Source organism: Cupriavidus sp. OV096 (assembly GCF_900115455.1).
In the GTDB taxonomy this organism is placed as follows: Bacteria; Pseudomonadota; Gammaproteobacteria; order Burkholderiales; family Burkholderiaceae; genus Cupriavidus.
The window spans coordinates 114,315-170,098 of sequence record NZ_FOWM01000008.1; the positions used below are offsets into that span (position 1 = coordinate 114,315).

Consider the following 55,784-nt stretch of genomic DNA (forward strand, 5'->3'; position numbering starts at 1 on the left):
CTGGGCCGGCCGCGTGTGAACGTGCTACTGACGATTTCCGGCATCTACCGCGATGGGTTTGGCGACAAGGTGGCGCTGCTTGACAAGGCCGCGCGGCTGGCCGCTGCCGCCGGCGACAACGCCATCAGCCGTCACGACCGCACGGTGGCCGCCGCGCTGGTCGCCCGGGGCACGGACCCGGACACCGCCGGCAAACTGGCCCGCGCCCGCGTGTTCGCCGCCAAGCCCGGCAACTACGCCATCGGCGTGCAGCAGATGGTGGAGCAGAGCCGCGATGCGCAGGACGGCCCGGACGCCCTCGCGCGGCAGTACCTGCGCTACATGAACTTCGCCTATTCGGCCGAAGGCTGGGGCGCCAGCGCGCCGGATGCGCTGGCGAGCCATCTGGCCTCGAACGAGGCCGTGCTGTTCTCGCGCACCAGCACGCTGTACGGCGCGCTGGACAACGACGATACCTACCAGTACGCCGGCGGCCTGACCGCCGCCACGCGCGCGGTGCGCGGGCAGGCGCCGCGCTTCTGGCTGCACAACCTGCGCCGCGCCGGCGAGACGGATACCGTGGATGCCCGCACATGGCTGGCCACGGAGTTGAATGCGCGGCAATGGAACCCGAAGTGGATCGGCGCGATGCAGCGCTCGGGCTATGCCGGCGCGCGTGAGATGTATAAGGAGATCGAGCATCTTTACGGCTTCCAGGCCACCGTGCCGGAGCAGATGCCGGGCGAGTTCTGGCAGCGCACCTATGACGTCTACGTGGCCGACAAGCTCGGCCTCGGCATGGACGCCTTCTTCCGGCAGGCCAATCCGCACGCGCAGCAGGGCATCCTGGCGCGGCTGCTCGAGGTGGACCGGCAGGGCAGCTATCGCTTCACGGACGAAGAACGCGCCGAGCTGCTGCGGCGCTACGCGGATGCCGTGCGGCGGGACGGCCTCTCGTGCACGGCCAATACTTGCGGCAACCCGGTGCTGATGGCGCACATCGCGCAGGCGGGCCGGGCGGCGCGGGTGGACCCGGCGCTGCTGCACGCGCTGGGCCGGGAGTTGGCCGATGCGGTGGTGGCGCCGGGGCCGGTGGCGCGGCCGTCGATGACGGCGAAGGCTGCGCCGACGCCGACGCCGACGCCGACGCCGACGCCGACGCCCGCGCCAGCACCCGCCCCATCGCCACAGGCCGACCGCGCCCAGTCGGTGACGGGTCGACACCTCGTTCCGCGCGTGGCGCCGGTAGCGGCGGCATCGCCCGCCCGCTCGCACCATGGCCCGATAGCGCTGGCGCTGGCTTTGCTCGCCATCGCGCTGGGCGCCTTCCGGGAATGGCGTCGGGCGCGGCGCGCGGCGCCATCACCGTCGTCCGCCGCCGATGGACAGCCACCCCACATCTCTTTATCCTGATCGCCTTCACGCGACCCGCCCCGCCACTGGATTCCGCATGCACACCGCCATGATCCCCGCCACCCTCGTCGCCGGCTTCCTCGGCAGCGCCGCGCTGTCGGCGCGCTGACCCATGCACCTGCTGTCCACCCGGCCCGGCGGCTTTGTCGAGGACAGCGCTGTCGTGCTGCGCATCGCGCAGACGCCCGGCGAGATCGTCGTCCTGAGCGCGGCAGATACCACGCTGTCGCTGCTGGCCGGCGCGGTGCCGCGCCTCGGCCCCGGTTACCCGTCCGTGCGGCTGGCCAACCAGATGTACCTGCGCCAGCCGGCCTCGCTCGATCTCTATATCGACGAAGTGCTCCAGCACGCGCGCGTGGTGGTGGTGGACCATCTGGGCGGCGTCAACGACTGGGCTTACGGGCTGGAGCGGCTGCCGGAACTGGCCCGCGCGCGTGGCCAGTTGCTGGTGATGGGGTCCGGCGATCTGGCCGAGGACGACAACCTCGCCCGGCACGGCAACGCGCCCGCCGCGCTGTCCCATCAGCTCTGGCACTACCTGCGCGAAGGCGGCGCCGGCAACGCCGAGCAGTTTTTCCGCTGTCTGGCTCACCATGCCTTCGGCTGGGGCACACCCGCGCTGCCGCCGCAGGTGCTGCCCGAAGCCGCCATCCATCACCCGGAACGGACGGTCGCCACCGTCGAGGACTGGGCCGCGCGCTGGGCCGCCCACGGGCTGGCCGACGACGCCCCCGTGGTGGCGCTGCTGTTCTACCGCTCGCACCTGCAGGCCGGCAACACGGCCGTCTTCGACGCCATCGCCGATGCCTTGCTCGATGCCGGCCTGCGCCCGCTGCCGCTGGCGGTGACCTCGCTGAAGGCACCGCTCTGCCGTGAAGTGCTCCAGCGCCTGTGCGATGCGCACGAGGTGGCGCTCGTCCTCAACACCACGGCGTTCGCCGTCGCCTCGCTCGACAGCGTCGATGGCGAGGCGGACGCCCCGCTCGCCAACGATGCCCCGGTACTCCAGGTGATCCTGAGCGGCGGCAATCGCGAGGACTGGCTGGCCGACAGCCAGGGGCTGGGCACGCGCGACGTGGCGATGCACATCGCGCTGCCCGAGGTCGACGGGCGGATCATCACGCGCGCGGTCAGCTTCAAGGGGCTGGCCTACCGCTGCCCGCACACCGAGGCGGACATCGTGCAATACCAGCCGGACGCGGAGCGCGTGCGCTTTGTGGCGGAACTGGCGCACCGCTGGTGCCGGCTCCGCACGCTGCCCAACGCCGGGAAGCGCGTGGCGCTGGTGCTGGCCAACTATCCGGCCAGCGAAGGGCGCATCGGCAACGGCGTGGGGCTCGATACGCCGGCGTCGGTCGTGCACATCCTGGCCGCCCTCCATGCCGAGGGCTACGCCATCGACGCGCTGCCGGAGAACGGCGATGCGCTGATGCAGGGCCTGACGCGCGGCATCACCAACGACCTCGACCAGCACGCCGTGCGGCCCGCGTTCCAGAGCGTGACGGTGGACGACTACCGGCGCTGGCTGGCGGCGCTGCCGGCGGCGCTTCAGGACGCGATGACCGCGCGTTGGGGCGCGCCCGAAGCCGACCCGATGGTGCGTCAGGGCCGCTTCATGATCGCCGGCGTGCGCACCGGGCAGGTGTTCGTCGGCATTCAACCCGCGCGCGCCTATGGGGTGGACGGCGATGGCCTGGATGGCTACGCCAGCTATCACGATGCCGAACTCGTGCCGCCGCACGGCTACCTCGCGTTCTACTTCTGGCTGCGCCACGTGTTCGGCATCGACGCCATCGTGCACGTGGGCAAGCACGGCAACCTCGAATGGCTGCCGGGCAAGAGCGTGGCGCTCTCCGACGCCTGCTGGCCGGACGCCATCCTCGGTCCGCTGCCGCACCTGTACCCGTTTATCGTCAATGATCCGGGCGAGGGCGCGCAGGCCAAGCGCCGCACGCAGGCCGTGATCATCGATCACCTGATGCCGCCGCTCACGCGCGCCGAGAACTACGGGCCGCTGCAGGATCTGGAGCGGCAGGTGGACGAGTACTACGAGGCGCTGACCGTGGACGCGCGCCGCGCCCGGCTGCTGCGCAAGGAGATCCTGGCGACGATTGTCGGCCAGCAGTTGCACACGGAACTGGGGCTGGCGGCGCCGGCCGGCGGCGAGGAGGAAGACGCGCTGCTGAATCGCACCGATGCGTGGCTGTGCGAACTCAAGGAGTCGCAGATCCGCGATGGCCTGCACGTGTTCGGCCAGTCTCCGGCCGGCGTGCAGCGCCGGGACACGCTGGCGGCGCTGGCGCGTTTTCCGGTGGGCGATGGCCGGGACGCCCGGGCGGGGCTGCTGTCGGCGATGGGCGCCGACCTCTCGCTGGGCGACGACTTCGACCCGCTCGACGCCGATTGGGCCGCGCCGTGGCTGGGGCCACGCCCGGCGCTCCTGGCGGACATCGACGCCGGCCCGTGGCGCCACCATGGCGACACGCGCGAGCGGCTGGAAATGCTGGCACTGCGCCTGCTTGACGGGGGGCTGGACGACGAGGCACCCCTGCCGCACACCGCACAGGTTCTCGCCCGGCTGCGCCAGGAAGTGGCGCCACGGCTGGACGCCTGCGGCGCACAGGAACTGACGCAGCTAATGCGCGGCCTCGCCGGGCGCTTCGTGCCACCCGGCCCGAGCGGGGCGCCCTCGCGCGGCCGGCCGGATGTGCTGCCCACCGGCCGCAACTTCTATTCGGTGGATACCCGCGCGGTGCCCACGCGCACGGCGTGGACGCTCGGCCTGCGCGCGGCCAACCTGCTGATCGAACGGCACCTGCAGGAACACGGCGAATATCCGCGCGCGGTGGGCCTGTCGGTCTGGGGCACGGCGACCATGCGCACCGGCGGCGACGACATCGCCCAGGCCATGGCCCTGCTCGGCGTGCGGCCCAAGTGGGCGCAGGGCAGCCATCGCGTGGTGGACTTCGAGATCCTGCCGATGGCCAACTTCGGCCGCCCGCGCGTGGACGTGACGCTGCGCGTGTCCGGCTTCTTCCGCGATGCCTTCTCCAACCTCGTGGCGCTGTTCGACGCCGCCGTGCGCGCCGTGGCGGATCTCGACGAGCCGGCGGACGTCAACCCGATCCGCGCCCGCGTGCTGGCGGAGCAGGCGCGGCTGCAAGCCGAGGGCGCCGCGCCGGACGAGGCGCGCGAGCGCGCCGGGTGGCGCGTCTTCGGCGCAAGACCCGGCGACTACGGCACCGGCCTCCAGGCCCTGATCGACGGCCGCCAGTGGCAGGACGACACGGACCTCGCCCACGCCTACCTGCACGCGGGTGGTTACGCCTACGGGCAGCGTGCCGATGGCATCGACGCGCGCGACGCCTTCGCCACCCGGCTGGCCGAGATCGACGCCGTGGTGCAGAACCAGGACAACCACGAGCACGACCTGCTCGACGCCAACGACTACTACCAGTTCCAGGGCGGCATGGTGGCCGCCGTGCGGCATCTGGGCGGCGAACAGCCGGCGATCTATCACGGCGATCACGCCAACCCGGCCGCGCCGCGCGTGCGCACGCTGGGCGAGGAAATCGCCCGCGTGATCCGGGCGCGGGTGGTCAATCCCAAGTGGATGGATGGCGCGCGCCGGCACGGCTACAAGGGCGCGTTCGAGATGGCCGCCACCGTGGACTACCTGTTCGGCTACGATGCCACGACGCGCGTGGTGGGCGACCACCAGTACGCGCTGGTGGCGGACGCCTACGTCCACGATCCCGTCAATCGCGAATTCCTCGCCCGGCACAATCCGCGCGCGCTGCAAGGCATCTGCGAGCGGCTGCTGGAGGCCATGGAACGCGGGCTCTGGCAGGAACCGGGCGCCCAGCGCGGCCGGATCGAACAACATCTGCTCGATAACGAGCAGCGCATCGAAGGTCAATCCTTATGAGTCCCGTCACCGTCGTGCGACATCCGTTTCCGTTCAGCGCCCTGGTCGGCCAGGCGCGGCTGCAACAGGCGTTGCTGCTGGCTGCCGTCGATCCCGGCATCGGCGGCGTACTGGTCACCGGGCCGCGCGGCACGGCCAAGTCCACGGCGGCGCGCGCGCTGGCGGAGCTGCTGCCGCATGGCCACTTCGTCACGCTGCCGCTGGGCGCCAGCGAGGAACAGCTAACCGGCACGCTGGACCTGAGCCACGTGCTGCAGCAGGGCGAGGTGCGCTTCGCGCCGGGCCTGCTGGCGCGCGCGCACGAGGGCGTGTTGTATGTGGATGAGGTCAACCTGCTGCCGGACCCGCTGGTGGACCAGCTGCTCGACGTGGCGGCCAGCGGCGTGAACGTGGTGGAGCGCGATGGCGTGTCCCATCAGCACGCGGCGCGCTTCGTGCTCGTCGGCACGATGAATCCGGAGGAGGGCGAGTTGCGCCCGCAGCTGCTCGACCGCTTCGGCCTCGCGCTGGCGCTCGACAACTACGCCGACCCGGCCACGCGGCAGGCCATCGTGCGCGCCCGGCTGGCGTTCGATACCGACCCGGAGGCGTTCCGCGCCGCCGTGGCGACGGCCCAGCAGGCGCTGGCGGCGCAGGTCGCCCGGGCGCGCGGCGCGCTCGGCGGGCTGGATTTCTCCGATGCCGTGCACGCCCATGTCAGCGCGCTGTGCCTGGCGGCGGCGGTGGATGGCGTGCGGGCGGACCTCGTCATGCTGCGCGCCGCACGCGCGCTGGCCGCGTGGGACGGCGCCCCGGCGGTGACCGTGGCGCATGTGGATGCCGTGGCGGAGCTGGTGCTCCATCATCGTCGCCATGCGGGGTCGCCGGCATCCCCCGAAGCTGGCCAAGTGGAATCGGCCGGGGAGCGTGCCACGGCGCCCGCGCCGCAGGACAACCCGTGGGGCGCCATGCCGCCCCCGGCTGACACCGCCGCCGGCATCGCCAGCATCAAGCCGCTGCGCGCCTTCGGGAATCGCCCGCCAAAAAAAGCCTGAGCCACCGGCAGGCCGCCGGGCAGGTCCGGCAAGGCGGCAACCGGTGGCAGACTCCGCGTCCGATGCCACGTCCCGCCACACCGGGCGCGGGCGTGCCCGGGGCGCGCATCCACTGGCCGCGCACGCTGGCGGCCAAGCGGCAGGCGCGGCTGGCCGCCGAGCACCTGCGCCACCGGCGGGCCGATGCACGCGCTGGCGTGCTCCACTGCGTGGCGCTCGACTGTTCCGGCTCGATGACGCAGGGCGAGCAGCTCGCGCTGGCCAAGGGCGTGCTCGTGCGGCTGCTGGAGCGCGCCTACCAGTCCCGCGCGGACGTGGCGCTGGTCTGCTTTGCCGGACAGCAGGCCGAAGTGCGGCTCGCGCCGTCGCGCGCACGGTACTGGAACGCCGACTGGATCCGCCCGATTGCCGGCGGCGGCGGCACCCCGCTGGCGCTGGGCGTGGCGCGCGCCGGCCAGTTGCTCGAGGCGCAGGCCCGCCACCGGCCGATGCAGCGGCGCTGGCTCTGGCTGCTGACCGATGGGCGCAGCGGTGAACTGCCGCCCCGGCCCGCCTGGGCCGATCACGTGGTGGTCGTCGACGTGGAGCGACGCGCCGTGGCGCTCGGCCGCTGCCGCGCGCTGGCCACGGCGTGGGACGCCGACTACCGCGACGCCGCCGCATTGATCGACTAAGTTCGACTAAAAGCCACCCTTGCGCCACATCCCCCTTCCGTGGGGCATGCCCGGCCTAAAGTCCCGGACCCGACTGGCCGTTAGCCCATCGATAGCCCCGACACGCAACGACGAACAGCGGGGCACTACGAGGAGCGGACGGCATCATGGCTTGGGACAACTTGAGTATGCGCACGCGGCTGGGCGCCGCGTTTGGCGTGGTCGTGCTGTTGGTGGCGGTCATGATGACACTGGCGCTCGGGCGCATTGGCGAGCTGGAGCAGCGCGCGGCGGCCGCGCCGGACAAGCCCGCCGCCACGGCTCAGGCTGTGCCCCCGAACGAGGACAACACCCGCACCTGGATTTGGGGCCTGGGCGGCGCCGTGCTGCTGGCTAGCGTGGTGTGCTGGTTCCGCCTGACGCGCGCCATCGAGATCCCGCTCAAGGAGGCCGAGTTCATCGCCGAAACCGTGGCGGCGGGCGACCTCAGCAAGGAATTCGAGACCGAGCGGGGCGGCGATTTCGGCCGCCTGCTGGGCGGGCTGGGCGAGATGGAGGACATGCTGACGGACCTGGTCACGCGCATCAAGGCGTCCAGCGATTCGATCTCGTCGGCGTCGCACCAGATTGCCGCTGGCAATACCGATCTGTCCCAGCGCACCGAGGAACAGGCCGCCACGCTCGAGGAAACGGCATCCAGCATGAGCGAGCTGACCGCCATGGTGAAGCAGAACACCGAGCGCGCACGCACGGCCAACGGGCTGGCGGCGTCCGCGTCTGGCGTGGCCGAGCGCGGCGGCGCCATCGTCGGCAATGTCGTGGAGACCATGCAGGCCATCAGCGCCAGCTCCCGCAAGGTGACGGACATCATCGCCGTGATCGAGGGCATCGCCTTCCAGACCAATATCCTGGCGCTGAACGCCGCCGTGGAAGCGGCACGCGCGGGTGAGCAGGGGCGCGGCTTCGCCGTGGTGGCGGGCGAGGTGCGCACCCTGGCCCAGCGCAGCGCGGCGGCGGCCAAGGAAATCAACGTGCTGATCAACGATTCGGCGCGGCAGGTGGAGTCGGGCTCGTCGCTGGTGGGGCAGGCCGGTCAGACCATGGCGGAAATCGTCCAGTCGGTGCGGCATGTGACCCAGATCCTGGGCGAGATCGCCGAGGCCTCCGAGCACCAGAGCGGCGGCATCGAGCAGGTCAACGAGGCGGTGGCGCAGATGGACGAGGTGACGCAGCAGAACGCCGCGCTGGTGGAAGAGGCCGCCGCGGCGTCTGCGGCGCTGGCCGAGCAGGCCCAGCAACTCCAGCATGTGGTGGGCGAGTTCAAGCTCGACGACGAGCCGGTCCGGCCGGCGGCACGCCAGTCGCTAGGCGTCCAGGCCAGGCTGGCGCGCGCCTGACTTTACTCATATCTGATACCTAATATCTAAGGGGCGACGTCCGGCGCGGCGGCGACGCCCAGGTCGCCGCTCTGGAGATAGGCGATCACCGGCGCCCAGAACGCCTGCGCGTGCGCAGGTTCGATGGCGGCGTTGTGGGGCAGGTCCTCGAAGATCTCGAGCCGGCTCGGCGCGCGCGCCATCCGCGCCAGATATTCGCCATGGCTGAACGGGATGGTCTGGTCCTGCCGGCTGTGGATCAGCAGCAGCGGCATGCGCAGCTTGCGGATGCGCGCGGCGTTGTTCCACGGCTCCGGCAGCATCCACGCCAGCCACGCGGGCACCCGCCCCGTGACCACCGCCGCCGCACGCGCGGAGCGGAAACCGGCGCCAATCACGGCGCCGTCCGGGCTGGGCCGCAGCCGGCCAATCACATCGAGCAGAATCCCACTTCCCAGCGAATAGCCCATCACGTGGCGCCGCGCCGCAGCCGGCGTGGCGGCGATGAACTGGAGGTAGCCGGCCAGCGCGTCCTGACGCAGGTTGCGCACCGAGGGCCGCCCGGTACTCGCGCCATAGCCGCTGTAATCGAACACGAAGGAGCCGATGCCGGCCGCGTGGAGCATGGCCTGGACCGGCGCCCAGTCGGTCAGGGATTCGGAATCGCCGTGAAACACGCACAGCGCCGGGCCGCTCGGATCGGGCGCGGCGACGAACGAGGCGTGCAGCGAGCGATCCCCGCTGGCGAAGGTGTACTGGCGGGACGGCACGCCGAGGTGGTCGGGGGTGACATCCCCGATCGGGATGGTGACGAAAGCGTCACGTTCCATCGCCCGGAAGACCAGCCAGCGGCCTAGACTTGCGGCCACTGCGACGCCAGCCACGCCGGCAACCCAGCGTTTCAGGGGACGGGAGCCAGCAGCGGGCGGGGTGGGCAGCGGGGCAGACATGGCGGGCCGGGGGCGCGGGGGATGTGATAAGCCTAGCACCCGATGGGCCGGGGCGCCGGCCGCAAGAGAGACAGGCTATCGGCCTCATAAATAAGTTTTCGGCGCGATCCCCAGATTCGCCTTGCTTGTCTATCTACCAGTAGATATTATCCAACCCATGGACTCGCCGCACAAACCAAGCGGTGGTCTGAGCAAGACCTCGAACGGGGCCTTCCAGAGCCAAAACATCTATCTAGTGGTAGATAGCATCGGAAGGTAGCCCCGGCAAACGCAGCCAATACAAGGAGCTTCACCATGAACGCCAAGACCATCCTCAGTGCCGCCGCTCTCGCCGCCGCCTTCGTCACGGGCGCTGCCCAGGCCGCTCCCGCCAGCAACCAGACCGGTGAAGCCTACGGTTACGGCTACCGCGTGAACGACGCACGCAGCCCGTACAGCGACGGTGCCCGCGACGTACATCGCCCCCGCAACCCGTTCGTGGACGGCGCCCGCGTGAATGATCAGCGCAGCCCGTTCTCCGATGGCGCCCGCGCCGGCAAGTTCGACCCGTACACCGACGGCACCCACACCGTGGCCGGCCGCGACCGCACCGGCGTCTCCGCCGAACCGGGCCGCGCGGATGATTCGGCTGTCGAAACCGCTTAAAGCATTTCTACCATCGCCCCGCCGCGGATCGCGGCAAGCGGTACCGGCCGGCGCCCCAAAAGGGTGCCGGCCTTCCTGACGTTGACATCGGGGTAATCCCGGTTGAGTATCTATCTGCGTGTAGATAAACTTTGCCCCATGAAAACCCAACCCGTCCGTGAGCAGCTGCTCGAACACACGCTGGTACTGATTCGCCGCCGTGGTTTCAATGGCTTCAGTTACCGCGATCTGGCCGAGCTGGTGGGGGTCAAGACCTCCAGCATCCACTACTACTTTCCGTCCAAGGACGACCTCGTCCTGGAAGCGGTGAAGGAATACAGCGCGCGCATCGTCGAGCGCCTGCGCAATATCGACCCCGAACTGCCGGTGCTGGAACAGGCCCGCCAGTACCTGGAGCCGCTGCGCGCCACCTGCGGATCTGACCAGATCTGCCTGGCCGGCATGCTCTCCACCGAGGTGCTGTCCCTGCCCGAGCCCGTGCACAAGGTGCTCAAGGATTTCTATCACATCAACGAGGCCTGGCTCGCCAAGCTGCTCGAACGTGGCCAGGAGCAGCGCGAGACCTTGTACCCCGTGCCGCCCGAAATGCTCGCGCAAGTACTGTATGGCGCGCTCCAAAGCGGCCTGATCGCCGCGCGCCTGTTCGGCACGCAGGAGCGCCTCGAAGCCGCCGCCGAAACCCTGCTCGGCGCCCTGTGCAACAAACGCGCCGCCGCACTGCTCGGCAAGACCTGCGCCTGACGTAGTCGCTGCATAAAAAACCGCCGGATGGCCGCAAGGCCTCCGGCGGTTTTTGTTTCTCGAACTGGGAATTGCACCCGAACAGGCAACGCGCCTCGACGCCGTGTCCCGGCAGCAGATCAAAGAGGACCGTTCTTCTCGACCATCGCGCACAACCACCCCCCATCGTCATGCGGCAGGTCATGTCCCGCCCACGGGTGGCGGAGGTGCTGCGCCTGCCAGGCCGCCGCGATGCGGGTCGAGCAGATCGGGTTGACCAGACGGTCGGCGTCCGAGGAGAGGATCAGCGTGGGGCAGGGCGGGGCGGAGGGGGTTGCCCGGTAGCGGGCGGCTGCCAGCAGTTGGCGGAGGGCCGCCGAGCGGATGACCGGGGCGGATTGGCCGATGGTGACCCACTCCGCCAGGTCGGCGTCGCGGGTGTCCATCCGTTCGCAGGTCAGCCGGTGGACCGTGCGCTCGCAGCGGGCGCGGTCGTGCCAGTGGTTGGCCATGCCGATGAGCGCGGCCCAGTTCTGGGGGCGCAGGCGCTGCGGCATGGTGCTGAAGGGGCGCATGCTGGTGTTGATCAGCACCAGTCCGGCCACTTCCCCGGGGTAGCGTTGCGCCCATTCGGTGGCGACCATGGCGCCGAGCGACATCGCCAGGATGCGGCATGGCGCGGCCACCCCGCCGGCGCGGGCCGTGGCGCGTACGGCTTCCATGATGCCGCGCACGTCGACGGGCACCATCGCGTGGCGGGCGGTGCCGTTGCCGGGCAGGTCGATCAGGGACGGGTGGCCCAGGCCGCGAGCGGTCCATAGCGCCGGCAGGTCGCCCCAGTGCCGCGATTCGCGGGTGAGGCCGCGCAGGAAGATCCACGGGTTCATGGTGCCGGTTTCCGGTCTTGCCAGTGCGCGCTTGCCTGCGCCAGCAACTGCTGTCGATGGTCGCCCCGGGGCAGCCATCGCTCCGGGGCGAAGGCGGTGCGCCCGAGGAAATCGAACAGGCTCACATGCCGGCGCAGCACGCGCGCCGTGCGGTGGGCCTTGATCGGATTGAAAATGCCCGCGCGCGAGAAAAGCTGGCGGGGATTCTTCTTGATCCACAGCCACGAGCCCAGCTCCAGCGTCATCGGCAGGAACAACGTGCCCGCCGGCGCGCGGTCGTAGGCGTAGTCCCACAGGTCGCCGTGCAGCAGGTACTGATGGCTCTGGGGTTCGAAGGCGTAGCCGTGGTGCGGGTGGGCCTGCTCGAACATGGTCTTGAGCAGGTACATCTCGGGCAGGTGCGCCATCGGCGCGTGGGTGCGCGCGTAGGGGAACCAGATGCTGTCGCGCCAGCCATAGCCGGAATGGCAATCCACCGCGAAACTGAGCGGCCGGCCCAGCAGTTCGTCCTCCACCACGCGCAGCAGCGCGGCAGCCTCGGGCTCCATCGGCGCGCCGGCGCGGCCGCGATACCACGGCAGCCAGGCGCCGAGGCGCTGCCCGCCGGCCAGGAAGGGCACGCGCGCATCGGCGTTCTGCGGCGCGTTGCGCATCAAGTCCACACCCCGGGGATTGGCGCGCGTGGCCGCGTACATGCCGCCGGGGTTGACGATCGGCATGAAGACCAGCTTCACGGCCTGTAGCTCGCGGTGGAGCAGTTCGTCCCATTGCAGGCGGCACAGCAGCGAGCGCATGTAGTCCAGCACCAACTGAGTGCCGATGCGCTCGAGCCCGTGAATGCCGCCGAAGATGCCGATGGCCGGCGCGTCGGGCGCGTCCGTGCCCAGCGCCGCCACATGGACCCCAAATGAGCGGCCGTCCACGGTTACCTCGCACGCCACGCGCGACCGGAACCACGGGGCGCCCAATTCCAGCAGCGTCAGCAGCTGGTCGTACTCGGGAAAGCTGGGGCGGCCCGGGTCGGTCATCGGCGGAGGGGGTCCTTGGGGGCGGTGCGGTGGGGGCGTGAGGCTCAGGTCAACTCAGGTCAACTCAGTCAACTCAGGTCAACTCAGTTCAATATAGGTGCAGGTTGCAGAACCTCGCAATGCCGTTGCGCCGCGCTGCCCGGCAGGACCAGGCAATCCAGCAGCGCGCGCACCAGCCGTGTCCCGCTGCGAATCTTGAGGCTGTAGAGATATTCGTGGATGACCGGCGCCTGGCTGGCGAAGGGCACCACGCAGAGCGCGGGGTCGCGCGGGACCTCGCCCACGGGCATCACGCTGGCACCGAGGTTGTGCCGGATCGCCTCGCAGATGGCTTCGCGGCTGCCGATCACGGTATGGGGCGGGAGGTCGATGCCCACCGCGCCCAGCGCCGCCTCGGTGGCCTCGCGGGTCATCGACCCTTGTTCGCGCACGATCAGGTGGCAGGTGGCCAGTTCGGCCACCTCCACGCGCGGACGGCGCGCCAGCGGGTGGAGCGGATGGGCGACCAGCACCATCGGGTCGGCGGCGAGCATGACGCGGGAGAGCCGGTCGTCGTCCACCGCGTGCGACGACACCGCGGCATCGATCCGGTATTCGAACAGCGCGTCGAGCATCTGCCGGGAATTGCCGATCTCGATGCTGATCGCCACGGCCGGGTAGCGCTCCCGGAACGCGGCCACGCTGCGCAGGATGTAATAGGGGCCAGTGGCGCCAATCCGCAGGCTGCCCAGCCGCAGGTTGCCGGCGTTGCGGAGCAGGAAATCGGCCTCGCCCTCCTGCTGCATCATCTGCTCGGCCAGCGGCATGAGGGCCACGCCGACGTCGCTGAGGTCGAGCCGGCTGGCGCGGCGGTGGAACAGTTCCACGCCGTAGAGCACTTCCAGCTGGCGGATGCGGCCGGTGACGGTGGGCTGGCTGAGGCGCAGTTGCCGGGCCGCGCTCGTGATGCTGCCTTGTCGCGCCACTTCATAGAACGTCATCAGCAGATCGCCAAGCATGGGGCTCCCATCGAGTTCAGGACGAACCCGCGAGCCTAGCCCGGCAATGTGACAGTGGTGAGTATGACGGCGTTCCCCCCTCCCCAAAGGGAGAGGGGAGAACGCCGGACGCTGGTTTAGCTCCCCATCGCCGGATCGGACACCGTGTGGGTGCCGTTCTCCAGGCGGCCGGCAAAGCGGCGCGAGAAGCCGCCCTGCTGGGTGGTCACCGTGAAGTCATACCAGTTGCCCTGCGACTTCACCGGGAAGGGCTGGTCGAGTTCCTTGCCGGCGGGCAGCTCGAAGGTCCACGGGCCGTCCGTGCGGTAGGCGTTGGGCACCACCGTGAACGTACAGGCCGTCGTGCCGCGGTTGATCAGCGTCAGCCAGACCTTGGGCTCGTCGGATTCCTCGTAGCACACGCGGATCTCCGGCGCGGCGCCGCCGCCGGCTTCCTTCTGGGCGCTCACGTCGCCGATAAAGGCGCGATGGTAGCCATTCGGGCCCAGTACCCAGAGGTCATAGCGGCCGCTGTCGGTGGCGTAGACATCCCAGGTGGCGTCGATGCCCTTGCCCGCCTCCACCGCATAGCGGCGCGGCACGCTGCCCAGGTGCAGGCGATCGTACACATGGAACACTGCGGCCTGCGTGCCGTCATTGCGGAACTTGAGGACCATGGCGCGGTTGACCGGATCTTCCAGCCCGCTGGTGTGCAGCGTGTACGGCAGCGCGCGCGAGGGCCGCGTGCCGCTGGCCTGCGTCGGCATGGTCTGCGCCGCCACGGTCGGGGTGGGAATCTGCGCCAGCGCTTCCTGCTGGGTGCGCTGGGCGTCCGCGCCGGTCTTGTCGAGGCCCGTGAAGGAGATCGACGTGGTGCCGTTCGGGTTGATGAAGTCGAACGCAGTCATCATGTCGCCCATCACCGCGCGGCGATAGGGGCTGATGTTGGTCTCCTGCACGCCGAATCGCTGTTCGAGGAAGCGCAGCACCGAGGTGTGGTCGAACGCCTGCGAGTTGACCCAGCCGCCACGGCTCCACGGCGACACCACGTACATCGGCACGCGCGGACCGGGGCCGAACGGGGTCTTGTCCACGCTGTAGTACTCGGTGGCGGCGTCCATCGTGGTAGCGCCGACGGGCTTGCCCGCCGCATCCAGCGCCGGCGCGCAGGGCGGCGGCACGTGGTCGAAGAAACCGTCGTTTTCGTCGAAATTGATCAGCAGGACGGTCTTGCTCCAGATGTCCGGGTTGGCCGTCAGCGCGTTGAGCACCTCCTGGGTGTACCAGGCGCCCTGGACCGGGCTCGACGGCCCCGGGTGCTCCGAGTACGTGGCCGGTGCCACGATCCACGATACCTGCGGCAGCGTGCCGGCGGCGATGTCGTCGCGCAGCGCCTGCAGGAAGCCGCCGTCCGGCATGGTGTTGGCGATGCCTTTGAACAGCGGGTTCACGGTGTCGTCGGCCGCCGTGTAGGCCGGGTAGGGCGCACCGTTGGCCGCGTTGCCGAGCGCGGCGTTGGCGGCGCGGTACTGGGCGAAGCCGGCCAGCGGGTTGTCGGTGAAGTTGTCCGGCATGTTCTGGTAGACCTTCCAGGTCACGCCGGCGGTCTGCAGGCGTTCCGGGTAGGTCGTCCAGGTGTAGTTGATGCCGGTGGCGTCGAGCGAGTCGCCGCTGTTGTCGATCACCGGGCCGCCCTTCTGGCCGAACGGGTCGTTGGTGCCGGTCCAGTGGAACAGGCGGTTGGTGTTGGTGCCGCCGTGGAAGCTGCAGTGGTAGGCATCGCACAGCGTGAAGGCGTCGGCCAGCGCGAACTGGAATTCCACCTCCTTCTGCTTGTAGTAACCCATCGACTGGCGCTGCTTGGAGGTCGGCCAGGCGCTCATGCGGCCCAGGTCCCAGGCGGCCTGGCCGTCCGGCTGGCTGTGCGGGGTGCCGCTCACGCGCTGGGCGTTGCCGGCGGTGCTGTCCAGGTGGTACGGCAGCACCACGCGGTTGGTGTTGCCGTTGGCGTAGGTCTGCTGGAAGACGTTGCGGCCGCCCGGCAGCGGGATCGGGAAGCGGTCACCGAAGCCCCGCACGCCCTTGAAGGTGCCGAAGTAGTTGTCGAACGAGCGGTTTTCCTGCATCAGGATCACCACGTACTGCACGTCCTGGATCGACTTGTTGACGTTGTTGGCCGGAATGGCCAGTGCGCGGCGAATAGCCGGCGGAAACGCGGCGAGCGCGGCGGTTGCGGCGGCACTGCCGCCTGCCATCTTGAGAAAATTGCGTCGGCTGCTGGAGTTCATGTCGAGTTCTGCCCTGAGCGGTTCTGGATTCGAGGAGGTGGGATCGCGGCGCTTCAGGGCGCGCACTTCATCTGGGGCTTGACCGTGGGCTCGCCCGGCTGGGTCGGGGTGCCGCCGCCCGGTTGTCCGGGGGTGGGCGGGGTGTCGTCGCCGCCACAGGCGGTCAGCGCCGCGCAGAGCAGCAGGGCGGCGGCCAGCCCGGCCAGGGGGCGCGGGGCTTTGGGTGGCCGCACGTGGGCAAGGCGTGCAAGGGTGCGGATGTCGTGCATGGTCTGGATTCTCTTGCGGTGGGGAGGGACGGGGGCCGTCAAGCGCCCTATGCGTTGCTCGCGTCGTTCGCGTGGCTCGCGATGCGCTTCGCAGCGTACGGTCCCGCCTTGTCCCGGCGGTGACATATGCCCCAAGAATCCTGATACGGACATTCGCGGATTTGGCCCCAAAGGGCGCCTGACGCACATTTGACGGCGTCAGTTGCTGCGTCGCACCAAGTCCTGTGCTATGGTGTTTGGAAGGTTTCCTCCAATTTGCCCCCGAATCCCGTTTACCTGTCAGACTGCCGGACTCGGGAAGATCCTTGCCCAGACCGGGCTGCAGGACCGGCACATTGGATAGCCCCCCACAAACGCATTTTTGTTGCACTTGCAACGTGGCATGACCTTGCTTGTTAGCAAGGCTTTCCGCCCCCATTCTGCAATGCGGAAGGGCTTGCAGGAGCGGTACATGAACACCGAATCACGTTACGTCTGGCATTACACCGTGGGTACGCCACTGGCCGCAATTGCGCGGTCGGGACGGCTGCGGCCCGCGATGGCCCACGGCCGTCCCGCGCGTCCGGGCGAGCACGACATCCTCTGGTTTTCGCGCAATCAGCAATGGGATCCATCCGCCACCCAGGACGATGGCCTGAGCGAGGCGCGTCACGCGCTCTCGCGGGCTGCCCTGCATGCGCGCTTTGGGCTCTACCGGTTTGGCATCGCCGCCAATGACTCGCGCCTGCTGCCGTGGCCGACGGTCACGCGCGTGGCCGATATCGAAGTGCCCGATGCCATGGCGATGGTCGCCGCCGGCCTGCGCTGCGGCGCCGCGCCCACCGACTGGATCGGCACGCTGACCGAGATTCCACTGTCCGAACTGCGCTTCGAGGCGTGGACCGGCCGCGAATGGACCACGGCCGATCTCAACGAGCTGGCCGCCCAGCTCGCCTAGCTCACCCCGTCAGCGGCTGAAGCCGCGCGCGGCCACCGGCCACACCGCTTCCACCACGCCGCCGCGCACCGTCACCAGTGCATCGTAGAGATTGAGGGTCGGGTCGCAATGACCCGGCACCAGCAGCACGCGGCTGCCCAGCGCCGGCAGGGCGGCGACGTTGCCCGCCTGGCGGGGTTTGACGATGCCATGCTCGTCGTTCGCCGCCACGTACTCCAGCGCCTCGGACGCCGCGCCATCGGCCCAGATCCACGGCAACCCCGAATCCACCGCCATCGACTTCAGCCCTGCATCGAGGATGACGCGGTCGCCGGCGGCCACGCTCATCACCGTCGTGGCGATAAACAGGCTGTGTTCGAAGCGCAGCGCACCGGGATAGGCGTTGCTGCCGTAGTCGGCATCCATGAACACGTACGAGCCCGGCTGGATCTCGGTGTAGACGCCGCTGCCGAGGTCGAACTCCACGCTGCCGCTGCCGCCCCCCGTTACCACCTCGCACTGCACGCCCGCTGCCGCCAGCTTCGCCAGCACGGCGCCGGTGCGTTCGGCAGCTTGCGCGGCGGCGTTGCGGCGGGCCGCCCAGTCGCGCAGATGCTGGATACCGCCGTGGTACGCCTGCAAACCGCGCAGGGACAGGCGGGGCTGGGCGGCGATTCTTTCCGCCAGCGCGATGGCCGCCGGGGCATCGGCCACGCCGCAGCGGCCCTGGCCGACATCGATCTCGATGAAGACATCGAGCTGTGTGCCGGCGGCTACGGTGGCTACCGCCAGGACGTCAATTTGTGATGCATCGTCCACACACACGCTGAGGCGCGCATGGCGGGCCAACTCGGCCAGCAGCGCCGCCTTGGCCGGCGACGCAATCTCGTTACTGATATGGATGTCCGTCACGCCGGCCGCCACGAAGGGCACGGCCTCGCTGACCTTCTGGCAGCAGATGCCCACCGCGCCGCGCGCGATCTGCGCCAGCGCAATCTCGGGGCACTTGTGCGCCTTGGCGTGCGGGCGCAGCTTCACGCCGGCGCGGTCGGCGGCGTCCTGCATCCGCGCCACGTTGCGCGTGAAAGGGTCGAGGTCGACGATCAGGGACGGTGTGTCGATGGCATCGACGGACTGGCCAGGGGTGGCGGCGGGCGGCAAATCGAAAGGCAGGGGCATGAGCAGCGAAGATGTGATGAATGGGGCCGGAGCGGAAGCGTAGCACGCGCGATTCCACTACGATGAGGAAGTCCGCGCCGATGCGGACCCAAACCGGGAGGGCGCCATGGCACATGATGCAAGAGGCCTGGAGGTCACATCTGATCATCCCGAAGCGCTCGCGCACTACGAGACCGGGCTGGCGCTTCTGCATGGCTACTACGGCGATCCACTCGCGGCGGTCGATGCCGCCCTGGCCGAACACCCCGACTTCGCCATGGGCCACGCGCTGCGCGCCGCGCTGATGGTGACCTCGGGCGACGGCACCGCCGTGCCGCTGCTGCGCGAGAGCGTGGAGGCAGGCGAGGCATTGGGCGACCGCGCCAACCCGCGCGAGCGCCGCCATCTGGCCGCCGCGCGCGCCTGGCTGGATGGGCGGTTCGCCGAGTCGGTGCAGGCCTACGGCGACATCGCCATCGACTATCCGCGCGACATCCTCGCCGTGCAGGTGGCTCATCTGGGCGATTTCCTGCTCGGCCAGTCGTCGATGCTGCGCGACCGCATCGCGCAGGTACTGCCCCACTGGGATAAGCATGTGCCCGGCTACGGCTACCTGCTCGGCATGCATGCCTTCGGGCTCGAGGAATCCAATCGCTATGAAGACGCCGAGGCGCGTGGCCGCGAGGCGGTGGCGCTGAACCCGCGCGATCCGTGGGCGATCCACGCCGTGGCGCATGTGATGGAGATGCAGGGCCGGCTGGACGATGGCGCGGCCTGGCTGCACACGCGCGTATCGGACTGGTCCGAAGACAACATGCTGGCGGTACATAACTGGTGGCATCTGGCCCTGTTCCTGCTCGAGCAGGAGCGCTACGACGAGGTACTGGCGCTCTACGACGCGCACCTCAACCGGCCCGCGCCGGCCATTGCGCTCGATCTGGTCGATGGTGCCGCGCTGCTGTGGCGCCTGCACCTGCGCGGTGTGGACGCGGGCGCGCGCTGGGCCGCGCTGGCCGACGACTGGTACACGCGCGGCGCCGCCGGCTACTACGCCTTCAACGATGTGCACGCCATCATGGCGTGCCTGGGCGCGGGCCGCGAAGACGCCGTGGCCGAGATCCGCGCGGCCATGGCGGGCGCGGCGATCGGGCAGGGCACCAATGCGATGATGTCGCGCGACGTGGGCCTGCCCGTGGCCGACGCGATGATCGCCTTCGCGCGCGGCGACTATGCCGCCACGGTGACGCTGCTGATGCCGGTGCGCATTCTCACCCATCGCTTCGGCGGCAGCCATGCCCAGCGCGACGTCTTCGCGCTGACCCTGATCGAAGCGGCCCTGCGCGGCCGCCACGCCAACCTCGCCGCCGCGCTGGTGGCCGAGCGTGCCGCGCTGAAGCCGATGAACCCGAGCCTCGCCGCGCTGGCCGGCCGCGCACGGCGGACGTCGCAGGCGCAGGCAGCCAGTTCGACGCTGCACTGATCCATCCACCCTGTATCTACCCGTAGTCACCCTGGAGGTCACCATGCATCTACCGACGTTCCGCTCGAAGCCCCTGCGCCTCGCCGCCGTCCTGCTCGCGATGGCCAGCCTGCCGGCCATCGCCCATCATGGCTGGTCCACCTATGACCAGACCAAGCCGCTGACCGTGACCGGCAAGGTGGTGGAGAGCCACTACGAGAACCCGCACGCCACGATCCGCGTGGATGCGGAGGGCAAGCGCTGGTTCGCCGTGCTGGCGCCGGTGTCGCGCATGGAGTCGCGGGGCGCCACGCAGGAGAAGGTGGCCGCGGGCAAGCAGGTGACCATGGTTGGCTACCAGAGCAAGGAAAAGGCCGACGAGATGCGCGTGGAGCGCATCACGCTCGACGGCGGCCAGACCGTGGAACTGCGCTGAGTGCCGATGGAGGCACTTGGCGAGTGGGGCGCCACGCTCGCCGCGTGGCCGATCTCGGTGGCGCTGCGCGCGTCGTCCTGGGCGTATCCGATCATCGAGATCGTGCATCTGGCCGGCATGGCGCTGCTGTTCGGGTCCATCGTCGTGGTGGACCTGCGGCTGGCCGGGCTGGGGCGCCAGTTGCCGGTCACCACGCTGCTGCGCCATGCGCTGCCGGCCTCGGTGGCGGGCTTTCTCGCCGTGGTGGCCAGCGGGGCGCTGCTGTTCCTGGCGCATGCCGATGAACTGATCGTCAATCGCGCCTTCCTGATCAAGATCGTGCTGATCGGGCTCGGGCTGGCCAACGCGCTCTGGTTCCATCAGGGGCCTTACCGGCAGTTGCATGCCGCGCCCGCCGGCGCGAGTTGGGACATCGGCCGGCCGCCGCCCACGGGGGCGCGCGCCTGTGCCATGGTGTCGCTGCTGACCTGGGGGCTGGTGATCTGCGCGGGCCGGCTGATCGCCTACGTCTGAGCGGTTTGCAACCTCGCAATTTGATGTAACGCAAATGGCGTGCAGGCGTCGCTCAAGGTTTAAGGGGGTGGGTCGTTAAGCCTGATCGGTACTCCATCGATCCAACGAACAACCTGCCCCATGAATAACCTCAGTATTCGCCATGGCCTGCTGGCCACCCTGGTGGTCTTCGGACTGATGATCCTGTTTGGCGCCGCGCTGGGCGTGACCGAGCTACGTGCAGCAAGCGGCGCTTCCGAGCGCATTCACGTGGTGGCCACGCGCGCGCTGCTGATCAACGACGCCTATAAGGACATGACGCGCGCGCGCTCGGCCCTGACCCGCGCGTACAGCTCCGCCAAGGAGTCCGGCGCGGTGAACGCCGACGCCATCGCCAGCGCCGAGAAGTCGATGCGCAAATCCGCCGATGAGCTGAACGCCTTCGAGAAGGCCGCGCCCATCGAGGGCCTGGAAGCCGGCGCGCGCGACGAGATCATCGGCGCCGGCCGTGCCCATATGGATGCCGTCCAGCGCGCGCTCGAGGCGCTGCGCAACAATGATCCGGCGGCCTACGCGGCGATCAACGACAAGGACATCACCGCTTCCGGCGGGAAGTACTCGGCCGGCGTGGAGCGCTTCCAGAAATTCGCCGAACAGCATAACGACGAGGCCGTGGCTACGGGCCGCAACCGCTTCCAGCGCGTGCTGGTGCTGGTGGGGATTGGCCTGGTGGCGTCGGTGTTGCTGATCGTGGCGGTGCACGTAGCGCTGCGCCGGCTGGTGGTGGCGCCGCTCAACGCCGCCTGCCAACTGATCATGCGCGTGGCCGATGGCGACCTGACCATGACCGTGCCGCCGGCTGGCCGCAACGAGATTGGGCAACTGCTGGACGCGCTCGCCCGCATGCGTGCCGGCCTGACCGAGACCGTGCGCAAGGTGCGCGCGGGTTCCGATGCCGTGACCACCGGCGCGCGCGAGATCGCGGCGGGAAATACCGACCTGTCCTCGCGCACCGAGGAACAGTCGTCGGCGCTGGAGCAGACCGCCGCCAGCATGGAGGAACTGACCTCCACCGTGGGCAATAACGCGGAGAGCGCCACCCGGGCCAGCGCGCTGGCGCGCGACGCGGCGGACCTCGCCCAGCGCGGCGGCGACGTGGTGCGCGGCGTGGTGCAGACCATGAGCGACATCAACACGAGTTCGCAGAAGATCGTCGACATCATCGGCGTGATCGACGGCATTGCCTTCCAGACCAACATCCTCGCGCTGAATGCCGCCGTGGAAGCGGCGCGCGCGGGCGAGCAGGGCCGGGGCTTTGCCGTGGTGGCGGGCGAGGTGCGCGCGCTGGCGCAGCGCAGCGCCGGCGCCGCCAAGGAAATCAAGGCGCTGATCGATTCGTCGGTGGAACGCGTGGACGCCGGCAGCACCCAGGTGGAGCAGGCCGGCAACACCATCGGCGAGATCGTCGGCGCGGTGCAGCGGCTGGCGGCCACCGTCAACGAGATCTCGGCGGCGTCGCAGGAGCAGTCCAGCGGCATCACGCAGGTCAGCGAGGCGGTGTCCCAGATGGAGCAGGTCAACCAGCAGAACGCCGCACTCGTGGAGCAGGCCGCCGCGGCGGCCGACTCGCTCGAAGCGCAGGCCAACCAGCTGGCGGCGGCCGTGACGGTGTTCCGTCTGGCGGCTTGAAACTGTATTAATTAGCAGGCATTACGCCGCCAGCCGTTCTTCGACGAACAGCAGGCGGTCGTTGCCCCAGAACAGCTCCCCATCGACGATAAAGCTGGGCGCGCCGAAAATGCCGCGCGCCACGGCTTCCTCCGTCACCCGCTTGAGTTCGGCCTTGACTTCGGGGTCATCGAGCATGGCCAGCGCCTGCCGGGGATCCATCCCTGCATCGACCAGCACTTTTCCGATCTCCTGCGGATCGTTGAGGTTGCGGCCGTCCTCCCACATCGCACGGAAGATCGCGTCCACGTAGCGCGCGAAGGCGTCCGGGCCCTGCCGCTGGTAGCCGATGGCGCCGCGCATCAGCGCCAGCGTGTTGATCGGGAAATGGGGGTTGTGGCGGAACGGCACGTCGTAGCGGCGCGCCCAGTGCTCGGTATCCGTCTTCGACCATTGCGACTTGAGCGGGATGTCGGCCGGGCTGTGGTTGCCGGTCGCCTTGAACACGCCGCCCAGCAGCATCGGGCGCCAGACGATGGTGGCACCGGTGCGGGCCGCCACGCGCGGCAGTTCCTTGTACGCCAGGTAGGAATAGGGGCTACCGAAGTCGAAGAAGAACTCCACCTGCTTGGTCATCGCATGTCTCCGTTGTAGTTTGTGACGGTTGTCCGGGGCGGCGGGGTGGGGCTACCAGTGCTCGATCCACGGGCGGATGTCCAGCTCGTGGGTCCAGGCATCGCGCGGCTGCTGGTGCAGCATCCAGTAGGTATCGGCGATGTGGTCGGGATTGACGATGCCGTCGCGCGCCTTGGCCGCGTAGCGGTCTGGAAAGGTCTCGCGGATAAAGGCGGTGTCGATGGCGGCATCGACGATCAGGTGCGCCACGTGAATGCCCTGCGGCCCCAGTTCGCGCGCCATGCTCTGCGCCAGCGCCCGCAACGCGTGCTTGGCGCCGGCGAACGCGGACATCCCATCGCGCCCGCGCACGCTGGCCGTGGCGCCGGTGAAGAAGATCGAGCCCCGCTGGCGCGGCAGCATCGCCCGCGCGGCCTCGCGGCCCATCAGGAAGCCGCCGAAGCAGGCCATCTCCCACACCTTGAAGTAGACGCGCGAGGTGGTCTCCAGGATAGGGAAGTTGACGTTGGCGCCGATGTTGAACACGGCCACTTCCAGCGGGGCGATGTCGTGCTCGATGCGCTCGATCAACGCCACGGTGTCTTCTTCCTTGCGGGCGTCGCAGCCGAATGCGTGGGCCTCGCCGCCTTCGGCGCGGATCTGGTCCACCAGTGGCGCGAGCTTGTCCGCGCTGCGCCGGGTCACGCAGGCGATATAGCCCTCGCGCGCAAAGCGGCGGGCAATGGCCCCCCCTGTGGCGTCTCCGGCACCGACTACCAGGATGGCTTTCTTGTCAGGCATCGCGTCTCCTCCGTGGTTTGCGTCGCATTGTGACAGCAAAGGCAGAATCGCTTTTGGCTTGACTTTATATCGTACGATATATATCTTACGATACGTCGTACGATATATTCGTACCCAAGCAACGGAGTGCAGCATGCGACATCTCTTTGGATTTCCCTTCGGTTCTCCCTTCGGTGACCACCATCATCACCGCGCCCACGACGGCTGCGGCCACCGCTTCGGCAAGCACGCCATGTCCCGCCGGGGCGGCGGTTTCTGGTCCCAGGGCGGTGGCCCGGATTTTGAGGGCGGCGATGGTTTCGATGGCGATAGCTGGCGCCGGGGCCGCAAGTTCAGCGCGGAAGACCTGCAATTGCTGCTGCTGTCGCTGCTCGAGGAAAAGCCGTCGCACGGCTACGAGCTGATCAAGGCGCTGGAGGCGCGCACCGGGGGCTTCTACAAGCCGAGCCCGGGCGTGGTCTATCCCGCGCTGACCTTCCTCGAAGACCTCGGCTACGCCACGGTCATCACCGAAGGCAACAAGAAGCGCTATGAACTGGCCGATGCGGGCCGCGCCTATCTGGCCGAGAACCGCGAGCGGCTCGAGCACATGGTCGCCCGGCTGCGCCACGTGGCGCGCAAGATGGACTTCATGCGCCGCGCCATGAGCGGCGAGCCCCAGCGCGAGCCGGAGCAGGGCGGCTGGCTGCCCGAGTTCGTCGAGGCGCGCCTGCGCATCAAGCGCGCGCTGACCCAGCGCAGCGAGGCCTCCGCCGACGAACAGCGCCGCATCGCCGCCATCCTGGCCCGCGCCGCCGACGAGATCGAAGCCGGCCAGCCCTGAACCCTAATACAAGGTATTCCATGACGATTTCCCGTGACCTGACGGTCCAGCGCGTGCGCCATCCGCTCAAGATGCGCCTGCTCCAGGTGCTGCGCACCCAACTGCTGTCCCCGCAACTGCTGCGCGTGACGCTCGGTGGGGACGATCTGGCCGATTTCACCTCCAGCTCCTTCGACGACCATATCAAGGTGTTCTTCCCCGCGCCCGGCGCCGAGCGCCCGGTGCTGCCGGTGGTGGGCCCGGACGGCATCGTGTTCCCCGAAGGCCAGCCGCGCCCGCAGGCGCGCGACTATACGCCGCGCCGCTACGACCCCGTGGCGCGCGAGCTGGACATCGAATTCGTGCTCCATGGCGATGGCCCCGCTTCCACATGGGCGGCGCAGGCCCGGCCGGGGCAGTATCTGGGCGTGGGCGGCCCGCGCGGCTCGTTCGTGATTCCGACTGAATTCGACTGGCACCTGCTGATCGGCGATGACACGGCGCTGCCGGCCATCGCCCGCCGCGTGGAGGAACTGGGGCCCGATGCCCAGGTGATCGTGGTGGCCGAGGTGCCCAGCGCCAAGGCGCAGATCCCGCTCGCCGTGGGGCCGCGCGCGCAGGTGCTTTGGCTCCATCGGGAAGACCAGCCCGAAGGTAGTCTGCTGGCGCCGGCGCTGCAATCGGTGGACCTGCCGGATGGCGAGGGCTATGTCTGGGCGGCCGGCGAGGGCGCCGCGATGCGCGCCGTGCGCCAACATCTGGTGGGCGAGCGCGGCGTGGACAAGGCCCGCATCCGCGCATCGGCCTACTGGAAGCGTGGCAACGCGGCGGTGCACGAGACGCTCGACGATTAAGCGGGTCGGGTTTGGCCGGGCGGCGGGCCTCGCCTACACTGGCGGCATGCCAACCGCCCGGGATGTGCCATGCCGCTGAAGCGCCCAACCTTGCTGTCGATTGCTGCTGTGGTGTCGATGACCGTGGCCGCCTGCGCCCCAGACGCCGTGCGCAATGTCGAAGCCAAGGGCTTCAACACCTATCTCGATACGGTGCAGAAGGCATGCGCCAATACGCGCCTCGGCTCGCACCCGCTGGGCGAGTGGCTGCGCAGCGGCGGCGACGACAGCGACAGCGACTACGTGTTCTGGCTCGACCAGACCTCGCGGCTCTACTACCAGCGCATCAGCGTGCCGCAGTACCGGAGTTCCATCGCCGGCGCCATGGGTGGCGACAAGGCCAACGCCGCCGCGCTCGACTGCATCGTCCGGCACCTGCCGGCGGATCGTCCCACCAAGGTGCCCGGCGGGCTGCTGTAGTAAAAAAGCCCGTTGTGCAAACGGGCAAGGCTGGATAAGATCGATTCCCGGTGGCCGAGACAACGGCCGCCGACGTCGCTCGGACGGTTCCGGGCGCTTACGTAAAGGACTCCCGCCATGACTGCCGATTCCGGCAAGCGCCGCTTTGCGCGCATCGATCGCCTTCCCCCGTACGTCTTCAACATCACCGCCGAGCTCAAGATGGCCGCCCGCCGCCGTGGCGAGGACATCGTCGACATGAGCATGGGCAACCCCGATGGCGCCACGCCGCCTCATATCGTGGCCAAGCTCGTGGATGCCGCGCAGCGGCCGGACACGCATGGCTATTCGGCCTCGAAGGGCATCCCCCGGCTGCGCCGCGCCATCTCGCACTGGTACCGCGAGCGCTATGACGTGGAGATCGATCCGGACAAGGAGGCGATCGTCACCATCGGCTCGAAGGAGGGCCTCGCCCACCTGATGCTGGCCACGCTGGACCGGGGCGACACCGTGCTGGTGCCGGACCCGAGCTACCCAATCCACATCTACGGCGCGGTGATCGCCGGCGCCGACATCCGCTCGGTGCCGCTGTCGCCCGGCATCGACTTCTTCGCCGAACTGGAACGCGCCATCCGGGGCAGTTATCCCAAGCCCAAGATGATCGTGCTGGGCTTCCCGTCGAACCCGACGGCGGCCTGCGTGGAGCTGGACTTCTTCGAGCGGGTGATCGCGCTGGCGCGCAAGCACGACATCTTCGTGGTCCACGACCTGGCCTACGCCGACATCGTGTTCGACGGCTGGAAGGCCCCGTCGATCATGCAGGTGCCGGGGGCGAAGGACATCGCGGTGGAGTTCTTCACGCTGTCCAAGAGCTACAACATGGCGGGGTGGCGCATCGGCTTCATGGTGGGCAACCCGGACCTCGTGGCCGCCTTGACGCGCATCAAGAGCTACCACGACTACGGCACCTTCACGCCGCTCCAGGTCGCGGCAATTGCCGCGCTGGAGGGCGACCAGCAATGCGTGAAGGACATCGCCGCCCAATACCAGTCCCGCCGCGACGTGCTGGCCAAGGGCCTGATCGAAGCCGGCTGGCCGGTGGAGATCCCCAAGGCGTCGATGTACATCTGGGCCCGCATCCCCGAACCCTACCGCGCGCTGGGCTCCCTCGAGTTCGCCAAGCAACTGCTGGCAAAGGCCAAGGTATCGGTATCGCCGGGCATCGGCTTCGGCGACTACGGCGACGAATACGTCCGCTTCGCCCTGATCGAGAATGAATCCCGCATCCGCCAGGCGGTGAGGGGCATCAAGTCGATGTTCCGGGCGGATGGGTTGGTTGGGGTGGGGGGGTAGCCCCGCCAATCAATCGATCCGCGCCCCCGACTGGATCACCACGGGCTTCCACTGTTCGTATTCCGCCAGCACGAATTTGCCGAAGGCTTCCGGGGCCAGTTGCATGGCCTCGGCGCCTTGCTGGGACATCTTCGTGCGCACTTCCGGCTTGTTCAGTGCATCGTTGACCGCCTTGTTGAGCGTGGCGACGATGGCCTTCGGGGTGCCCTTGGGGGCGAACAGCCCGAACCACGCACCGGTGACCAGGTTCGGCACGCCGGCTTCGGCCATGGTCGGGATCTCCGGCAGGGCGGCGGAGCGCTTGCGCGAGGTCACCGCCAGCGGACGCAGCGCGCCGCCGCGGATGTGCGAGATCACCGACGGAATCGTCGCGAACATGAACTGCACGCGGCCGGCCAGCAGGTCGTTCAGGGCATCGGCGCCTTTGTAAGGCACGTGAGTGGTCTTCACGCCGGTGCGTTCGTTGAACAGCACGCCAGAGAGGTGCGCCGCCGTACCCACCCCCGTCGAACTGAAATTCAGGGTGTTGGGGTGGGCCTTGGCGTAGGCCACCAGCTCCTGCATGGTCTTCACCGGCAGCGTGGGGCTGACCACGAGCACATTCGGCACGTCCGCGATGGGTGCCACGGCCGCGAGATCGGTCTGCGGATTGACCTTGAGCTTGCGGTAGAGCGTGGGATTGATCGCCACCGGGCCGACCGAGGTGGCCAGCAGCGTGTAGCCGTCCGGGTCGCTGCGGCCGACGTAGTCCGTGCCGATATTGCCGCCGGCGCCGGGCCGGTTCTCCACCACCACGCTCTGGCCGAGCGTCTGGCCAAGCTGCTGGGCGACTTCGCGCGCCAGGATGTCAGTGGTGCCGCCGGCGGTGAAGGCCACCACCATGCGCACCGGCTTGGACGGGTAGGGTTGCTGGGCGCCCGCCGTGGCGGCGCAGCACAGCAGCAGGCCGGCGGCCGTGCGCCGCAGGATCTTGTTCATGGCTGTCTCCGAATCGTGTCGTTATGTCAGCCATGTTAGGAAGCCGCCAGCCGCCAGCTTTGAAAAAAGAGCAACGCAGCGTTCTTTGCGCGCATGGCGGAAAACCCTGATCGGGCCGCCCGGGGGAATGCCCCCTACCTCGGTTTCTGGAAGTGCTGCTCCATCGCCGCGCACCGGCTCAGGTACTCCAGCAGCCGTCCCACGCCCGCCGGCAGGCAGTCCTTGTCGCGCACGCACACGTAGAAATCCCGCACCGCCCAGGCATCGTTCAGCGTCAGCAGGGACAGGCCCATCATCGCCAGATAGTTTCGGGCGATGCCCTCGGGCACCACGGCGATCCCGAGCCCCTCGCGCACCATGCGGCAGCGCGCCTCGAAGTTCGACACCTGCGTCTTCACGGTCAGCGGCCGGGAGATGGTGCCGGACACCAGCGTCAGGAAGGCATCGAAGGTATGCCGGGGGAAGTAGCCGAGAAAGTCGTAGTCGAGCGCCTCTTCCAGCAGCAGCGCGCCCTTGGCCTCCAGCGGATGCCCGCGCGGCACCACCAGCCCCACACGGTCCTTGCGGTACGGCAGCGAGTACACGCCGGGGCTGGGGCTGCGCGCGTGATAGATGCCGATGTCCACGTCGCCGTTGGAGACCATGCGCGGAATATCCATGCTGAAGGACTCCACCAGGTCGATGCGCGCCTCCGGGTCGTGCTTGAGATAGCCGCTGATGTCGGTCGGCAGGAACTGGAGCACTGTGGAACGGTTGGAGGCCAGGCGGATCTTGGCGATGCCGTCGGTGGAGTAGGCCGCCAGCGCATCCTGCGCGAGCTGCACGCTCCGCACGATGGCCTTGGCGCGCTGGTAGAGCATGGCGCCGGCCGGCGTGGGCTCCACGCCCCGGCCATGGCGGCGCAGCAGGGCGGTGCCGGCGCGGCGCTCCAGTTCGGCAATGCGCTTGCTGGCGGCGGAAGTGACGAGGTTCTCGCGCTCCGCGGCGCGCGAGAGGCTTTTTTCCTCGACGGCGGCGATCAGGATGGCGAGCGAGGGGATATCCATGTCCATGGGCGCGGGCGTTCTCCAGACGGAAAGGGTTCCGGGGCGCGCGGCCGGGCGGCGGATCTGGCGATGCGGGTTTTCCCGGAATCGCACGGCATCGGCGCACGGCGCGCCTGCGGAGTATGCACCGGCCCCGCACGCCCCGGAATACACGGCGCGGCGCGGGAGCGTTCTCCAAATGTCAAAGCTCGCGCCGGCGGCGTCCCTACCATGTGAGGCATTGAGGCGCCCCGCTTTTCTCCCCTCTCCCGCTTGCGGGAGAGGGGCCGGGGGAGAGGGCAGGAGCGGAATGCGCGGTATCGCATCGACGATACGCCGTCCCTCTCCCCCGACCCCTCTCCCAGAGGGAGAGGGGAGAAAGGCGCCCCGGAACAAGGAGACAACACATGCTGATAGACGAATTCGCCGCCTACGTGAGCCGTGCCGCCACGGCGGAGCTGCCCGCTCCGGTGCTGCATCATGCACGCCGCGCGGTCATCGACTGGTTCGCCGCGCTGCTGGCTGGCGTACCGATGGCGCCGGGGCAGCCGCTGGTGCGGGCCCACAGCGCGGAACTGGGCGTGGGCGCGTCCACGGTGGTCGGCCACGCCACCACGGCGTTTCCGGCGCTGGCGGCGTGGATCAATGGCAGCGCGTCCCACGCGGCCGAATTCGACGACATTTTCCGCGATGCCGTCTATCACCCGGGCTGCCCGACCATCGCGGCGGCGCTGGCCCTGGCCGAGCAGGCCGACGCCAGCGGCACCGATTTCCTGCGCGCCGTGATCGCCGGCTACGAGGTCTCCACGCGCATCGGCGCCGCGATCCAGCCGGCGCACTATCGCTACTTCCACACCACCGGCACGGTGGGTTGCCTGGGCGCGGCGGCGGCCGGCGCGCTGCTGGCGGCGCCGGGCGATGCACGCGTGGCCGCCGACGCCATGGCCACCGCCACGACGTTCGCCTCCGGCCTCCAGCAGGCGTTCCGCTCCGATGCCATGACCAAGGCGCTCCACGCCGGCCACGCCGCGCAGGTGGGCGTGCAGGCAGCCCAGGCCGCCGCGCATGGTGTGAACGGCGTGCACGACATCCTTGAGGGCGACGCCGGTTTTGGCGCCGCGCTGTGCGGCAAGCCCGACTGGCGCGACGTTACCGCCGGCCTCGGCACCGACTTCAATATCACGCGGATCACCCAGAAGAACCACGGCTGCTGCGGCCACACCTTCGCCGCCATCGATGCCGCGATGCAGATCGTGCGCGACCACGGGCTCGATCCGGCTCGCATCGCCGCCGTACGCGTGGCGACCTACCAGGTGGCGCTCGACGTCACCGGCAATTTCCAGCCGACCACCGCCTTCGAGGCCCGCTTCAGCCTGCCCTACGTGGTGGCGCACGGGCTCTTGCACGGCGCCGTGCGGCTCGATGCCTTCCAGCCCCAGCGCATGGCCGACCCCGCCATCCGCGCGCTGATGGCCCGCATCACGCTGACCGCCGACGCCGACCTGACCGCCGCCTTCCCGCGCCAGCGCGCCGCGCGCGTGGAGATCGAGATGGCCGATGGGAGCCGGTACACCCACTTCGCCCCGTACCGCCGGGGCGACCCCGAGGCGCCGCTCGACGACGCCATGCTGACCGACAAATTCATGGAACTCGGCGCGCCCGTGATCGGCGCCGGCCCCGCCGCACGCCTGCTCGACGCGCTCTGGCAACTCGGCGACCGCCCGGTGCGGGCGCTCGGCCTCGGCCAGCTGCGCGCCGGCTGACCCGCAACCCTACAGACAGATACCGATATGACGAGAGTGGACGAACACGTGGCGCCGGACGCGACGGTGACCGGCAGCGCGCTGGCCCGGGCGCTGTTCACGCCAGCCGCCGTGGCGCTGGTGGGCGCCTCGGCCGACGAGAGCAAGAACACCGCCCGGCCGCTGCGCTTCATGCGCAAGCACGGCTATTCGGGCCGCATCTTCCCGATCAACGCGGGCCGCACCGAGGTGATGGGCCTGCCCGCCTACCCGAGCGTGGCCGCGCTGCCGGAGACCATCGACCATGCCTTTGTGATGGTGCCGGGCCGCCACGTGCCCGAGGTGCTGGAGCAATGCGCCGCGCGCGGCGCCAGCGTGGTGACGGTGTTTTCCGATGGCTTTGCCGAACTGGGCGAGGCCGGCATGGCCGCCCAGCAGGCGCTGGCACTGCGCGCCCGGGAGCTGGGCGTGCGGCTGCTCGGCCCGAACAGCATCGGCGTGGTGGACGTGCACAGCGGCGCCATCCTGTCCGTGAACGCCGTGCTGGAGACCGACACCCTGCACGCGGGCGGCATCAGCGTGATTTCGCAGAGCGGGTCGATGCTGGGCGCGCTGCTGTCGCGCGGCGCGGCGCGCGGGCTGGGCTTCGCCAAGCTGGTGTCGGTGGGCAACGAGGCGGACATCGGCGTGGGCGAACTGGTCGACCTGATGGTCGATGACAGCGCCACCGAGGTGATCCTGCTGTTCCTGGAGACTATCCGCGACGCCGCCGTGCTCGGCCCGGCCCTGCGCCGCGCCCGCGCCGCCGGCAAGCCGGTGCTGGTCTACAAGCTGGGCCGCTCCGCGCAGGGCGAGGCGCTGGCGCAGTCCCACACCGGCGCGCTGGCTGGCAACGACGCCGCCGTGGATGCCTTCCTGCGCAAGCACGGCGCGATGCGCGTGGAGATGCTGGAGACGCTGTTCGAGGCCGCACCGCTGGCGCGCCGCTACGCCAGCGCCATCCCGCCGCTGGACCGCAATCCGCGTATCGCGGTGGTCACCACCACGGGCGGCGGCGCGGCCACGGTGGTGGACCGGCTCGGCCTGGCCGATGTGGAGGCCGTGGCGCCGCCCACGGCGTTCATCGAACACATGGCCGCGCGCGGCCTGAAGATCCGCCAGACGCCGATTCTCGACCTGACGCTGGCCGCCTCGCCGGCGCAGTACCGCGACCTCGTGGAGCAGATGCTCCAGAGTGACTGGTGCGATGCGGTGCTGTGCGTGGCGGGTTCGTCGGCGCAGTTCCACCCGGCGTACGCGGTGCGGCCGATCGTCGAGGCCTCCGCGGTGCAGGGCAAGCCGCTGCTGGCCTTCCTGGCCCCGGAGGCCGGACAGTCGCTGACGCTGTTGCAGGAAGCCGGCGTGCCGGCGTTCCGCACGCCCGAATCCTGCGCGGACGCCCTGGCCTGCCTGTTCCGCGCCGCACGCACGCCGCTGGACGCTGGCACGCCGCCCGAGCCCGTGGCGTGGCCCGCTAGCTTGCCGACGCATGGCGACCTGTCCGAGTTCGAAGCCGCCGCCGCGTTTGGCGAACTGGGCGTGCCGATCGCCCCGATGGCGCTGGTGCAGCCCAACGCGCTGCAACACGCGGTGCCGTACCCGGTGGTTGCCAAGATCTGCTCGCGCGACATCCTGCACAAGACCGAAATCGGCGGCGTGGAAGTGGGCGTGCGGGACAACGAGGAACTGGCCCGCGCGGCGGCGCGGCTGGTCGACAACGCCGGGCGGGGCGCCCCCGCCGCGCGGCTGGACGGCATTCTGGTCCAGCGCATGGAACACCGGCTGCTGGAACTGATGCTCGGCTATCGGCACGACCCGCTGGTCGGCCCGATGGTCATGCTGAGCGCGGGCGGCATCACGGCGGAATTGCACCGGGACGTGAGCCTGCGGCCGGCGCCGGTCAGCCTTGAAGAAGCCCGCGACATGATCGGCGAGGTGCGTTCCACACGCCTGATCCGTGGCTTCCGGGGCCTGCCCCGCGGCGATGTGGATGCGCTGGCGCGCGCCATCGTCGATTTCTCGCGGCTGGCAGTGGTGCAGGGCGTGCGCATCGACGAAGCCGAGATCAACCCCTTGTTCGTGCGCGCCGAGGGCGTGGTCGGTGTCGACTGCGTGCTGCGGCTCAGCGCCACGCCAGATGCGTCGTAATCATCACAAATTTCTAAAATTCGGAGACTGAACATGAATTTCACACTCACCCCGGAACAGCAGGAGTTTCAGGACGCCGTCAGCCGCTTCGCCGAGAAGGAACTGCGCCCCGGCGCCCACCAGCGCGCCCATACCGATGCCTACCCCTGGGACGTGGCGAAGAAGATGGCCGCGCAGGGCCTGCTCGGCATCACCATTGCCGAGGCCGACGGCGGGCAGGGTGGCACGCTGATGGACGCCATCATCGCCATCCAGGCCGTGGCGGCGCACTGCCCGCGCAGTGCCGACGTGATCCAGGCCGGCAACTTCGGCGCGATCCGCGTGCTGGCCGAGTACGGCTCGGCGGTGCAGAAGGCCAAGTGGCTGGCCCCGCTGCTGGAAGGTAGCGCGCTGATTTCGGTGGGCATGACCGAGCCGGAGGCCGGCTCCGCCGTGACCGAGCTGAAGACGAGCGCCACGCCGGACGGCGCGGGCTTCCGCATCAACGGCAGCAAGGTCTTCACCACACACGGCCCCCATGCGGACGTGATCCTGGCCTACGTGCGCTTCGGCCCGGGCGTGGGCGGCATCGGCTCGGTGCTGATCGACACCAAGGCGCAGGGCGTACGCATCGGCCAGCGCTCGAAGTTCATGTCGGGCGAGGAGTGGGCACAGATCTATTTCGACGATGTGTACGTGGCGCCCGAGGACGTGCTGCTGGGCGAGGGCGGCTTCAAGAAGCAGATTGCCGGCTTCAACGTGGAGCGGATGGGGAACACGGCGCGCTCGCTGGCGCTGGGCCGCTATGCCTACGAGGAAGCGCGCCAGTGGGCCATGCAGCGCAAGCAGTTCGGACGCCTGCTGTGCGAGTTCCAGGGCCTGCAATGGAAGTTCGCCGAGATGAAGATGAAGCTCGACGCCGGCCAGCTGCTGCTCTACCGTGCCGCCGCCAATGCCGACAGCGGCATCCCGTCCGCCGAGGAAACCGCGATTGCCAAGGCGTTCTGCAACCAGGCTGGCTTCGACATCGCCAATGAGGCCATCCAGGTGATGGGCGGCATGGGCTACAGCCAGGAAGCGCTGGTGGAGTACTGCCAGCGCCGCTGCCGCGGCTGGATGATCGCCGGCGGGTCGATCGAGATCCTCAAGAACCGCATCGCCGAATCGGTGTTCGAGCGGACGTTCTCGCAGCGGCCCGAGAAGGCACGGGCCTGATCGCTTCGTCCGTTCGATCAGAAATAGCCGATAAACCGCGCCATGATTGGCGACAGGGCGCCGGCGCGGTGGGCCATCAGGACCCGGCTGCCGGCGTCCGGGCCGGCCAGCGGCAGGTAGGCCACGCCGGGAATGCCGGTGCGCGCGTAGATCTCGGGCAGCACCGACACCCCGGCGCCGCTGGCCACCAGCCCGATGATGGTCGTGGCCTCGCGCGCCTCCTGCGCGACGTTGGGCGCGTAGCCGGCCCGGTTGCACAGCGTGGTCACATGGTCGAACAGCCCGCAGCCCAGCCCGCGCGGGAATAGCAGGAAGCGCTCGGCGGATAGCTCGGCGATGTCGATACCTGCCGCGCCATCCCGGTCATCGCTCCCTTCGCGCGCCAGCGCATGGCTGACCGGCAGTACGGCCACGAGGCGGTCTGCCAGCACCTCCCGCACCGTGATGCTGGCCGGTGGCCGAAACTGTGGCGACGGCCGCAGGAAGCCGATATCGATCTCGCCCTGCTCAAGCTGCTGCAGTTGCTGCCCGGTCGACATATGCACCAACTGGAGGGTGGCGTTGCAGTGTGCCTCGCGGAACTGATGCACGGCGCGCGGAAAGACGTCATGCATCGGCACGGATGCCGTGAATCCCACCCGAATCTCCCCGGCATCGCCCGATGCCACCTGCTTCACCACCTCGCGCGCCTGATCCAGCGTGGCCAGCGCATCGCGGGCCTTGTCCAGGAACAGCGCCCCGGCGGGCGTCAGCGCCACGTGATGGCGGGAGCGTTCGAGCAGCGCACTGCCCAATTCCTCCTCCAAAGCCTTGATCTGGATGCTGAGTGGCGGCTGGCTCACATGCAGCTTGCGGGCGGCTTCACTGAAGCTCAACGCCTCGGCGACGGCCACGAAATATCGGAGTTGGCGAAAGTCCATGATTCGAAATCGAAATAACAAGCCATCTGAAAACATATTGGACAGTATCACGACGGCTGCACAGAATGGGCGCACTTAAAAGAAACCTGGAGAAGACAATGCGCGGGTCCGCTCGTCGTCGTGTTTCGCAGGGCGCGCGCCGCCCGTTCTTGATCAACTCGCTCGCCACGCTGCTGGCCGCCACCCTTGGCCTGGCCGTCTCGGCCCCGCAGGCCGCCGAGGCGTATCCGGACAAGCCCATCCGTCTGGTCGTGCCGTACGCCGCTGGCGGCGCGGTGGACATCGTGGCGCGCGCCGTCGGCCAGAAGATGAGCCAGGCGCTCAAGCAGCCGATCATCGTCGACAACCGCCCGGGCGCCAGCACCAATATCGGCCTGGACATCGTCGCCAAGTCGCCGGCTGACGGCTACACGATCATGATGGCGTCCAACAGCCTCGCCACCAATTCGGCGCTGTTCGCCAAGCTGTCCTTCAACCCCGCCACCGACTTCGCGCCCGTGGCGCGCGTGGGCGAGGCCTCGCTGGTCGTGGTGGTGCCCGCCAAGTCGAAGATCGACTCGCTGAAGACCCTCGTCGCCCAGGCCAAGGCCCAGCCCGGCAAGCTGGCGTACGCGTCCGCCGGCAACGGCAGTTCCGGCCATCTGGCCGGCGAAATGCTCAAGGACACCGCCGGCATCGACGTGCTGCACGTGCCGTACAAGGGTGGCGCCCCCGCCATCACCGACCTGCTCGGCGAACGGATCACCTTTATGCCGATCAACCCGCTCGAGGTCATCACCCATATCCACGCCGGCACGCTGCGCCCGCTGGCCGTGGCCAGCGCCAAGCGTTCGGCCCTGCTGCCGGACGTGCCGACCTCGCGCGAGGAAGGGTTGCCCAACTTCACCGCTTCGGTCTGGTGGGGCCTCGTGGCGCCCGCCAAGACGCCGCCCGCGATCATCAAGCAGCTCAATGCCGCCGCCAACACCGCGCTGGCCGACGCCGACGTGCGCAAGCAGCTCACCCAACTGGGCGTGACCATCCTGCCCGGCACGCCGGAAGCCTTCGGCCAGTTCGTGCGCACCGAAACCACGACCTGGGCGGGCGTTATCCGCAAGGCCGGTATCACGGCCGACTGAGTCTCACCCTGACTGGTATTAGGTATGTCCCAAAACACTGCTCCTTCCACTGCCACGGCCGCGGCTACCCAGCCGTCCATCCTGGTTGTCAGCGCCCACGCGGCTGACTTCGTCTGGCGCGCCGGCGGCGCCATCGCGCTCTACGCCGAGCGCGGCTACCACGTGCGCATCGTCTGCCTGTCGTTCGGCGAGCGCGGCGAATCGGCCAAGATGTGGCGCCAGCCGGGCATGACGATGGACCGCGTGAAGGCCGCCCGTCACGAAGAGGCCCAGCGCGCCGCCGAGATCCTCGGTGGCACGCTGGAGTGCTTCGACCTCGGCGACTATCCCATGCGGGTGCCCGACGAGGCGCTGCTCCGTCTGGCCGATATCTATCGCGACATCCGTCCCGAACTGGTGATGAGCCACTCGCGCGAAGACATCTACAACTTCGACCATCCGCTCGCCACACATGTGGCGCAAGAGGCGCGTGTGATTGCCCAGGCCCACGGCTACAAGCCCGAAGTGCCGGTGATCGGCGCGCCGCCGGTGTTCCTGTTCGAGCCGCACCAGCCCGAGCAGTGCAACTGGAAGCCGGACGTGCTGCTGGACATCTCCTCTGTCTGGGAGAAGAAGCAGCGCGCGTTCACGACCATGGCCGCGCAGGAGCACCTGTGGGAGTACTACACCAGGGTGGCGCTCCAGCGCGGGGCGCAGGCCACGCGGAATTCCGATCGCAAGGTGCAGTACGGCGAAGGCTATGCACGCGTGTTTCCCCAAGTTTCGGAGGTGCTGGCATGAAGACGATTGCCTACCGCAATATCCTGCGCGCGGCACCCGCCGCGATCGAGTCGCTCGGCAAGCTGGGCGTGGCCACGGTGCATGAGGCGCAGCGCCGCACCGGCCTGATGAAGCCGTACCTGCGGCCGATCCAGTCCGGCACGGCGATCTCCGGCAGCGCCGTGACCGCGCTGATGCACCCCGGCGACAACTGGATGATCCACGTGGCCGTGGAAATGATCCAGCCGGGCGACGTGCTGGTGGTGGCCCTGACCAGCGACTGCACCGATGGCCTGTTCGGCGACCTGCTGGCCACGTCGCTGAAGGCACGCGGCGCGCGCGGCCTGATCATCGACGGCGGCGTGCGCGATGTCAGCACCCTCAACGCGATGGGCTTCCCGGTCTGGTCCCGCGCCGTGCACGCGCAGGGCGCCGTGAAGGAAACCGTGGGTGCCGTGAACGTGCCGGTGGTCTGCGCCGGCGCCACTGTGCGGCCGGGCGACGTGATCGTGGCGGACGACGACGGCGTGGTCGTGGTGGCGCGCCCGCAGGCGCAGGACATCGCGCAAAAGGCGGCCGAGCGCGAGGCGCTGGAGCTGTCCAAGCGCGACAAACTCGCCTCCGGCGTACTCGGCGTGGACATGTACAACATGCGCCCGGCCCTCGCGGCCAAGGGTCTGGTCTACCTCGACCAGACCGTGGACTGGTACAGCGGCGCCGACGAAGCCTGACGGCGCCCGGGGTGCCCGCGCCACGCGCGGCCCCCGTACATCTGGTATAAGACCCCGGAACAACAGGTCGAATCCCGCCGGCGCGGCAGGGATCCGCGAGAACGGGGGAGACCGATGGAACTGCGCCAGCTTCAGTATTTCGTCCGGGTGGTCGAGCTTGGCAGCATGAGCCGTGCCGCGCTCGAGCTGGACATGGTGCAGTCGGCCGTCAGCCAGCAGATCAGCCGGCTCGAAGGCGAGCTTTCCACCCGGCTGTTGCGCCGAACGCCGCAGGGCGTGACCCCCACCGAGGCCGGCCTGGCCTTTTTCCACGAAGCCCAGCTGACGCTGCGCCATGCCGAGCAGGCGCGGCGCGCGGCCCATCACGCGCGCCTTTCCGGCACCGTGAGCGTGGGGCTGGCGCCGACCACGGCGTCGGTGATCGGCGTGCCGCTGATCCGCGCCATGCGGGAGCGTTACCCCGATGTGCGCCTGCATATCGTCGAAAGCCTGTCCGGCCACCTGACCGCCATGCTCAACGCCCGCCAGCTCGACCTCGCGGTGCTTTTCGACACGCATGCCGCCCGGCGCTGGACCGTGCTGCCGCTGCTGGAGGAGACGCTGTTCCTGATCCAGTCCCGGCAGGCGCTGCCCCAGGGCAAGGCGGAGCCGCCCACCCAGCTTGGCATGGCGGACCTTGCCGAGGTGCCATTGATCATGCCGACCGGCGTGCACGGCCTGCGCAGCACGCTGGACGCCGCGTTCGCCCGCGCCAAGGTGGCGCCGCGCGTGATCCAGGAGGTGGACTCGCTGGCGATGCTGATGTCCGCCGTGGACATGGGCTTCGGCGCCACGCTCCAGCCCTGGGCGGCGGTAGGACGGTACCCGGACGCCGCCACGCGCTTCCACCTCGCCCAGATCGACGACCCGAGCGTGGGCCGGCGCAACCTGCTGTGCAGCCTGTCCGACGACGAACTGTCGCCCGCCGCCCTGGCGCTGCGGGTGGTGCTGGCCGACACCGCCCGCGGACTGGTGAAGTCCGGGGGGTGGAGAGGGGCGCGGTTGATCGAGGGGTGACATGCGGCTCAGTCTGGAACGCGGCGGAAGCCAGGCACGCGTGACGCGCGCCTGTCGAACGTGTAGATGAATCTGCATCTCATGCTCTGGCAGCTTTCCAGAATGACGCAATCGCCGAAGTCGATGCCTGTCTTCCCGTAGCGGACCATGGCACGGCATACGGTTGCGTACGATTCCAGGACGATCCAGTGGGATTCGAGGAAGGCCACCAGCACGCGCGTGATGCGCTTGCGGGTGAAGGCGTATCGCTTCTTGAGCACCCAGACGAGTTCAACGAGGGCGGCCAGCGGCACAAAACCGCGGCACCCACTGGAAAACGATGCGATCACGCGGCTGGCGTGTCGAGCCTGAGGGGTATCGTCTTGCGTGAAGTGCCGGACTAGCACACAAGTGTCGAGTTCTATCATTGGCGCTCCTCCGCAGCATATCTCTGCAACACCTTTTCCAGCCGCGCCTCAATGTCCGCGATTTCCTCGGGGCTCAGCGGCCCGTCGTCCGGGTCGTCCTCGTACGGCCCATTGAGTTTCCGGAGCACCGATTCAACAATGGCGTCGCCGATGGCATCGTCTATTTCCTCAATCGTCAAGGGTTTGGGCGGCTCGGGAAGGGTGGCCGGGTCGGTGGGATGTTCGTTCATGGTCTTGGACTCCAAAAGTCGGGGAAGCGGGCACCTGGAAGGTGCCGCCAACGCAACTTTCCCCCACCGCGAGCCCCTTGCCTATGAGACAGCTCTGAAATTTCCCCGGACCCGCCCGGAACTTCCCCGGACCCCCATCACAAATCGTGATACCCCCATGCCCGTCAAGGGGTTAGCAGCGGTCCGGCGGGCGGATACAGTCCGGCTCAGACTCCCGAAGCCATAGAAAAAGTCGTGTCCAACCCCACTCAAACACCCCGCGAGGGCGCCCGGCCATGATCGACGTCCTTGTGATTGGCGGCGGCAACGCTGCCCTGTGCGCCGCGCTGATGGCCCGCGAGGCCGGCGCCAGCGTGATGCTGCTCGAATCCGCCCCGCGCGAATGGCGCGGCGGCAACTCCCAGCACACCCGTAACCTGCGTTGCATGCATGACGCGCCGCAAGACGTGCTGATCGATGCCTACCCCGAGGAGGAGTACTGGCAGGATCTGCTCAAGGTCACCGGCGGGCTGACCGACGAGCGGCTGGCCCGGATGGCCATCCGGGCCTCGTCGAACTGCCGTGACTGGATGCGCAGCCATGGCGTCCACTTCCAGCCGCCGCTCTCGGGCGCGCTGCACGTGGCGCGCACCAATGCCTTCTTCATGGGCGGGGGCAAGGCCCTTGTCAACGCCTACTACCGCAGCGCCGAGCAGCTCGGCGTGCAGATCCGCTACAACGCGCCGGTCGATGCCATCGAGCTGGATGGCGGCCGCTTCGTGGCGGCGCGCATCGGCGCCGAGCGGATCGAGGCCCGCGCCTGCGTGCTGGCCGCCGGCGGCTTCGAGTCGAACCGCGAATGGCTGCGCGAGGCCTGGGGCCAGAACGAGCGCGGCGAATGGCCGGCGGACAACTTCCTGATCCGTGGTACGCGCTTCAACATGGGTGTGCTGCTGAAATACATGATCGAGGCGGGCGCGGATGCCATCGGCGATCCGTCCCAGTCGCACTGCGTGGCCATCGACGCCCGCGCGCCGCTCTACGACGGCGGCATCTGCACGCGGATCGACTGCGTGTCCCTGGGCGTGGTGCTGAACGCCAATGCCGAGCGCTTCTACGACGAAGGCGAGGACTTCTGGCCCAAGCGCTATGCGATCTGGGGCCGGCTGGTGGCCCAGCAGCCGCAGCAGATCGGCTACTCGATCATCGACGCCAAGGCCGTGGGCCGCTTCATGCCGCCAGTGTTCCCGGGCGTGAAGGCCGACACGCTGCCGGAACTCGCGCGCAAGCTCGGCCTCGACGAAGCCACCTTCATGCGCACGATCAACGACTACAACGCCGCCTGCCGCGTGGGCAAGTTCGACCACACCGTGCTCGACGACTGCCACACCGAGGGCGTGACCCCGTCCAAGACCCACTGGGCCCGCCCGCTGGATACCGCGCCGTTCTACGGCTACGCGCTGCGCCCCGGCATCACCTTCACCTACCTGGGTTTGAAGGTGAACGAGGATTCGGCCGTGCATTTCGGCGGCCAGCCCAGCGACAACCTGTTCGTGGCCGGCGAGATGATGGCCGGCAACGTGCTCGGCAAGGGCTATACGGCCGGCGTGGGGATGGCCATCGGCACGGCGTTCGGCCGCATCGCCGGCACGCAGGCAGCCAAGGCGGCACTCGCCCCGGCAAAGGGCCAACGCGCCCGTGCATCACAGGAATTCGACCATGCAACATCTTGAAGCGCTGACGCGCGAGGCGGCGGCGCTGGCACAGGGCGTGCTGCCGCTGACCGCCGACGAGGGCGAAGTCGCCCGGACCCTGCAGATCTGCAACGCCTGCCGCTATTGCGAGGGCTTCTGCGCCGTGTTCCCGGCCATGACGCGCCGGCTGGAATTCCCGAAGGCGGACATCCACTACCTGGCCAACCTCTGCCACAACTGCGGCGCCTGCTACCACGCCTGCCAGTACGCGCCGCCGCACGAGTTCGCGGTGAACATCCCCCAGGCGATGGCCAAGGTGCGCGTGCAGACCTATGGCGACTACGCGTTCCCGGCTGCGCTGGGCGGGCTGTACCGCCGCGCCGGCCTGACCACGGCGCTGGCGCTGTCCGGCGGGCTGGCGCTGTTCCTGCTGATGGTGCTCGCCATGCGCGGCAGCCTGCTGCATGCACCGCTGGCCGGCAATTTCTACGCGATCTTCCCGCACAACCTGCTGGCGGCGATGTTCGGCGTGGTGTTCCTGTTCGCGATCGGCGCGCTGGGCGTGGGTGTCACGCGCTTCTGGCGGCAGGTCTCGCCGGGCACGCGGCCGGGCGAGTCACGCGGTTCGGCTGTTGGCGGCGCCGCGCACGACGCGCTGCGGCTCAAGTACCTCGACGGCGGTCATGGCCAGGGCTGCAACAATGCCGACGATGCCTTCACGCTGGCGCGCCGCCGCTTCCACCATTTCACGTTCTACGGCTTCATGCTGTGCTTCGCCGCCACCACGGTGGCCACGCTGTACCACTACCTGCTGGACTACCACGCGCCGTACCCGGTGACGAGCCTGCCGGTGCTGCTGGGCATCGCGGGCGGCATCGGGCTGCTGGTCGGCCCGGCCGGCCTGCTGTGGCTGAACCTGCGCCGCGACCCCAACACGGGCGATGCCAGCCAGCGCCCGATGGACCGTGGCTTCATCGCGCTGCTGTTCCTGACCAGCGCCAGCGGCCTGGCGCTGCTGGCCTGGCGCGACACGTCCGCCATGGCCGCGCTGCTGGCCGTGCACCTGGGCATCGTGATGGCGCTGTTCCTGACGCTGCCGTACGGCAAGTTCGCCCACGGCATCTTCCGCAGCGCGGCATTGCTGAAGTGGAATATCGAGAAGCGTCGGCCTAGCGATCTCGCGCTCGGCGCAGACTGACAAGCTCGCACAGAATCCAACCATCCCCAAAGGAGACTCATCATGACAAAGCCCGGTGTGCTGAACATTCCGTCGATGCGCGGCCAGTGCAGCGAGGCGGAGTGGCAGGCCCGCGTGGACCTGGCCGCCTGCTACCGCCTCGTGGAGTTGTATGGCATGGCAGACATGATGGCCAACCATATCTCCGTCCGCGTGCCGGACGAGGAGAACGCCTTCCTGATCAACGCCTACGGCATGATGTACGAGGAGATCACCGCGTCCAGCCTGATCAAGGTGGACCACGACGGCAAGATCCTCGCCAAGCCGGACTTCGGCGACCTCGGCTACGGCATCAACAAGGCCGGCTACGTGATCCACAGCGCCGTCCACCACGCGCGCCCGGAAGTGGCGTGCGTCATCCACACCCATAGCTGGGCATCGATGGCCATCTCCTCGCTCGACTGCGGGCTGCTGCCGATCACCCAGACCGCCATGCGCTTCCTGAAGATCGGCTATCACGAGTACCAGGGCGTGGTGCTGGACACCGCCGAGCAGGAATCGCTGATTGCCGACCTGGGCACGGGTGAGGCGCTGATCCTGCGCAACCACGGCGCGATGACCGTGGGCAACACCGTGGGCGAAGCCTTCAACTGGATGCACCGCCTGGAGCTGGCCTGCCGCTCGCAGGTGGCCGCGATGTCGTGCAGCACGCCGCTGCGCGATGTGCCGGCAGACGTGCTGCAGGAAACCTGGAACAACTACCAGCCCGGCACGCGCCGTCCGTACGGCGTGATGGAATGGCCGGCGCTGCTGCGCAAGCTCGATCGCCTGGACCCCAGCTACCGCGACTAAGACGTAAATCAGACGGCGGCGGAGTCCCCCAGGGGCCGCATGGAACGGGATTGCAGGGCGGCCTCGCCTTGAACGATGAATCAGGTCAGAAGAAAGCCCTGAACGGAGTGAGATGTATGAAACGCAGAACCCTGCTGGCGCAAATGCTTGCGCTCGGCGTCGCCCCCTATGTCATGTCGGCCCGCGCGCAAGGCGGCCTGCCCAACAAGCCGATCACGCTGGTCGTGCCGTTCGCCCCGGGCGGCAACCTGGACGTGGTGGCCCGCGCCATCGCCCCGGCGCTGGAGCAGAGCCTCGGCCGCAACGTCATCGTCGATAACCGGCCCGGCGCTGGCGGCGTGATCGGCGCGACGGCGGTCTCCCGCGCCGAGCCGGACGGCAGCACGCTGCTGGTGACCACGCCCAACGCCATCGTGGTGCTGCCGAAGATGACGCGCACCAGCTTCAAGCTGGCCAGCTTCAGCCCGGTGGGGCTGGTGTCCACCACGGCGCTGGTGATCGTGGTGAAGGGCAACGACACGCGTTTCAAGGACATCGGCGCGCTGCTGGCCCACGCGCGTGCCAACCCCGGCAAGACCACCACCGGCCACGCCGGCCCCGGCACCACCAACCACATGGCCACGCTCCAGCTCGAGGACGCCGCCAGGATCCAGTTGAACGAGGTGCCCTACAAGGGCTCCGCGCCGGCGCTGATCGACCTCATGGGCGGCCAGATCGACATGGTGGTGGACCAGCTCACCAGCTCGGCACCGCATATCCAGTCCGGCGCCCTGCGTGCGCTGGCCGTGATGTCGCGCGAGCGCGATGCCGCGCTGCCGAAGGTGCCCACGCTGCGCGAATCCGGGCTGGCCAACTTCGAGGCGACCACGGCCACGGGCCTGCTGGCCCCGGCCGGCACGCCGGCAGCGGTCATCGAGACGCTGAACAGCGCGCTGCGCAAGGTGCTGGCCGAAGGCGCCGTCAAGAGCCGGCTGCTGACCGTGGGCAGCGTGGCGCAGGCCTCGTCGCCGCAGGAACTGCTGGCCTCGCTGCAACGCGAGGATGCCCGCGCGCAGACGCTGGCCGCCGCCGGTCGCCTGAAGGCCCCGGAATAACGCCGAACGTATCGACCGGACGCCATCGACCATGACCCGCCCCTGCCTGCCCCCGCTCCAGACCCTCACCGCACCGGTGTTCCGCGCGCCCGCCGGCGCCTGTGACAGCCATGCCCACGTGTTCGGCCCGTTCGCGCGCTATCCGCTCGCGATGGACCGCAGCTACACGCCGGCCGAGCATCCCGCCGACGCCTTTATCGCCCATCTGGACGAACTCGGGCTCACGCGCGGCGTGCTCGTCACGGCCAGCGCCAGCGGCACCGACAACAGCGTGGTGACCGACGCCCTGCGCCAGTACCCCACGCGCCTGCGCGGCATCGTGGTGCCGTCGCCGGACACCACGGACGCCGAGCTGGACGCCTGGCACGCCGCCGGCGTGCGCGGCGTGCGCATCAACCTGTATCAGGTGGATGGCCACGCCGTGTATCGCAACGGCGTGGGCATCGAGGTGCTCGAAGCGCTGGCCCCGCGCCTCGCCGCGCGCGGCTGGCACGCGCAGATCTGGATCCATGCGCCGGACCTCGTCACGCTGGGCCCGCGCCTCAAGGCGCTGGGCCTGCCGCTGGTGATCGACCACATGGGCCGCATGGCCACCTCGCGCGGGGTAGCGGACCCCGGCTTCCAGGCGCTCTGCGCGCTGCTGGCGGAAGGGGTGGCCTGGACCAAGATCTCGGGCGCTGACCGGCTCCAGCCCGCCGGCGCGCCGTACGAACAGGTCGATCCCTTCGTCGCGGCGCTGATGCAGGCCAACCCGGAGCAGGTGGTGTGGGGCTCCGACTGGCCGCACATCAACTACTTCGAGTCCGCCCAGATGCCTGACGACGGCGTGCTGTTCAACCTGCTGGCGCGCTGGCTGCCGGACGCCGCCAGCCGCGAGCGCGTGCTGGTGCACAACCCGGCACGGCTGTACGACTTCGGCTAAGCATTGATTTTTGCGTCTTATCACCACGACGGCGGCCGCGAAGACGGCTGCCGCATCAACAGGAGAACCAACATGCCTCGATTCGCCCCCGGTCGATGGTTGACCCCCTACCTGAGCGCGGCACTGGCTGCCGGCGCCGCGCTGGTCACCCTGGCCGCCCCCGCCCAGGCCGCCGACGAATACCCGACCAAGCCCGTGCGCGTGGTGGTGGCCTTCACCGCCGGCGGTACCACCGACATGCTGGCCCGCAGCGTGAGCCAGCACCTGGGCCAGCGCTTCAAGCAATCGTTCGTGGTGGAAAACCGCCCCGGCGCGGGCGGCAACATCGGCACCGAGTACGTGGTGCGCGCCCCGGCGGACGGCTACACGCTGCTGGTGGACTCGGTCGGCCCGATCTCGATCAACCAGACGCTCTACAAGAAGCTGAACTACGACCCGCTGGCGGACCTCGTGCCGGTGGTGCAGATCGCCGACGTGCCGAACGTGCTGGTGGTGCATCCCTCGGTGCCAGCCAAGACCTTCGAGGAGTTCGTCGCCTACATCAAGGCCAATCCGGGCAAGCTGAACTATGGCTCGACGGGCGTGGGCACCTCGTCGCACCTGTCCGGCTTCATGCTGTCGGAGCGCATCGGCGCGCCGGCCACGCACGTGCCCTACAAGGGCGCCGATGCCCTGAACGACCTGCTGTCCGGCCGCATCCAGTTCATGTTCGCGACGATTCCGTCGGTGATCTCGCACATCCAGGCCGGCAAGCTGCGCGCGCTGGCGGTGACCAGCGCCAAGCGCTCGCGCTCGCTGCCGGAGGTGCCGGCAGTGGCCGAGAAGGGCTTCCCGGGCTTCGAGGCCGGCTCGTGGTTCGGCATCTTCGCGCCCAAGGGCACGCCGAAGACCGTCATCACGCAGGTGAATCAGGCCGTGAACGAGGTGCTGCCGTCGCTGCAGGCGCAGATGATCCGCGAGGGCGCCGACCCGGTGGGCGGCACGCCCGAGCAGTTCGGCAAGTTCACGCGCAAGGAGTATGACAAGTGGAAGGTGGTCGTCAAAGCCTCGGGAGCGACGGTAGACTGACGCCATGACTGCATCCGCTGCCTCCTCCGCCTCCGCTGCGCCCGTGCGCATCCTGCTCTCCGAAGCGGCGCTGCGCGCCCATGGCGACGCGATCACCGCCACCATCGCCGCCGCCATGGCAGGCCGGGACTGGGTTCCCGTGGCCCCGCCGGCCGTGGACGACGCCCGGCCCATCGACGCCGACATCGCCTTCGTCTCGCGCGATGTGACGGGGCGCTCGACCAAGCACGAGGTGCAACCGGCCACGCGGCGCTTCTACACCGCGATGCTGGAGGCGCCCTCGCTGCGCTGGACCCACACGCACTCGGCCGGCGCCGACCGCCCGGTGTTCGGCGAACTGCGCCAGCAGGGGGTGACGGTGACGACTTCGTCGGGTGCCAATGCCAGCGTGGTGGCGCAGACGGCGCTGGCCGGGCTGCTGGCGCTGGCGCGGCACCTGCCGCAGATGCTGGCCACCCAGCGTGAACGCCGCTGGGCCCCGCTGATGGGCGCCGACATGCCGCGCGACCTGCACGGCCAGACGGCGACCATCGTCGGCTGGGGGCCGATCGGCCAGCAGATCGGCGCGGTGCTGCGCCTGTTCGGGATGTCGGTGGTGGTGGTGCGCCAGCGCGCCACGCCGGCGGGGGAGGGCTTCGAGACCGTGACCTTCGCCGATGTGCCGGCGGTGCTGCCGCGCACGGACTGGCTGGTGCTGGCCTGCCCGCTGACGGATGAAACGCGCGGGCTGCTGAGCGCCGCCGCGCTGGACAGCCTGCCGAAGGGCGCGCGGCTGGTCAACGTGTCGCGTGGCGAGGTGGTGGACGAGCCGGCGTTGATCGCCGCGCTGCAGGGCGGCCGGCTGGCGGGTGCCTATCTCGATGTCTTCGCCCACGAGCCGCTGCCTGCGGACTCGCCGCTCTGGACGCTGCCCAACGTCATCGCCACGCCGCACAGCGCTGGCTTTTCCGATGGCAACGCGGCGCGCGTGGTCGAGATCTTCCTCGACAACCTGGGCCGCTGGATCACGCAGACGCCGCTCCGCAACGCGGTGTCGTAACAAATCGGACACCATCTTCGGAAATTTCCGCAGCCATTTGCAGAAATTTCCGCACCTCTGCGGCGACTTCCGCAGGCAGGATGACAGCATGTTCTGCCACCTGCCTGCCGCCGCCGTGCCTGCCCCCTCCCAGTCTTCCCAGCTACCCGTTCCCCGCATCGTCGTGGCCGAGGACCATCCGGTCAGCCTGCTGGTGCTGGAGGACCAGCTCGCCGGCATCGGCGGCTGCGTGGCCCAGCCCTGCCGCTCCGGCGAGGAAGCGTGGGCCGCCGTGCAGCAGGACCCACGGCCCGCCTTGCTGCTGACGGACCTGGGCCTGCCGGGGCTGGACGGACTGGCGCTGGCCCGCCGGATCCGGGCGGCGGAGGGCGGCAAGCGCGCCGGGCGGCTGCCCATCGTCGCCATCACGGCCACGGCCGGCCCGGAGGCGCGGCTGGCCTGCCTCCGGGCCGGCATCGATACGGTGCTGTCCAAGCCGGTCAGCTTCCAGACCCTCCGCGCCGTGGTGAGCCGCTATCTCTCTATATAGATATAGAGAGCGGGGCGCGCGCGGGCCTCAGCCGTGCCAGTGCGAGCAGCGGATCACGCTGCAGAAATTGCCGCGATGGAAGTGCGGGTCCTTGTCGGCCAGCACATCCGCCTTCACGTTGCCGAACGTGGTGTCCGGCTTGTGGCGAATGCCATCGTAAAACGCTTGAATAATGTCTTCCTTGAAGTGCGGGGTGCGCGGATACGCCTGCACCACGCGCTCGCGGTCTTCATCGGCAAACGTCTCGTAGCGGATGCCCAGCACGTCCATCTCCACGCCAGCCGTCACCAGCGCCACTACCGGGTCCATGAACTCGGGAATGCCGGGCGTGGTGTGCAGCGCGATACCTGTCCAGACTTTGTCGATGTCCGCCTGCGCGATGCCACGGCTGCGCAGGAAGTCCGCCGCCGCGTTGGCACCATCCACCTCGAAGCGCTTGTCCGGGCTGCTGTGCGCCGGCGTCAGGCCCATGTCGTGGAACATCGTGCCCGCGTAGAGCAGTTCGGGGTCGTATGGCAGGCCACGCTGCTTGCCGGCCAGCGCCGCGAAGTAGTACACGCGGCTCGAGTGGTTGAACAGCAGCGTGGATTCGGTGTCGCGGACCAGTTGCGTGATGTCGCGGGCCAATTGGCTGTCAGGGATGGCGATGTCGCCCAGGGTGAATTGCATGGCTGGCTCCTTTCGTTTGGGGTTGAAACGAGTGTAGGAGCGGGAGTACCATGTCTTCAATCGTCGTAGTGCGACGTTTTGGGCCAAACCGGACGGATCGCGACACGACAGCAATGCTCAGGGATTTTTCACCATGACCACCCCCCGCACCATCGTGCTGCTGGCCATCGAAGGCGTGCAGTTGCTGGATGTCTCCGGGCCCCTCGACGTCTTCGCGGAAGCCAATGCCCAGGCCGGCCGGCAGGTCTATGCACTCCAGGTGGTTGGCGTGCGGCGCGGGCCGATCCGGGCCTCGTCAGGCGTCCGGCTGCTGGCGGATCTGCTGGTCGAGGAAGACCCGCTCGGGGCGGCGCTGCCCCGTCCCCATACCGTGCTGGTGGCGGGTGCGCCACATGCGGGCGAGACCCCGACCGAACCGATCGTGCTGGACTGGATTCGCGCCGTGGCGCCGCGCGCGCGCCGCTACGGCTCGGTGTGCAGCGGCGCCTTTCTGCTGGCCGATGCCGGCCTGCTGGAGGGGCGGCGCGTAACCACGCACTGGGCGGGCGCGGACCGGCTGGCGGCGCGTTTCCCGGGCGTGACCGTGGATGCCGACGCCATCCACGTGCGCGACGGCAAGCTGCGCACGGCGGCCGGCGTGACGGCGGGGCTGGACCTTGCGCTGGCGCTGGTCGAAGAGGATCTCGGGCGCGAACTCGCCATGCGCGTGGCCAGCCAGTTGGTGATGTTCTTCAAGCGGCCCGGCGGGCAGGCGCAGTTCCGCCGCAGTGCGGCGCCCGCGCTGGCCAACCGCTCGGCCTTGCAGGAACTCCAGCGCTGGGTGGCCGCGCATCCGGCGGATTCCCACGATGTGCCCAGCCTCGCCGCGCGCGTCGGCGTGAGTCCGCGCCACCTGACGCGGCTGTTCCGCGAGGAAGTCGGCGTCACGCCGGCCAGCTGGGTAGAAGCAGCACGCGTGACTGCCGCGCGGCAACTGCTGGAGGCCGGCCACCTCGCGCCCAAGCAGGTAGCGGGTGAGTGCGGCTTTTCGAGTGTCGATACGCTGCGCCGCGCGTTCATGCGCGTGGTGGGGGTGACGCCTGCGGACTATCGCAAGCGTCACGCCTCGACCGCCGATTGACGGCAGGCGCGGTCGGTCGCCCCAGCAACCGCCACGCCAGCACCGCCGACCCCGCCACCACGACTGCCGCCGCCACGCCGATCCATGCGATGCCGGGCCCGTCGATCACGCGCCCGCCCAGGATGGCCCCGATGCCGATGCCCGCGTTCGCGCCCGAGATATTGAGCGCGGAGCCCAGCGCCTGCGCCGAGGGTGCCGCCTGCATCAGCCGGACGTTATTGACGATAAACAGCGCCGATTGCGCGATGCCCCAGACCGCCAGCACCGCGAACAGGGCGGGCGACCACGGCGCGGCCCACGCCACCAGCGCCAGGCTGAGTGCCAGCCAGCCGCTGAACACCAGCGTCGCGCGCAGGGCGCTGCGGTCCACCAGCCGGCCGCCGAAATGGTTGCCGACCAGCCCCATCGCGCCGAACGCCATCAGCGTCCAGCCCACCGCCGGCCCGGACAGCCCGCCCAGCCGCTCCAGGAAATCGGCCAGATAGGTGTAGGCGATGAACATCCCCGTGAACGACAGCACCGACAGCGCCACGTGCCCGAGGATGGCCGGCTGCCGCGCCAGCCGTAGCTGCGCCGCGAACGGCAGCGGCGGGGTGGCGGCGGCGGTGGGCGGCAGGCGCGTCAGCAGCAGCGCCTTGACCAGCGCCAGCGCGGCCAGCACGCCGAAGGCGGTGCGCCAGCCGAAGGCATCGCCGATCAGCGTGCCGAGCGGAATGCCGAACACGGTGGCACCGACCATGCCATAGGCCATGATCGACAACGCCCGCCCGGCCCGGGCCGCGCCGAGCGCCGCCACGGCGGTCTCGCAGGCGAGCGACCAGAACACGGCCACGCCGAGCGCCGGCACCAGCCGCGCGATGGCCAGCACGCCGAGGTTCGGCGCCATCGCCGCCAGCGCGTTCGAGAGCGCGGTCAGCACGAGGATGACCACGAACACGCGCCGCCGCGCGTGCGGGCCGGTGTGTGGGCCGGTGTGTGGGCCGATGTGCGCCGCCACGCGCGCGGTCAGCAGCGGGCCGGTGACGGCCACCGTGAAGGCGAACAGCGAGACCAGCAGCCCGGCCTGCGCCACGCTGACGTGGAGGTCGCGCGCAAGCCCGGGCAGCAGGCCCACGATCAGGAATTCCGTGGTCAGCACGGTAAAGCCGGCCGCAGCCAGCAGCAGAATCGGCAACAACATGGGGGAGGAAACTCCTGAGGGGGATGGCGGCGTCAGTCGGTGAAGCCGCCATCGGTAAGGATCGACCGCCCGGTGACCCAGGCCATGTCCGGAGACGCCAGCGCCACGATCACACGGGCAACGTCCTCCGGCTCGGCCAGTCGGCCCAGCGGGGTTTCGGCGGCGAGGTGCCGCCGTTCGTCGTCGGGAATGCCCGCGGTCATGTCCGTGCGCGTGATAAACGGGGCGACGGCATTGACGCGGATGCGGCGCGCGCCAAGCTCCATGGCGAAGGCGCGGGTGAGGGCGTCCACGGCGGCCTTGCTGGCCGAGTAGACACTGGTCGGCGCGGTGGGCGCGTGCGCGAGGTTGCTCGACACGTTGACGATGCTGCCGCCATGATCCCCAAACAGCGGGGCGAAGGCTTGCGTCGTCAGCATCACGCTGAGCGCGTTGTTGTCGAACTGTTCGGCAAAGAATGCCGCATCGAGTTCCGCCAGCAACCGCGCGCCGAACACGCCGGCGTTGTTGACCAGCACGTCGATGCGCCCGTGCTGTTGCCCCACCGCCTGCGCCAGCGCGCGCACCGAGGCCGGATCGGCCACATCGGCCTGGAAGGCGTCCGCCTGCCCACCGGCGGCCCGGATCGCGGCCACCACGGCCTCCGCCGCCGCGCGTTGCGCCTTGTAGACCACCGCCACGTGGGCGCCGCGCGCCGCCAGCGCCAGCGCCGTGGCCTTGCCGATGCCGCGCGAGGCGCCCGTGACCACCGCTACCTTGTCTTGCAGGGACATGATTGTTGCTCCGTTACCAGGTTGTCGATGACGGACAAGGTAGCGGGGCGCCCCCGGTGCGGGAAGCCGGAAGACTGGAACGTCGCGTTCCGATTCTGGAACGGGTGGGCGAGGGAGTCAGCCCTCGTCGGGCCACTGCTCCCGGAGTAGGGCCAGCAGGGCGCGCACGGCGGAGGTCATGCCGCGCCGGCTCGGGTACATCGCGTAGATCGTGGCATCGCGCGAGCGTACCGCGCCGAGCACCGGCACCAGCGTGCCGGCTTCGATGGCGTCCCGGCACATCGTCATCGGCAACTGCGCCAGCCCGGCGCCGCGCATCGCCAGTTCGCGCATTGCCATCAGGTTGTCCACGGCAATCGCAGGCGTGATCGGCCAGTCGAACGGCTCGCCGGCATCGTCGACGAACTGCCACGGGCGCGGCTGCGCCAGCGTGCCTTGCGCCAGGCAGGGGTAGCCGGCCAGGGCGTCGAGCGAGGCGGGCAGGCCGGCGTCGCGGAACAGGTCAGGATGGCCGACCACCAGCGAGCGCGACGTGGCGACCGGCGTCGCCACCACGTCCTCCGAGGCCAGCGGCACCACCGCCGCGCGGATCACGAGGTCGAGCCGCTCCTCGGTCAGGTCCACGAAGCGGTTGGACAGCGTGAGCTGCACGCGCACCTGCGGATGCGCCCGCGCGAACGCGGCCAGGATCGGCGCGAGCGTGGTCTCGGCAATCAGTACGGAGGTGTGGAGGTGGATCACGCCGGACGGCTCGGCCAGCGACTGGCGCGTCAGCGCGCCAATCTCGGCCACATGGGCCGCCGCCTGGCGCGCATGGCCGGCCACGGCCTCGCCCACGGGCGTCAGCCCGAACGCCTGCGTGGACCGGTGCAGCAGCCGCACGCCCAGCGAGCGCTCCAGCTCGGCCACGCGGCGCGAGAGGCGGGATTTGGCGATGCCGGTCTGGCGCTCGGCCGCGCTGAAGCCGCCGGCCTCCACTACGTGGAGGAACAGCAGCAGGTCGTCGAGGTGGGTGGCTGGGGGCGGCGGAGCGGTCTTGGCGTCCATGCCCCGCAGCTTATCACCGGGCCGCTACATGTTCAGCGCACGCTTCTGCACCGCCAGCGCGGCCTCGCGCATCACCTCGGACAGCGACGGATGCGGATGGCTGATCATGCCGATGTCCTCGGACGCCGCCTTGAACTCCATCGCCACCACGCCCTCCGCGATCAGGTCGGACGCATTGGCGGCGATGATATGCACCCCCAGCAGCTCGTCCGTCTTCGCGTCGGCAATCATCTTGATAAAGCCGTCCGGCCGGCCCATGCCCAGCGCGCGCCCGTTGGCCGACATCGGGAACTGGCCGGTGCGGATCTCGCGGCCCTCGGCCTTGAGCTGCGCCTCCGACTTGCCCACCCAGGCAATCTCCGGCTCGGTGTAGATCACCCACGGAATGCAGTTGTAGTCGATATGCGGCTTCTGGCCGTCGATCACCTCGGCCACCATCACGCCCTCGTCCTCGGCCTTGTGGGCCAGCATCGGGCCGCGCACCACGTCGCCAATCGCGTAGATGCCGGCCACCGATGTGCGGCAGTGATCGTCCACGGGGACGAAGCCGCGCGCGTCGGCGGCCAGCCCCACGGCCTCCAGCCCGAGGTTGTCCGTGTTCGGCACCCGGCCGATGGAGACGATCAGCCGGTCCGCGTCCAGTGTCTGCGCTTTGCCGTCCTGGTCGGTGTAGGCGATGCTCACGCCCTTGCCGCTGCGCTTGATCTCGCCGATCTGCACGCCGAGGTGGATGGCGAGCCCCTGCTTCTTGAACTGCTTGGCGGCCTCCCGGGCGATGGCTTCGTCCACGGTGCCGAGGAAGGTCGGCAGCGCCTCAAGAATGGTCACTTCCGAACCCAGCCGGCGCCACACCGAGCCCAGTTCCAGCCCGATCACCCCGGCGCCGATCACGGCGAGCTTCTTGGGCACCGAATCGAAGGACAGCGCGCCCTCGTTGTCGGAGACGATGACGTTGTCCACCGGCACGTTAGGCAGGTGGCGCGCCCGGGAGCCGGTGGCGATGATCACGTTGCGCGCGGTGTAGGTCTTGGCCTTGGCCGCCCCCTCGCCCCCGCCCCCATCTTCACTGGCTTCCACGGTGACCACGCCGTTGTCCGCGCGGCTCTGCAACTTTCCGTGGCCCTTGATCCAGGTGACCTTGTTCTTGCGGAACAGGAACTCCACGCCGCCCGTGAATTTGTCCACGATGGCGGCCTTGCGCGCGATCATCGTGCCGAGGTCCAGCGTCACGCCCTTGACCTGCACGCCGTGCTCGGCCAGCCCGTGCTGGGCCTGCTCGAAGTGCTCGGACGAGGCCAGCAGCGCCTTCGACGGAATGCAGCCCACGTTCAGGCAGGTGCCGCCCAGCCGGGGCTTGCCGGCCGGGTCCTTCCATTCCTCGATGCAGGCCACGGTCTTGCCGAGCTGCGCGGCGCGGATGGCGGCGATGTAGCCGCCGGGGCCGGAGCCGATCACGATCACGTCGAAGTCAGCGGTGGCGGAAGCGGCAGCACCGGCGCCGCCGCCCTGCACGGCCGGGGCGGAGGCCGCAGCGGGAGCGGGTGCGGCCTTGGGCGGCGCTGCGGCGGTAGCCGGGGCCGAAGTCACCCCCGGCTTGCCTTCCGTATCGATGGTCGCAATCACCTCGTCGGCGTGCACGGTCGCGCCGTCCGGGTGGACGATGCTGGCCAGCACGCCGCTGGCGGGCGCAGGCACCTCCAGCGTGACCTTGTCCGTCTCCAGTTCCACCAGGATCTCGTCGCGGGTCACGGCCTCGCCGGCCTGCTTTTTCCATTGGATCAGCGTGGCTTCGGAAACGGATTCGGAGAGCTGCGGCACCTTCACTTCGATCGCGGCCATGGTCTTCCTTTTCTAGATGGAGTGACAAAGACCTTCAGTCTAGGAGAGACGCGAGACAGACATGTCGCCGACGCGGCGAGCGTTGCTAGGGGTTTACCCTGGATCAAGCCGCGAACTTGTCCACGAGGAAATCGACGAAAGCCCGCACCCGGCGCGAGACGTGGCGCGCGTGCGGGTAGAGCAGCATGAAGGGCCGCGTGCAGCCACCGTAGGCCTGCAGCACCTCCACCAGCGTGCCGTCGCGCAGGTCCTGCTCCACCACGAAGCGGTAGGTCTGGAACAGGCCGGCGCCGGCGCGGGCCAGCGTGGCGCCGCCCAGCGCGTCCTCGGCCGTGCCATAGGCGCCGGCGGTCACCATCTCCAGGGTCTCGCCCTCCTGCTGGAAGATCCACGGCAGGCGCCGGCCGCTGCTCGGGACATCGAACTGGATGCATTCGTGCGCCGGCAGGTCGTCCGGCGTGGCCGGCGTGCCGTGCTTGCGCAGGTAGGCGGGCGTGGCCACCACCACCATCTCGGCGTCTTCCAGCTTGCGGGCGATCAGCGTGGAGTCGTCGGGCGCCCGGCCGCGCACGGAGAGGTCGAAGGTGTCATCGGCAAAGTCCACATTGCGGTTGCTGATATGGATCTCGACGTCCACCTCGGGATAGCGCTCGCGGAAGGCCGGCAGCACCGGCAGCACGCGATAGTGGGCGTAGGGCGTGGGCAGGCTGATGCGCAGCCGCCCGGCGGGCGTGCCGTGCTGGCCGCTGATCTGGCGCTCGGCGTCCACCAGCTGCGCCAGCGCCGGCCGGCTCTGCTCGAAATAGACCCGCCCCTCGTCCGTGAGCCGGATCTGCCGCGTGGTCCGCACGAACAGCCGCACGCCAAGGCGCTCCTCCAGCCGGGACACACTGCGGCTCACCGCCGCCGGCGTGACCCCCGCCGCCACCGCCGCCGCGGTAAAACTGCTCAGTTCCGCGGCCAGGCAGAACAGTTCGATGCTGCCGAGCTGGAGATCGTCGAATTGGCGCGTCATAAGCAAATAGGGTGGGGGTTAGCGGCGAATTAGCGAGCCAGCACGTCGAGAATGCGTTGGCCGATGTAAGGGCCATGCGTCTCCAGCGCGAAGTGGCCGGTGTCCAGCAACTCCACCACGGCGGTCGGGTTGTCGCGGCGGAACGCCTCGGCGCCGGGCGGGATGAAGAACGGATCGTTGCGGCCCCAGATTACCAGTGTAGGCACCTGCGCCTGGCGGAAGAACGCCTGGAAATCGGGGTAGCGCTTCAGGTTGTTGGCGTAGTCGAGGAACAGGTCGAGCTGGATGTCCTTGTTGCCGG

General features: G+C 69.3%; 53 protein-coding genes (2 of these 53 cut by a window edge). 32 read left to right on the plus strand and 21 right to left on the minus strand.

Annotation, left to right across the window (positions count from 1 at the left end; translation table 11 throughout):
- The 5 genes from BM115_RS18390 to BM115_RS18410 form a co-directional block, all read left to right on the plus strand.
- A protein-coding gene (locus BM115_RS18390) for a cobaltochelatase subunit CobN (RefSeq protein ID WP_177219961.1) crosses the window boundary here: on the plus strand, positions 1 to 1,392 show its 3' portion. It extends 2,724 nt beyond the left edge of the window; only the last 1,392 of its 4,116 coding nucleotides appear in the window; the start codon falls outside the window, past its left edge; it ends in the stop codon at positions 1,390 to 1,392.
- A 112-nt stretch (positions 1,393 to 1,504) separates the two neighbouring features.
- Entirely contained in the window at positions 1,505 to 5,320 is a 3,816-nt protein-coding gene (gene cobN, locus BM115_RS18395) for a cobaltochelatase subunit CobN (protein WP_092297140.1), read from the plus strand.
- Positions 5,317 to 6,354 carry an ATP-binding protein gene (locus BM115_RS18400; protein WP_092297144.1) on the plus strand — a complete coding sequence of 346 codons (1,038 nt, stop codon included), beginning with the start codon at positions 5,317 to 5,319 and terminating at the stop codon, positions 6,352 to 6,354. The genes cobN and BM115_RS18400 overlap by 4 nt, the downstream gene beginning before the upstream one ends.
- Positions 6,355 to 6,416: 62 nt before the next feature.
- A complete protein-coding gene (locus BM115_RS18405) occupies positions 6,417 to 7,028 on the plus strand; it encodes a vWA domain-containing protein (protein ID WP_092297147.1) in 612 nt (203 codons plus the stop codon).
- Between the two features lie 146 nt (positions 7,029 to 7,174).
- Positions 7,175 to 8,404, plus strand: a complete 1,230-nt coding sequence (locus BM115_RS18410; RefSeq protein WP_369823496.1) for a methyl-accepting chemotaxis protein — start codon at positions 7,175 to 7,177, stop codon at positions 8,402 to 8,404.
- 26 nt (positions 8,405 to 8,430) lie between these two features.
- On the opposite strand, the gene BM115_RS18415 is transcribed toward BM115_RS18410, so the two are convergent.
- Entirely contained in the window at positions 8,431 to 9,252 is an 822-nt protein-coding gene (locus BM115_RS18415; RefSeq protein WP_369823495.1) for an alpha/beta hydrolase, read from the minus strand.
- 375 nt (positions 9,253 to 9,627) lie between these two features.
- Here BM115_RS18415 and BM115_RS18420 point away from each other — a divergent pair, with 375 nt between their 5' ends.
- Positions 9,628 to 9,978 (plus strand): hypothetical protein, encoded by a 351-nt coding sequence (locus BM115_RS18420; protein ID WP_092297157.1) that lies wholly within the window; start codon positions 9,628 to 9,630, stop codon positions 9,976 to 9,978.
- Positions 9,979 to 10,116: 138 nt separating this feature from the next.
- The gene (locus BM115_RS18425) at positions 10,117 to 10,719 is read left to right on the plus strand and encodes a TetR/AcrR family transcriptional regulator (protein ID WP_092297160.1); all 603 of its coding nucleotides are present in this window, start codon (positions 10,117 to 10,119) and stop codon (positions 10,717 to 10,719) included.
- A 119-nt stretch (positions 10,720 to 10,838) separates the two neighbouring features.
- Here the strand turns inward: BM115_RS18425 and BM115_RS18430 are convergent, their stop codons facing one another.
- From BM115_RS18430 to BM115_RS18450, 5 genes are all read right to left on the minus strand, one after another.
- Positions 10,839 to 11,585 carry an alpha/beta fold hydrolase gene (locus BM115_RS18430; RefSeq protein ID WP_092297163.1) on the minus strand — a complete coding sequence of 249 codons (747 nt, stop codon included), beginning with the start codon at positions 11,583 to 11,585 and terminating at the stop codon, positions 10,839 to 10,841.
- Positions 11,582 to 12,613: a M14 family zinc carboxypeptidase gene (locus BM115_RS18435; protein WP_092297165.1), complete on the minus strand. Its 1,032-nt coding sequence runs from the start codon at positions 12,611 to 12,613 to the stop codon at positions 11,582 to 11,584. Before BM115_RS18435 ends, BM115_RS18430 begins: the two co-directional genes overlap by 4 nt.
- Positions 12,614 to 12,696: 83 nt before the next feature.
- Positions 12,697 to 13,611, minus strand: coding sequence for a LysR substrate-binding domain-containing protein (locus BM115_RS18440; RefSeq protein WP_092297168.1), 915 nt, complete (start codon positions 13,609 to 13,611; stop codon positions 12,697 to 12,699).
- Between the two features lie 116 nt (positions 13,612 to 13,727).
- Complete coding sequence (locus BM115_RS18445) at positions 13,728 to 15,878, minus strand: phosphocholine-specific phospholipase C (RefSeq protein WP_092297171.1); 2,151 nt, start codon at positions 15,876 to 15,878, stop codon at positions 13,728 to 13,730.
- Between the two features lie 53 nt (positions 15,879 to 15,931).
- A complete protein-coding gene (locus BM115_RS18450; protein WP_255370894.1) occupies positions 15,932 to 16,147 on the minus strand; it encodes a hypothetical protein in 216 nt (71 codons plus the stop codon).
- 451 nt (positions 16,148 to 16,598) lie between these two features.
- On the opposite strand from BM115_RS18450, the gene BM115_RS18455 reads away from it, so the two are divergent.
- Positions 16,599 to 17,084, plus strand: a complete 486-nt coding sequence (locus tag BM115_RS18455; protein ID WP_092297174.1) for a hypothetical protein — start codon at positions 16,599 to 16,601, stop codon at positions 17,082 to 17,084.
- 9 nt (positions 17,085 to 17,093) lie between these two features.
- Here BM115_RS18455 and BM115_RS18460 read toward each other — a convergent pair whose 3' ends face one another.
- Positions 17,094 to 18,242: a DSD1 family PLP-dependent enzyme gene (locus tag BM115_RS18460; RefSeq protein WP_092297177.1), complete on the minus strand. Its 1,149-nt coding sequence runs from the start codon at positions 18,240 to 18,242 to the stop codon at positions 17,094 to 17,096.
- 106 nt (positions 18,243 to 18,348) lie between these two features.
- Here BM115_RS18460 and BM115_RS18465 point away from each other — a divergent pair, with 106 nt between their 5' ends.
- From BM115_RS18465 to BM115_RS18480, 4 genes are all read left to right on the plus strand, one after another.
- The gene (locus tag BM115_RS18465; protein ID WP_092297181.1) at positions 18,349 to 19,701 is read left to right on the plus strand and encodes a tetratricopeptide repeat protein; all 1,353 of its coding nucleotides are present in this window, start codon (positions 18,349 to 18,351) and stop codon (positions 19,699 to 19,701) included.
- Between the two features lie 43 nt (positions 19,702 to 19,744).
- The gene (locus BM115_RS18470; protein ID WP_092297184.1) at positions 19,745 to 20,116 is read left to right on the plus strand and encodes a DUF6152 family protein; all 372 of its coding nucleotides are present in this window, start codon (positions 19,745 to 19,747) and stop codon (positions 20,114 to 20,116) included.
- 6 nt (positions 20,117 to 20,122) lie between these two features.
- Positions 20,123 to 20,629, plus strand: a complete 507-nt coding sequence (locus BM115_RS18475) for a hypothetical protein (RefSeq protein ID WP_092297187.1) — start codon at positions 20,123 to 20,125, stop codon at positions 20,627 to 20,629.
- Between the two features lie 120 nt (positions 20,630 to 20,749).
- Complete coding sequence (locus tag BM115_RS18480; RefSeq protein WP_092297189.1) at positions 20,750 to 22,297, plus strand: methyl-accepting chemotaxis protein; 1,548 nt, start codon at positions 20,750 to 20,752, stop codon at positions 22,295 to 22,297.
- Positions 22,298 to 22,318: 21 nt separating this feature from the next.
- On the opposite strand, the gene BM115_RS18485 is transcribed toward BM115_RS18480, so the two are convergent.
- Both BM115_RS18485 and BM115_RS18490 read right to left on the minus strand, forming a co-directional pair.
- On the minus strand, positions 22,319 to 22,912 hold the full coding sequence (locus BM115_RS18485) for a 2-hydroxychromene-2-carboxylate isomerase (protein ID WP_092297192.1): 594 nt from the start codon (positions 22,910 to 22,912) through the stop codon (positions 22,319 to 22,321).
- Between the two features lie 51 nt (positions 22,913 to 22,963).
- A complete protein-coding gene (locus tag BM115_RS18490; RefSeq protein WP_092297195.1) occupies positions 22,964 to 23,692 on the minus strand; it encodes an SDR family oxidoreductase in 729 nt (242 codons plus the stop codon).
- 133 nt (positions 23,693 to 23,825) lie between these two features.
- Between BM115_RS18490 and BM115_RS18495 the strand changes: the two genes are divergently transcribed.
- The 4 genes from BM115_RS18495 to alaC all read left to right on the plus strand — a co-directional run bounded on the left by BM115_RS18495 (position 23,826) and on the right by alaC (position 27,139).
- Positions 23,826 to 24,515: a PadR family transcriptional regulator gene (locus BM115_RS18495; protein WP_092297198.1), complete on the plus strand. Its 690-nt coding sequence runs from the start codon at positions 23,826 to 23,828 to the stop codon at positions 24,513 to 24,515.
- A 20-nt stretch (positions 24,516 to 24,535) separates the two neighbouring features.
- Positions 24,536 to 25,348 (plus strand): siderophore-interacting protein, encoded by an 813-nt coding sequence (locus BM115_RS18500; RefSeq protein ID WP_092297201.1) that lies wholly within the window; start codon positions 24,536 to 24,538, stop codon positions 25,346 to 25,348.
- Between the two features lie 69 nt (positions 25,349 to 25,417).
- The gene (locus BM115_RS18505) at positions 25,418 to 25,807 is read left to right on the plus strand and encodes a hypothetical protein (protein ID WP_092297204.1); all 390 of its coding nucleotides are present in this window, start codon (positions 25,418 to 25,420) and stop codon (positions 25,805 to 25,807) included.
- A 117-nt stretch (positions 25,808 to 25,924) separates the two neighbouring features.
- Positions 25,925 to 27,139: an alanine transaminase gene (gene alaC / locus BM115_RS18510; RefSeq protein ID WP_092297207.1), complete on the plus strand. Its 1,215-nt coding sequence runs from the start codon at positions 25,925 to 25,927 to the stop codon at positions 27,137 to 27,139.
- A 9-nt stretch (positions 27,140 to 27,148) separates the two neighbouring features.
- On the opposite strand, the gene BM115_RS18515 is transcribed toward alaC, so the two are convergent.
- Positions 27,149 to 28,117, minus strand: coding sequence for a Bug family tripartite tricarboxylate transporter substrate binding protein (locus BM115_RS18515; protein ID WP_092297210.1), 969 nt, complete (start codon positions 28,115 to 28,117; stop codon positions 27,149 to 27,151).
- A gap of 134 nt (positions 28,118 to 28,251) precedes the next feature.
- Positions 28,252 to 29,163 (minus strand): LysR family transcriptional regulator, encoded by a 912-nt coding sequence (locus BM115_RS18520; RefSeq protein WP_092297444.1) that lies wholly within the window; start codon positions 29,161 to 29,163, stop codon positions 28,252 to 28,254.
- Between the two features lie 386 nt (positions 29,164 to 29,549).
- On the opposite strand from BM115_RS18520, the gene BM115_RS18525 reads away from it, so the two are divergent.
- From BM115_RS18525 to BM115_RS18535, 3 genes are read left to right on the plus strand one after another with little or no spacing between them, the layout of a single operon-like run.
- Positions 29,550 to 30,905 carry an MmgE/PrpD family protein gene (locus BM115_RS18525; RefSeq protein WP_092297214.1) on the plus strand — a complete coding sequence of 452 codons (1,356 nt, stop codon included), beginning with the start codon at positions 29,550 to 29,552 and terminating at the stop codon, positions 30,903 to 30,905.
- Between the two features lie 27 nt (positions 30,906 to 30,932).
- Positions 30,933 to 33,071, plus strand: coding sequence for an acetate--CoA ligase family protein (locus BM115_RS18530; protein WP_092297217.1), 2,139 nt, complete (start codon positions 30,933 to 30,935; stop codon positions 33,069 to 33,071).
- Between the two features lie 33 nt (positions 33,072 to 33,104).
- Positions 33,105 to 34,265 carry an acyl-CoA dehydrogenase family protein gene (locus BM115_RS18535; RefSeq protein WP_092297219.1) on the plus strand — a complete coding sequence of 387 codons (1,161 nt, stop codon included), beginning with the start codon at positions 33,105 to 33,107 and terminating at the stop codon, positions 34,263 to 34,265.
- A gap of 17 nt (positions 34,266 to 34,282) precedes the next feature.
- Here BM115_RS18535 and BM115_RS18540 read toward each other — a convergent pair whose 3' ends face one another.
- A complete protein-coding gene (locus tag BM115_RS18540; protein WP_092297222.1) occupies positions 34,283 to 35,185 on the minus strand; it encodes a LysR family transcriptional regulator in 903 nt (300 codons plus the stop codon).
- 98 nt (positions 35,186 to 35,283) lie between these two features.
- On the opposite strand from BM115_RS18540, the gene BM115_RS18545 reads away from it, so the two are divergent.
- From BM115_RS18545 to BM115_RS18560, 4 genes are all read left to right on the plus strand, one after another.
- Entirely contained in the window at positions 35,284 to 36,303 is a 1,020-nt protein-coding gene (locus BM115_RS18545) for a Bug family tripartite tricarboxylate transporter substrate binding protein (RefSeq protein ID WP_092297225.1), read from the plus strand.
- A gap of 24 nt (positions 36,304 to 36,327) precedes the next feature.
- Positions 36,328 to 37,083, plus strand: a complete 756-nt coding sequence (locus tag BM115_RS18550) for a PIG-L deacetylase family protein (protein ID WP_092297228.1) — start codon at positions 36,328 to 36,330, stop codon at positions 37,081 to 37,083.
- On the plus strand, positions 37,080 to 37,793 hold the full coding sequence (locus BM115_RS18555; protein WP_092297231.1) for a 4-carboxy-4-hydroxy-2-oxoadipate aldolase/oxaloacetate decarboxylase: 714 nt from the start codon (positions 37,080 to 37,082) through the stop codon (positions 37,791 to 37,793). Before BM115_RS18550 ends, BM115_RS18555 begins: the two co-directional genes overlap by 4 nt.
- A 114-nt stretch (positions 37,794 to 37,907) precedes the next feature.
- A complete protein-coding gene (locus BM115_RS18560) occupies positions 37,908 to 38,849 on the plus strand; it encodes a LysR family transcriptional regulator (RefSeq protein WP_092297234.1) in 942 nt (313 codons plus the stop codon).
- A gap of 8 nt (positions 38,850 to 38,857) precedes the next feature.
- Here the strand turns inward: BM115_RS18560 and BM115_RS18565 are convergent, their stop codons facing one another.
- Together BM115_RS18565 and BM115_RS18570 are read right to left on the minus strand one after the other, a co-directional pair.
- On the minus strand, positions 38,858 to 39,256 hold the full coding sequence (locus BM115_RS18565) for a PIN domain-containing protein (protein ID WP_092297237.1): 399 nt from the start codon (positions 39,254 to 39,256) through the stop codon (positions 38,858 to 38,860).
- Entirely contained in the window at positions 39,253 to 39,486 is a 234-nt protein-coding gene (locus tag BM115_RS18570; protein ID WP_092297239.1) for a hypothetical protein, read from the minus strand. Before BM115_RS18570 ends, BM115_RS18565 begins: the two co-directional genes overlap by 4 nt.
- A gap of 275 nt (positions 39,487 to 39,761) precedes the next feature.
- Here BM115_RS18570 and tcuA point away from each other — a divergent pair, with 275 nt between their 5' ends.
- The 8 genes from tcuA to BM115_RS18610 all read left to right on the plus strand — a co-directional run bounded on the left by tcuA (position 39,762) and on the right by BM115_RS18610 (position 47,840).
- Complete coding sequence (tcuA, locus tag BM115_RS18575) at positions 39,762 to 41,198, plus strand: FAD-dependent tricarballylate dehydrogenase TcuA (RefSeq protein ID WP_092297242.1); 1,437 nt, start codon at positions 39,762 to 39,764, stop codon at positions 41,196 to 41,198.
- The gene (gene tcuB, locus BM115_RS18580) at positions 41,185 to 42,357 is read left to right on the plus strand and encodes a tricarballylate utilization 4Fe-4S protein TcuB (RefSeq protein ID WP_092297245.1); all 1,173 of its coding nucleotides are present in this window, start codon (positions 41,185 to 41,187) and stop codon (positions 42,355 to 42,357) included. Before tcuA ends, tcuB begins: the two co-directional genes overlap by 14 nt.
- A gap of 42 nt (positions 42,358 to 42,399) precedes the next feature.
- Entirely contained in the window at positions 42,400 to 43,188 is a 789-nt protein-coding gene (locus BM115_RS18585) for a class II aldolase/adducin family protein (RefSeq protein ID WP_092297248.1), read from the plus strand.
- A 116-nt stretch (positions 43,189 to 43,304) separates the two neighbouring features.
- Positions 43,305 to 44,282, plus strand: coding sequence for a Bug family tripartite tricarboxylate transporter substrate binding protein (locus tag BM115_RS18590; RefSeq protein ID WP_092297251.1), 978 nt, complete (start codon positions 43,305 to 43,307; stop codon positions 44,280 to 44,282).
- Positions 44,283 to 44,313: 31 nt separating this feature from the next.
- Positions 44,314 to 45,204, plus strand: a complete 891-nt coding sequence (locus BM115_RS18595; protein WP_092297254.1) for an amidohydrolase family protein — start codon at positions 44,314 to 44,316, stop codon at positions 45,202 to 45,204.
- 72 nt (positions 45,205 to 45,276) lie between these two features.
- Entirely contained in the window at positions 45,277 to 46,272 is a 996-nt protein-coding gene (locus BM115_RS18600; protein ID WP_092297257.1) for a Bug family tripartite tricarboxylate transporter substrate binding protein, read from the plus strand.
- Between the two features lie 4 nt (positions 46,273 to 46,276).
- Positions 46,277 to 47,311: a D-2-hydroxyacid dehydrogenase gene (locus BM115_RS18605; protein WP_092297260.1), complete on the plus strand. Its 1,035-nt coding sequence runs from the start codon at positions 46,277 to 46,279 to the stop codon at positions 47,309 to 47,311.
- Between the two features lie 88 nt (positions 47,312 to 47,399).
- On the plus strand, positions 47,400 to 47,840 hold the full coding sequence (locus tag BM115_RS18610) for a response regulator (protein WP_092297447.1): 441 nt from the start codon (positions 47,400 to 47,402) through the stop codon (positions 47,838 to 47,840).
- Positions 47,841 to 47,867: 27 nt separating this feature from the next.
- On the opposite strand, the gene BM115_RS18615 is transcribed toward BM115_RS18610, so the two are convergent.
- A complete protein-coding gene (locus BM115_RS18615; RefSeq protein ID WP_092297263.1) occupies positions 47,868 to 48,509 on the minus strand; it encodes an HD domain-containing protein in 642 nt (213 codons plus the stop codon).
- 133 nt (positions 48,510 to 48,642) lie between these two features.
- Between BM115_RS18615 and BM115_RS18620 the strand changes: the two genes are divergently transcribed.
- Positions 48,643 to 49,629, plus strand: coding sequence for a GlxA family transcriptional regulator (locus BM115_RS18620; protein ID WP_092297267.1), 987 nt, complete (start codon positions 48,643 to 48,645; stop codon positions 49,627 to 49,629).
- On the opposite strand, the gene BM115_RS18625 is transcribed toward BM115_RS18620, so the two are convergent.
- The 6 genes from BM115_RS18625 to BM115_RS18650 form a co-directional block, all read right to left on the minus strand.
- Positions 49,565 to 50,809, minus strand: coding sequence for an MFS transporter (locus BM115_RS18625; RefSeq protein ID WP_092297269.1), 1,245 nt, complete (start codon positions 50,807 to 50,809; stop codon positions 49,565 to 49,567). The genes BM115_RS18620 and BM115_RS18625 overlap by 65 nt on opposite strands.
- Positions 50,810 to 50,841: 32 nt before the next feature.
- Positions 50,842 to 51,582: an SDR family NAD(P)-dependent oxidoreductase gene (locus BM115_RS18630; RefSeq protein WP_092297272.1), complete on the minus strand. Its 741-nt coding sequence runs from the start codon at positions 51,580 to 51,582 to the stop codon at positions 50,842 to 50,844.
- A gap of 117 nt (positions 51,583 to 51,699) precedes the next feature.
- Entirely contained in the window at positions 51,700 to 52,629 is a 930-nt protein-coding gene (locus BM115_RS18635; protein WP_092297275.1) for a LysR family transcriptional regulator, read from the minus strand.
- Between the two features lie 24 nt (positions 52,630 to 52,653).
- Positions 52,654 to 54,468: a dihydrolipoyl dehydrogenase gene (gene lpdA, locus BM115_RS18640; protein ID WP_092297278.1), complete on the minus strand. Its 1,815-nt coding sequence runs from the start codon at positions 54,466 to 54,468 to the stop codon at positions 52,654 to 52,656.
- 103 nt (positions 54,469 to 54,571) lie between these two features.
- Positions 54,572 to 55,483, minus strand: a complete 912-nt coding sequence (locus BM115_RS18645) for a LysR family transcriptional regulator (RefSeq protein ID WP_092297281.1) — start codon at positions 55,481 to 55,483, stop codon at positions 54,572 to 54,574.
- A 29-nt stretch (positions 55,484 to 55,512) separates the two neighbouring features.
- A protein-coding gene (locus BM115_RS18650; RefSeq protein WP_092297285.1) for an alpha/beta fold hydrolase crosses the window boundary here: on the minus strand, positions 55,513 to 55,784 show its end. The gene runs 595 nt beyond the window's last position; the window shows 272 of its 867 coding nt (coding positions 596-867); its start codon lies beyond the right edge, outside the window; the stop codon is at positions 55,513 to 55,515.

Coding starts and splice junctions, on each gene's coding strand:
- BM115_RS18400 (WP_092297144.1), top strand. CDS start 5,317: ATGAGTCCCGTCACCGTCGTGCGACATCCGTTTCCGTTCAGCGCCCTG.
- BM115_RS18590 (WP_092297251.1), top strand. CDS start 43,305: ATGAAACGCAGAACCCTGCTGGCGCAAATGCTTGCGCTCGGCGTCGCC.
- BM115_RS18535 (WP_092297219.1), top strand. CDS start 33,105: ATGAATTTCACACTCACCCCGGAACAGCAGGAGTTTCAGGACGCCGTC.
- BM115_RS18495 (WP_092297198.1), top strand. CDS start 23,826: ATGCGACATCTCTTTGGATTTCCCTTCGGTTCTCCCTTCGGTGACCAC.
- BM115_RS18460 (WP_092297177.1), bottom strand. CDS start 18,242: ATGCCCCTGCCTTTCGATTTGCCGCCCGCCGCCACCCCTGGCCAGTCC.
- BM115_RS18435 (WP_092297165.1), bottom strand. CDS start 12,613: ATGACCGACCCGGGCCGCCCCAGCTTTCCCGAGTACGACCAGCTGCTG.
- BM115_RS18525 (WP_092297214.1), top strand. CDS start 29,550: ATGCTGATAGACGAATTCGCCGCCTACGTGAGCCGTGCCGCCACGGCG.
- BM115_RS18585 (WP_092297248.1), top strand. CDS start 42,400: ATGACAAAGCCCGGTGTGCTGAACATTCCGTCGATGCGCGGCCAGTGC.
- BM115_RS18565 (WP_092297237.1), bottom strand. CDS start 39,256: ATGATAGAACTCGACACTTGTGTGCTAGTCCGGCACTTCACGCAAGAC.
- BM115_RS18465 (WP_092297181.1), top strand. CDS start 18,349: ATGGCACATGATGCAAGAGGCCTGGAGGTCACATCTGATCATCCCGAA.
- BM115_RS18450 (WP_255370894.1), bottom strand. CDS start 16,147: ATGCACGACATCCGCACCCTTGCACGCCTTGCCCACGTGCGGCCACCC.
- BM115_RS18630 (WP_092297272.1), bottom strand. CDS start 51,582: ATGTCCCTGCAAGACAAGGTAGCGGTGGTCACGGGCGCCTCGCGCGGC.
- BM115_RS18405 (WP_092297147.1), top strand. CDS start 6,417: ATGCCACGTCCCGCCACACCGGGCGCGGGCGTGCCCGGGGCGCGCATC.
- BM115_RS18520 (WP_092297444.1), bottom strand. CDS start 29,163: ATGGATATCCCCTCGCTCGCCATCCTGATCGCCGCCGTCGAGGAAAAA.
- BM115_RS18485 (WP_092297192.1), bottom strand. CDS start 22,912: ATGACCAAGCAGGTGGAGTTCTTCTTCGACTTCGGTAGCCCCTATTCC.
- BM115_RS18560 (WP_092297234.1), top strand. CDS start 37,908: ATGGAACTGCGCCAGCTTCAGTATTTCGTCCGGGTGGTCGAGCTTGGC.
- BM115_RS18615 (WP_092297263.1), bottom strand. CDS start 48,509: ATGCAATTCACCCTGGGCGACATCGCCATCCCTGACAGCCAATTGGCC.
- BM115_RS18430 (WP_092297163.1), bottom strand. CDS start 11,585: ATGAACCCGTGGATCTTCCTGCGCGGCCTCACCCGCGAATCGCGGCAC.
- BM115_RS18530 (WP_092297217.1), top strand. CDS start 30,933: ATGACGAGAGTGGACGAACACGTGGCGCCGGACGCGACGGTGACCGGC.
- BM115_RS18420 (WP_092297157.1), top strand. CDS start 9,628: ATGAACGCCAAGACCATCCTCAGTGCCGCCGCTCTCGCCGCCGCCTTC.
- BM115_RS18475 (WP_092297187.1), top strand. CDS start 20,123: ATGGAGGCACTTGGCGAGTGGGGCGCCACGCTCGCCGCGTGGCCGATC.
- BM115_RS18545 (WP_092297225.1), top strand. CDS start 35,284: ATGCGCGGGTCCGCTCGTCGTCGTGTTTCGCAGGGCGCGCGCCGCCCG.
- BM115_RS18645 (WP_092297281.1), bottom strand. CDS start 55,483: ATGACGCGCCAATTCGACGATCTCCAGCTCGGCAGCATCGAACTGTTC.
- BM115_RS18595 (WP_092297254.1), top strand. CDS start 44,314: ATGACCCGCCCCTGCCTGCCCCCGCTCCAGACCCTCACCGCACCGGTG.
- alaC (WP_092297207.1), top strand. CDS start 25,925: ATGACTGCCGATTCCGGCAAGCGCCGCTTTGCGCGCATCGATCGCCTT.
- BM115_RS18570 (WP_092297239.1), bottom strand. CDS start 39,486: ATGAACGAACATCCCACCGACCCGGCCACCCTTCCCGAGCCGCCCAAA.
- BM115_RS18480 (WP_092297189.1), top strand. CDS start 20,750: ATGAATAACCTCAGTATTCGCCATGGCCTGCTGGCCACCCTGGTGGTC.
- BM115_RS18515 (WP_092297210.1), bottom strand. CDS start 28,117: ATGAACAAGATCCTGCGGCGCACGGCCGCCGGCCTGCTGCTGTGCTGC.
- BM115_RS18605 (WP_092297260.1), top strand. CDS start 46,277: ATGACTGCATCCGCTGCCTCCTCCGCCTCCGCTGCGCCCGTGCGCATC.
- BM115_RS18550 (WP_092297228.1), top strand. CDS start 36,328: ATGTCCCAAAACACTGCTCCTTCCACTGCCACGGCCGCGGCTACCCAG.
- BM115_RS18490 (WP_092297195.1), bottom strand. CDS start 23,692: ATGCCTGACAAGAAAGCCATCCTGGTAGTCGGTGCCGGAGACGCCACA.
- BM115_RS18610 (WP_092297447.1), top strand. CDS start 47,400: ATGTTCTGCCACCTGCCTGCCGCCGCCGTGCCTGCCCCCTCCCAGTCT.
- BM115_RS18625 (WP_092297269.1), bottom strand. CDS start 50,809: ATGTTGTTGCCGATTCTGCTGCTGGCTGCGGCCGGCTTTACCGTGCTG.
- BM115_RS18600 (WP_092297257.1), top strand. CDS start 45,277: ATGCCTCGATTCGCCCCCGGTCGATGGTTGACCCCCTACCTGAGCGCG.
- BM115_RS18410 (WP_369823496.1), top strand. CDS start 7,175: ATGGCTTGGGACAACTTGAGTATGCGCACGCGGCTGGGCGCCGCGTTT.
- BM115_RS18470 (WP_092297184.1), top strand. CDS start 19,745: ATGCATCTACCGACGTTCCGCTCGAAGCCCCTGCGCCTCGCCGCCGTC.
- BM115_RS18620 (WP_092297267.1), top strand. CDS start 48,643: ATGACCACCCCCCGCACCATCGTGCTGCTGGCCATCGAAGGCGTGCAG.
- tcuB (WP_092297245.1), top strand. CDS start 41,185: ATGCAACATCTTGAAGCGCTGACGCGCGAGGCGGCGGCGCTGGCACAG.
- BM115_RS18505 (WP_092297204.1), top strand. CDS start 25,418: ATGCCGCTGAAGCGCCCAACCTTGCTGTCGATTGCTGCTGTGGTGTCG.
- tcuA (WP_092297242.1), top strand. CDS start 39,762: ATGATCGACGTCCTTGTGATTGGCGGCGGCAACGCTGCCCTGTGCGCC.
- cobN (WP_092297140.1), top strand. CDS start 1,505: ATGCACCTGCTGTCCACCCGGCCCGGCGGCTTTGTCGAGGACAGCGCT.
- lpdA (WP_092297278.1), bottom strand. CDS start 54,468: ATGGCCGCGATCGAAGTGAAGGTGCCGCAGCTCTCCGAATCCGTTTCC.
- BM115_RS18445 (WP_092297171.1), bottom strand. CDS start 15,878: ATGAACTCCAGCAGCCGACGCAATTTTCTCAAGATGGCAGGCGGCAGT.
- BM115_RS18455 (WP_092297174.1), top strand. CDS start 16,599: ATGAACACCGAATCACGTTACGTCTGGCATTACACCGTGGGTACGCCA.
- BM115_RS18500 (WP_092297201.1), top strand. CDS start 24,536: ATGACGATTTCCCGTGACCTGACGGTCCAGCGCGTGCGCCATCCGCTC.
- BM115_RS18440 (WP_092297168.1), bottom strand. CDS start 13,611: ATGCTTGGCGATCTGCTGATGACGTTCTATGAAGTGGCGCGACAAGGC.
- BM115_RS18635 (WP_092297275.1), bottom strand. CDS start 52,629: ATGGACGCCAAGACCGCTCCGCCGCCCCCAGCCACCCACCTCGACGAC.
- BM115_RS18555 (WP_092297231.1), top strand. CDS start 37,080: ATGAAGACGATTGCCTACCGCAATATCCTGCGCGCGGCACCCGCCGCG.
- BM115_RS18425 (WP_092297160.1), top strand. CDS start 10,117: ATGAAAACCCAACCCGTCCGTGAGCAGCTGCTCGAACACACGCTGGTA.
- BM115_RS18540 (WP_092297222.1), bottom strand. CDS start 35,185: ATGGACTTTCGCCAACTCCGATATTTCGTGGCCGTCGCCGAGGCGTTG.